Raw genomic sequence first — 57,671 nt, 5'->3', positions numbered from 1 at the left:
CTGTCGGCCCTGGGCGGCGTGCCCGCCGTGATGCGTACCCTGCTGGATGCGGGCCTGCTGCGCGGCGACCTGCTGACCGTGACCGGCCAGACCCTGGCCGAAAACCTCGCCGATATCAAGCCGCTGGGCGCGGAACAGGATTTGCTGCGCCCGCTGGACAATCCCATCAAGGCCGACGGCCACATCCAGATTCTCTACGGCAACCTCGCCTCCAAAGGCGCGGTGGCCAAAATCACGGGCAAGGAAGGCCTGCGCTTCGAAGGCCCGGCCAATGTGTTCGACTCGGAAGAAGCGCTGAACGAGGGCATCACCGCCGGCAAAATCAAGGCCGGCGAGGTGGTTGTGATTCGCTACGTGGGGCCGAAGGGCGGGCCGGGCATGCCCGAAATGCTCAAGCCCACGTCGGCCATCATCGGGGCCGGGCTGGGCGATAAGGTGGCCCTGATTACGGACGGGCGCTTTTCGGGCGGCACCCACGGCTTCGTAGTGGGCCATGTCTGCCCCGAGGCGTATGACGGCGGAGGCATCGCGCTGGTTGAAAACGGCGACTGGATTATCCTCGATGCCGCCGCCAACACCATCGATATCCAGCTGGACCCCGCACTGCTGGAGCTGCGCCGCCGCCAGTGGCAGCGCCCGCGTCCCAGCGTCAGCCAGGGCGTGCTGCTCAAATACATCCGCACCGTGAGCGACGCCAGTCACGGCTGCATCACCGATTTACTGGAGGAGGAACCGGTGGCGGTTCCGGCCGCAGCCCACGTCAACCTCTCCCCCTGACCCCCTCTCCAAAAAAGAGGGAGCACCGGAAATGCCCTTCTAAGAACCTCGCATCTGCGCTAAACTGGTGCCCCCTCTTTTTTGGAGAGGGGGGCAGGGGCTGAAGTTGACGGGTGCGCCATTCCACCGAATTATTAGCTCAAAGCCATGTTAACCAACGAGCCAACAACTGCCCTTGCCGAGCCGGAAACCACTGTTTCTGCTGCTCCAGCAGCTACGGAAGAAACTGCCCCTGCGCCCAATTCCACCGGGGCCACGGCCGTGCTGAACATCCTGCTGGCCGAGGGCGTGGACACGATTTTCGGCTATCCCGGCGGGGCCATCATCCCGATTTACGATGCGCTCTACGACTTCAAGGAGCAGCTGAACCATGTGCTGGTGCGGCATGAGCAGGGCGGCATCCACGCGGCGCAGGGCTATGCGCGGGCGTCGGGCAGAGTGGGCGTGGTGTTTGCCACCAGCGGGCCGGGCGCGACCAATCTGGTCACCGGCCTGGCCGATGCGCTGATTGACAGCACGCCGCTGGTCTGCATCACGGGGCAGGTGTTCGCGCATTTGCTGGGCACCGATGCCTTCCAGGAAACCGATATTATCAACATCACCACGCCGGTTACGAAGTGGAACTACCAGGTGACCAAGGCCGAGGAAATCCCTGAGGCGCTGGCCAAGGCGTTCTACATCGCGCGCAGCGGCCGGCCCGGTCCGGTGCTGATTGATATCACCAAAAACGCCCAGCAGCAGGCCTTCCATTTCGCATCCTACGCGCCGTGCACGCACATTAGGAGCTACCGCCCGGTGCCCATCGTGCGCCCCGAGTACCTGCGGGAAGCGGCGGCGCTCATCAACCAGGCCCGGCGGCCGTTTGTGCTCTGGGGCCAGGGCGTGGTGCTGGGCGCGGCCGAGCGGGAGTTCAAGGCTTTTATTGAGAAAAGCGGCATCCCGGCGGCCTGGACCATCCTTGGGGCGGGCGCGCTGCCCACCGACCATCCGCTGAACGTGGGCATGCTGGGCATGCACGGCAACTACGGCCCCAATGTGCTCACCAACGAGTGTGACGTGCTTATCGCCATCGGCATGCGCTTCGACGACCGGGTAACGGGCCGCCTCGATAAGTACGCCCGCCAGGCGAAGGTCATTCACCTCGACATCGACCCCACCGAAATCGACAAAAACGTGGCCGCCACCGTGCCCGTGTGGGGCGACTGCCGCGAAACCCTGCCGCTGCTCACCGCCCTCGTCGAGCCCAAAACGCACCCTGAATGGCACCAGCGCTTCCGCGACCACATGGCCGAGGAAGTGGCCGCCGTGATAAACGACGAGCTGTTCCCGACCGGCGAGGAGCTGACGATGGGCGAAGTCATCCAGCAACTTAACGAGCTGACCCAGGGCGAGGCCATCATCGTGACCGACGTGGGCCAGCACCAGATGGTGGCCTGCCGCTACGCCCGGTTCAACCACACCCGCAGCAACATCACCAGTGGCGGGCTGGGTACGATGGGCTTTGCGCTGCCGGCCGCCATCGGGGCCAAGTTTGGCGCGCCGCAGCGGCCGGTGGTGGCCATCATCGGCGACGGCGGCGTGCAGATGACCATCCAGGAGCTGGGCACCATCATGCAAACCGGGGTCGACGTGAAAATTATCATCCTCAACAACCGCTTCCTGGGCATGGTGCGGCAGTGGCAGGAGCTGTTTCACACCCGCCGCTACTCGTTTGTGGATATCCAAAGCCCTGATTACGTGACCGTAGCCAGCGGCTACCGCATCCCCGGCCAGCGCGTGGAGGCGCGGGAAGAACTACAGCCCGCGCTGCAAAAGATGCTGGCGCACCCCGGCTCCTTTCTGCTGGATATTATGGTGGCCAAGGAGAATAACATCTTCCCGATGGTGCCGCAGGGGTGCAGCGTGGCGGAAATCAGGCTGAAATAGAACGAAGGCAGAACAAAAAAAGAACGTCATGCAGAGCGAAGCGCAGCGGAGTCGAAGCATCTCGCTTGCCTTAGTAATCCACATCAATAGAACGATTGAATTAGTGACAGCACGCGAGATGCTTCGACTCCGCTGCGCTTCGCTCTGCATGACGTTCTGAGAAACGATACCCAACCACTCATGAGCCAGTTCCCAACCATCGACCGCCAGGAATACAACATCACGGCTTACACCGAAAACCAGGTGGGCTTGCTCAACCGCATTGCCATCATTTTCTCGCGCCGCAAAATCAACATTGAGAGCCTGAACACTTCGCCGTCCGAAATTGAAGGCATCCACCGCTTCAACATCGTGATTACCGAAACGGAGGAGGTGGTGAGCAAGCTGGCCCGCCAGATTGAGAAGCAGGTGGAGGTGCTGAAAGTGTACTACAACACCAACGCCGACGTAATCTGGCAGGAAATGGCGCTCTACAAAGTGCCCACCGACGTGATTGCCGAAAAGGCCTCCGTGGAGCGCCTGCTGCGCGAAAACGGGGCCCGCGCCGTGGTGATTCGCAAGGATTACACGGTGTTTGAAACCACCGGGCACCGCGAGGAAACCGACAACCTGATTAAGGTTTTGCAGCCATACGGGCTGATTGAGTTTGTGCGCAGCGCCCGCATTGCCATCATCAAGGCCAGCGACGGCTTCAACCACAAGCTGCGCGAATTCGAGCGCCGCGAGCCCAGCGAGGACGTGTCGGAAAACGAGTTTTTGAACAGCCGCGACGCGGTGTTTACGATGTAAAGTAGCGCGGACTCTGTAGTCCGCGAGTCAAACGATGTTCTTTCAACCCACGTGCGGACTACAAAGTCCGCGCTACAACCCAACCCCCAAGCCCATGGCCCAAATCAACTTCGGCGGCGTAGACGAAACCGTCATCACCCGCGACGAATTCCCCCTCGCAAAGGCACTGGAATTCCTCAAAGACGACACCATTGCCGTTATCGGCTACGGCGTGCAGGGCCCCGGCCAGGCGCTGAACATGCGCGACAACGGCTTCAACGTGATTGTGGGCCAGCGCTCGGGCACGTCTTCGTGGGACCGCGCCATCAAGGACGGCTGGGTGGAGGGCGAAACCCTGTTTTCGCTGGAAGAAGCGGCCGAGCGCGGCACCATCGTGTGCAACCTGCTGAGCGACGCCGGCCAGATTGCCCTGTGGCCCATGCTGAAAAGCAAGCTCACGGCCGGCAAAACGCTGTACTTCTCGCACGGCTTCGGCATCACGTTCAATGAGCAGACCAACATCATTCCGCCCGCCGATGTGGACGTGATTCTGGTGGCGCCCAAGGGCAGCGGCACCAGCCTGCGCCGTCTGTTTCTGGCCGGGGGCGGGTTGAATTCCTCGTTTGCCGTGTTTCAGGATGCCACCGGCAAGGCCTGGGAAAAAGCCATTGCCATGGGCATCGGCGTGGGCTCGGGCTATTTGTTCGAAACCGATTTCAAGAAGGAAGTGTACTCCGACCTCACCGGCGAGCGCGGCGTGCTGATGGGCGCCCTGGCCGGCATCATCGAAGCCCAATACCAGGTGCTGCGCCAGCGCGGCCACTCGCCCTCCGAGGCCTTCAACGAAACCGTGGAAGAGCTGACCCAAAGCCTGGTGCCGCTGGTGGGCGAAAACGGCATGGACTGGATGTTTGCCAACTGCTCGGTGACGGCCCAGCGCGGCGCCCTGGACTGGAAAGGCCGCTTCCGCGAGGCCACCCTGCCCGTGCTGAATGAGCTGTACGACAGCGTGGCCTCGGGCAAAGAAGCCGCCCGCACCATCGAGCGCGGCACCACCCCCAACTACCGCCAGGAGCTGGACGCCGAGCTGAAAGAAGTGCGCGACTCCGAGCTGTGGCAGACCGGCGCCACCGTGCGCCAGCTGCGTTCGAAAGCGGCCGAGAAGGTGGAGGCGGTGTAGAGACGCGTATTCGCGTCTCGTCGTTGAACGGTCCGCATTGAACGTCTATCCCTGAACGTCATGCTGAGCGCAGCCGAAGCATGACGTTCTTTTTTCTCCCAATCCTTATGGAAAACGCCACCACTGCCCCGTCGGCCGTGACCTTGAAAAATGTGGAGCGGGCGGCGCGCAACCTCAAGCACGTCATCTACAAAACGCCACTGCTGCAAAACCACGGCCTCTCGCGCACCTACGAGGCCACGGTGCTGCTCAAGCGGGAGGATTTGCAGGTGGTGCGCTCCTACAAGATTCGCGGGGCCTACCACAAGATGAGCACGCTGCCGCCCATCATCGGGGAGCGCGAAATAGTGTGCGCCAGCGCCGGCAACCACGCCCAGGGCGTGGCCTACGCCTGCCAATTGCTGGGCCTGAAAGGCTACATTTTCATGCCCGCCCAAACGCCCGCGCAGAAGGTGGACAAGGTGCGCCTCTTCGGCAAGGAATACGTGGAAGTGGTGCTCACCGGGGCCAGCTTCGACGACTCGTTTCGCTCAGCGAAGGCGTTCAGTGACGAGCGCGGCAGCACCTTCATTCACCCCTTCGACGACCTGGCCATTGTGGAAGGGCAGGCCACGGTGGGGCTGGAGATTCTGAAAGCGGCCACCGTGCCCATCGACTACTGCTTCATGCCGATTGGCGGGGGCGGGCTGGCCTCGGGCGTGGCCAGCGTGTTCCGGCTGCTGAGCCCGGCTACCCGGCTCGTTGGCGTGCAGCCGCTGGGCGCACCGTCCATGCACAACGCCATCCAAAACAACCAGCACGCGGCGCTGGCCAGCATCGACAGCTTCGTGGACGGCGCGGCCGTGAAGTGCCCCGGCCAGCTCACGTATGAGCTGTGCCGGGAATTGCTAGATGAAGTGGTGCTGGTGCCCGAAGGCCAGGTTTGCCTCGATTTGCTGAAGATGTACAACGAGGAAGGCATTGTGCTGGAGCCGGCCGGCACGCTCACCATCTCGGCCCTGCACCAGTTTGCTAACCGCATTCAGGGCAAAACCGTGGTGTGCGTGGTGAGCGGCTCCAACAACGACATCACCCGGATGGAGGACATCAAGGAGCGCGCCGCCAAGTATCAGGGCCTGAAACACTACTTTATGGTGAATTTCAACCAGGCCCCCGGGGCCCTGCGCCGCTTCGTAAACAACGTGCTGCGCGAGGGCGACGACATCATCCACTTTCAGTACATCAAGAAAAATAACAAGGAAAAAGGCCCCGTTTTCGTCGGCATCGAAGTCACGCAGCCGCACGACGTGGAAGCCATCAAGGCCCGGATGGGGGAGGAGGGCTTCAGCTTCGAATACCTGAACGGCCAGCCCGATTTCCTGGCGCTGCTGGTGTAATTGCCGATATACAGCGCAAAATAACGGTCATGCTGAGCGCAGCCGAAGCATCTCTACCGCAATAGTAAATCTGATTACTCACGCGGTAAAGATGCTTCGGCTGCGCTCAGCATGACGTTCGGGGGGCTTATTAAACAGCTTCGAAGGAAGTGTTTGGTGAGGCTACGCTTTTTTCATCTCGTAAAACCGTACGTAATCCACCACCATCTGCTGGGGGAATGCGGCTTCGTCTATGCCTTTCTGGCCGCCCCACTCGCCGCCCACGGCCACGTTCAGCAGCAGGTGGAAGGGCTTGTCCCAGGGCCAGGTTTCCCAGCCGGTGCCCTCGTTGCGGGCCGCGAAGTACAGCTCGCCGTCGATTTCGGCGGTGATGGTTTCGGGCGTCCACTCAATGGCGTAGGTGTGGAAAGCCGTGGTGGCATCGGCCACTTTGGTGATGCCGGTTTTTTGGGTGTTGATGCGGAAATAGTACGCCTTGCAGTGCGTGGTGGCGTGAATCACGTTGGGGTCGTAGCCAACGTGCTCCATGATGTCGATTTCGCCGTTATCCGGCCAGCCTTTGTTGCCGTAGGTGTTCGCATCGGGCAGCATCCAGATGGCGGGCCAGGTGCCGCGCCCGCCCGGAATCCGGGCCCGGATTTCGAAGCGGCCATAGAGCTGGCTGCCGCCCTTGCCGCGCGATACCAGCCGGGCGGAGGTGTAGTCGTTGCCGGCCACCAGGGCTTCCTTGCGGGCTTCCACAATGAGGTTGCCGCCTTCGACGCGGGCATTTTCGCGGCGCTTTTTGGTGTAGTATTCCAGCTCTTTGTTGCCCCAGCCGTGGCCGCCCACGTCGTAGGTCCACTTCGTGGAATCGGGCAGGCCGGTGTAGTTGAACTCGTCGCTCCAGGCCAGCTTGTGGAAAGTGTAGCGCGGCCGGTCCGGGGGCGGCGCGGGTAAGTCGGTGTGGAAGGCGCTGCTTAGGAACAGCAGGCCGGCAAGCAGGGGTGAAAGCATGCGGTTGAGAAATTAACTGCTCATTACTGCCATCGGGGGCGGCCGCACCCAGCTCCCATGAGCCGGGTACGGCCACCGCCTATCCGGCGGGTCTATTTGTTCCCACCAAGCCCCAGCCGGAGTGACAGCGGGCCTACGCGCCTGTGCGGACGGGCAGGCTTATCGATATTGGAAATACTTCACGTAGTCCACCTGCATTTGCTGCGGAAAGGTGGTGCTGGCATCGGGGTTGCCATCGAAGTCGCCGCCCACGGCCACGTTCAGCACCGCGAAAAACGGGTTATTGAACGGGAACGGGCTGGCGTCGCTGCCCGTGAAGGAGTAGTACTGCTGCCCGTCGATGAAGAAACGCAGCAAGTCCTTGCTGCGCACGACGGAGAAAAGGTGGAAGTCGGCCGAAAGGTCGGCGGGCATTACCTGCGTCGTGCCCTTGTAGCGATGGTCGGCGGTGCTGGTGCCGAAGTGCATGGTGGTGAGAAACTGGAGCGGCTGGCTGCCGCGCAGCTCCATGATGTCGATTTCGCCGCACTTGGGCCAGTTATTCTGGTCGATATCGGCCCCCAGCATCCAAATGGCCGGCCACACGCCTTTGCCTTTGGGCACCTTGGCGCGCACGTCGATGCGGCCGTATTGAAAGCTCTGCTTGCCCTTCGTAATAAGGCGGCCCGAAGTATAAGCGTTGGTGCCCGACTGCTGGCGGCGGGCCGAAATAACCAGGTTGCCGCCGGTCAGGTACACGTTGTCGCTGGAATTGGTGTAGGCTTCCAGCTCGTTGTTGCCCCAGCCGCCGCCGCCCAGCTCGTAGGCCCACTTGGTCTGGTCGAGGGCGCTGCCGTCGAACTCGTCGCTCCACACCAGGTTGTTGTAGTCGGCGTAGTTGTGGGCTTCCTCGTTCACCACCGGCACCACGGGCGTGGGCGGCACGGGGGTAAACGTAGAGCCTTTATCGGTGCAGGAGGACATCAGGCCCAGGGCCAGCAGCAGGCTGGCCCCGAGCCGATAGTTCCGCCGCGTAATCACGGATGGGATTTTCATAAAAGGATTGTTAGCTAAATAATAAGGCGAGGGTTAATGCCCACCTATCTGGGCACCATCTTGATGGTGAACACCGTGCCGCCGTTCAGACCGCTGCCGGCCCGGAGCACCAGGTGCTGGGCATCAATGGACAGAATACGGTATACGCGCTCGGTCGGCGAGGCGTCGGTGGCGGCAATAAAGGCGGCGGGGTCGCTGAAGGTGAACTGCGCGAGGCCGGTGCCGGCGGCGGGGCCAAACGTGTACGCCCACGTCGCGGTGCGCGGAGCCTGGCAGGTGTAAGGCCCGGCCACAAAGGTTTCGGCCAGGGCATTATAAGCCATGGTGTTGGCCGTGGAGAAGGTGTATTCGTCATCGGACTGGCAGGTGGGCAGCGCTCCGGCCAGCACGCCGGCAAAGTAGGAAGTGGGGGCAGCTTCCGTGCCCACCACAATGGGGGCATCGGCCGTGTTGTCCAGTTTCCAGGTTTTCGACGAGCCGCCGGTGAGCAGCTGCTTGATGGGGGCCGTGGCGTCGTACGGGGCAAAGGTGACGGTGGTGCGGGTGCCGTCGGGGTTGGCGCCGCGCAGGCGCAGGCGGGTGTCAGTAGCTTCCAGAATGTCGTAGGTTTTGTTCGCCACCGAGTCGGGCAGGCCGAGGAAAGCGCCTTTGCCTTTGAGCACAATCTGGGGGTTGCCGCCGGTGTTGGGCCGGAACACGAAGCTGCTGCTTCTGCTGAGCGAGGTGCCGCAGGCACCGTTCTGGTAGGTAGAGCCGGCGCTTTCGTAGTTCACCGAGTAGCTGTTGCTGAACGAGAACTGGTCGTCGAGCTGGCAGGCGGGCAGCGTGCCCGAGGCCGAAAGCTGCACGCCCGCTGCCGTTTCTTTCACAATGGCGCCCGCCGCGCCCGAGAAGGCCCACACGCGGGTGCCGCTGCCGGCGCAGTCCACCAGCTTGCTGAACGCGGCGTTGGCGCAGGCATCGGGAATGGTGATGGTTTGCTTGGCCGAAATGCCCGTGCCGCCCTTGCCGGCCGTAATCAGCTCTACCTGGTAGGTGCCGCCGCGCGGATAGGTGTGCTGCACCGAATTGCCGGTGGCCGGCGAGTTTTCGCCAATAAAATTCCACTCGTAGAGGAATCCATCCTGGCTGGTGCTGGTGAAGGTTACCACCGTCGGAAACTCGGCAGTATTCACCTGATAGGTGAAGCTGGACTGCGGCGCCGGGCCCTCCAGCTTGTAATCGTCGCCCGCTCTTTTGCAGGAAGTCAGCAGCAGGGGGGCCATCAACAGGCCCAGTGCCGCCGCGCGTACTATATTTTTCATGGGAATATCTCAGAGAAGGAATGAAGGGAAAACCAAGGGCCCGCCCGCGCTGGGTTGCAGCCCGGGCGGACGGGCGGCCGGCTTAGTAGCCGGGATTCTGGGCCAGGCCGGGGTTCACGTCGCGCTCCGTCTGCGGAATGGGCAGCACGATGTTGAAGGGGTGAAACTCGCGGTAGGCGAGCAGCTCACCGGTCCGCTTCATGTCGAACCAGCGGTCGTTCTCAAACGCCAGCTCGTACTTCCGCTCGCGCCACACGGCCGTTTTGAATGCCGTGGCGCTGAGGCTGGCCGCGAGGTCGTGCGAGCCCGCCGTGTTGATGGGCTGGCCAAATGAGCGGCGGCGCACCTTGTTGATGGCTTCCAGGCCTTCGGGCGTGGGGCCCACGGCCTCGGCCAGAATCAGGTACACTTCGGCCAGGCGCAACACCGGAATGTTAAGCTCCGAATCCCAGATGTTGGTGTTCACCTTGCCCACAAACCACTTTTTGCAGCCGTAGCCGTGGGGCGAGCCCGGCAGCGACGTCGGCTGAACCTGGCCGTTGGGGTACACGTCGCCCGGCTTCCAGATGGTCACGTCGCGGCGCGTGTCGCCGGCTTCGTAGCCGGCCACGAAAGCGTCTTCGGGGATGTTGAAGCCGTAGCCGCCCTGGGGCACGATGCCCTGGCCGCGCGGGCCAAAGAATTCGTTGCCCACAAAGCCCAGGCCGTCGAACGTGTACTGGTTGCGGGCCGATACGTACTGCACTTCAAACAACGACTCCTGGCCGTTCTCATTGGCCACCTTGAAATTGTCGCCGTAGTTGGCCCACATGCTTTTGCCGCTGCCGCTGATAACGGCGCGGGCCTGCGTGGCCGCCTCCGCCAGTTTGCCTTCGGTGAGGTACACCTTGGCCAGCAGGCCGGTAGCGGCCCATTTGGTGGCGCGGCCCAGGTCGTCGCCGCTGTACGAGGCAGGCAGCTTGGTGATGGCGTCCAGCAAGTCTTTCTCAATCTGCGCGTAGACCTGGGCGGCCGGGGTGCGCGGAATGTTTACCTGGTCCAGCGTGGTGGGCGGCGAGGTCAGCAGCGGCACATCGCCGTAGGCCCGCACCAGGTCGAAGTAGTACTTGGCCCGCAGGAAGTCGGCTTCGCCAAGGCTGCGCGTCTGAATGGCCGGGTCAATTTGCATGGTCGGCACCTTCTGCAGCACAATGTTGGCGCGGCCAATGCCGATGAAGCAGCCGCCCCACAGGCGGGTAATCAGCGGGTTGGTGGTCGGGATGTTGAAGTGGTCGAGCTGCTGCTGCTCGATGCCGTCGCCGCCGCCGCCGCCGCCGGTGTAGGAAATGTCGCCGCCGATGTCGCCGATGCCCCACAGGGCGTAGTTGTACTGGCCGCCCTTGCCCAGCTCGCTGTAAATGGCGTTGGTGGCCTGAATGGCGTCGGTGGTCGTTTTGTAGAAGTTCGCGTCGGTCACCTGGTCGGTCGGGGATTCTTCCAGGTATTTCTCGCCGCAGCCCGTCAGGAAGAGGCCCAGCGTGAGCAGCAAGGCGCTGCCGGTGTATTTAGGGAGGGATAACATCGTGTTGGGAAAATTAGAAGGTTAGAAACCGATGTTGAGGCCGGCGAGGAACACACGCGCTTGCGGGTAGACGCCCAGGTCCACGCCGCGGGAGCCTACTTCGGGGTCGAAACCAGTGTATTTGGTCAGGGTGAGCAGGTTCTGGGCGCTCACGTACACGCGCACTTGTTTGGACGCAATGTGTTCCAGCACGCTCTTGGGCAGGGCGTAGCCCAGCGTCAGGGTTTTGATGCGCATGTAGGAACCGTCCTCCACGTAGTAGCTGCTCACGCGCAGGTTGGTGTTGGGGTCGCCGGCAATGGCGCGGGGCACGTCGTTGCTGGTGCCGGGGCCGGTCCAGCGGCCCAGCACGCGGGTGCTGCCGTTGCTGTTGCCGTACAAGGCGCTTTCCAAGACGTAGCGGTTCTGGTCGTAAATCTTGTTGCCCTGCGAGCCCTGCAGGAACACGTTCAGGTCGAAGCCTCGGTAAGAGAACGTGTTATTCACGCCGTAGGTGAACTTGGGGTTCGGGTCGCCAATGAACGTGCGGTCGTCGGCGTTGATAACGCCATCCCCGTTCACGTCCTTAAAGCGGATATCGCCGGGGGCGGCGCCGTTCTGGGTGGCGTGGTTCCGCACATCTTCGGGCGTCTGGAACAGGCCGTCGGCCACGTAGCCATAGAAGGAGCCAAAGGCCTGGCCCTGGTCGTAGCGCACAATCACGCCGCTCAGGCCGCTCAGGCCGTCGTAGGGCTTCCCTACACCCAGCGATTCCAGGCGGGTTTTGTAGGCCGACAGGTTCAGGTTGGTGGTCCAGTTGAAGCCGCTCTCGCCGCCCTGGAAGTTGTGCGAAGTGAAGGAGAAGTCAACGCCGCGGTTGTAGGCCGAAGCCGCGTTGCGGTTCACGCTCTCGTACGTGCCCGACACCAGCGACACCGGCACCGGCGCAATCAGGTTCGGCGACTTGCGCTCGTAGATGTCAACAGTGGCTTCGAAGCGGTTTTCCAGAAAGCCGAAGTCAATGCCGACGTTCGCCTGGTTGTTGGTTTCCCAGCGCAGCTGGTCGTTGGCCAGCCGAGTGGGCGCGGCCCCGGTCTGAATGTTGCCCGCCGCGCCAAACGGATACTGAATGTTCGAGTTGATGGCGTAGAGGTAGGCGAAGCGGCCGGCGTTGTTGGGGTTGCCCACCTTGCCGTAGCCCGCCCGCACCTTCAGGTTGCTGATAACGCGGTTGCCTTTCAGGAATTCTTCCTCCGAAATCCGCCAGCCGGCCGATACGCCGGGGAAGAAGCCGAACTGCGAGCCGGGCTGGAAGTTGCTCACGCCGTCGTAGCGGGCAATGGCCGACAACAGGTACTTGCCGGCAAACTCATAGTTCAAACGAGCAAAATAGCTGGCAATGTGCGCAACGGGGTTGATAATTCCCCCATTGGCCAGCGCTGGGTTAAGAGGGCCCGTGTTGATTACCTGCAAATCGTTGCGCGAGTAGCCAGTGCGGTAAGCCTGCACGTTGCTGAAGCCAAACGACTGCGCCGACTGTCCTGCCAGTACCGTCACCTGGTGCTTGTCACCGAAGAGGTGGTCGTAGGTGGCGGTGTTCTCAATCAGAAAGCTTGGCGTGTAAGATGAGGTAGCAGTCCCGCCCGATGTTTCCTGAGTATAGCGGGTGTTGTACACTTCGGTGCCTACGCGCAGTTCCGGCACTCCCGGCCGGAAGCCGTTGTAGTTTTCAAATACAAGGTCAGCGCCTAGGTTGGTACGGAAGCGGAGTCCTTTTACTGGTTCCAGTTCAGCGAAGAAGGTGGTCAGTGCCCGGTTACGAATGAACTTCTGGTTGCTAATCGTTGCGGACGCCAAGGGGTTCTCCTCCACGAAGTTGTCTTGCTGGCCGCGGGGCTCATAGTAGTAGCCGTCCGGGCGGTATATCGGAATGATGGAAGGAATCCGAATGGCCTGTTGCACCGTGCCATACTCGTTGTTACGGGCACCATCGTTGCCACCACCGGAGTTAATCTGGCGGTCTTCCACGTGCGTAAGCGAAAGGCTGTTGCCGATTTTCAGAATTTTGTTTACCTGCACATCACCGTTGGCGCGTAGTGTAAACCGCTCAAAATGAGAACCGATAATGGTCCCATCCTGCTGGAAGTAGCTGCCTGCCACCGAAAAGCGGGCCTTGTCGCTACCGCCGGCCGCCGACAGCGAGTAATTCTGAATGGCCGCCCGGCGGAACACCTCGTCCTGCCAGTTGGTGCCTTCGCCCAGGGCCTGCGGGTTGCGCAGGCGGTCAACCACAATGGGCTGGCCCGCCGCGATGCGGTTTTCGTTGTTAATCACGGCGTACTCCGTGGCATTCAGCAGGCTGAGCTTGCGCCACACTTCCTGCACGCCCCGGTAAGCATCCACGTTGATGCTGGATGTGCCGGCCTTGCCGCGCTTGGTGGTGATGATGACCACGCCATTGGCGGCCCGCACGCCATAAATGGCCGTAGCCGAAGCATCCTTCAGGATGTCGATGGATTCAATGTCGTTGGGGCTGATGGCGTTCAGCTGGCTCTCCCCGTTGTCGGGCAGCGGGAAGCCGTCGACCACGTACAGCGGGTTGTTGTTGCCCGCCGAGGTAATGCCCCGCACCCGAATAGAAGTGCCGGCCGCACCGCCCGGCGCGCCGCCGTTCGAGGTCACCGTCACGCCCGCGGCCCGGCCCTGAATGGCCTGGGTAGCATCGGCCACCGGCTGCGACGCGATTTCGCGCGACGATACCGACGACACGGCGCCCGTCACGCTGCCGCGCTGCTGGGTGCCGTAGCCCACTACCACAATCTCATTCAGCTTCTGGGTGTCTTCCTTCAGGCTAACCGTCAGGCTACTACTGTTGGCCGACGATAGCACGACGCTTTGCGTGGCATAGCCCACAAAGCTGAACACCAAGGTACTGCCTTCGGGCGCCGTGAGACTGAACGAACCATCGGCCCCCGTGGCTGTGCCGAGACTGGTGCCGCGCACCAGCACCGTCACGCCGGGCAGCCCGACGCCGTCGGCTCCCGTTACGCGCCCGCTCACGGGCACATCTGCCGCGGGGCGAGCCAGCGGGCCGGCCGCCAGGGTAGCCGGCGCACTGTGCGCTAGCGCGGGCAGCCCGCAAGCTAGCAATACCGCGGTGCTGCGCGTCAGCGCAATCAGGTATAAATTTCGCTTCATTGTGGGATTTTTGAAAAAGTGGTGGGAAAAAACGTGCTGAAAATCAACGAGAAAATCCGGGTGGGAATAGCTTATCTGGGCCCTCCGGCCTCGGCCGTGGCCGTGCGGGTGTTGCTGCCGGCGGGCAGCACGGCCCCGGTGCCGCTTGGGGCGGTGGCGTTGCGGGCCACGGGCCCGCTCACGTAGCGGAAGCGCGCCGATTGCGCCCCCACGCGCAGGGTGTACCAGCCGTCTTCGAGCTGCGGCCGGCCTTGCGCGTCGGGGTAGCTCAGGTCGTGCAGCGGGTCGATAGTGAAGGTCATTTCCCGGGCCTGGCCAGTGGCAAAAGCCTGTTTTTCGAAGTGTTTGAGCAGGCGCACCGGCCGGGCAATGCGACCCACTTCATCGGTCAGGAACCAGAGCACGGCTTCCTGGCCGTCGCGGGGGCCGGTGTTGGCCACGCGCACCGTGGCGCGCAGGGTAGCGGCGCTGCCAGTCAGCACCGAGTCGCTCAGCGCCAGCCCGGAGTAGGCGTAGGTGGTATAGCTCAGGCCCTCGCCAAACTCGGTGCGCATCGAGCTTTTGTACTTGGGGCCGCGCTTCTCAAAGCCCGCCCCGAAGTCGCTCAGGTCGAGGCTGTTTTCGTTGTTGTCGTGGTGGTAGTTGGCAATGTGCCCGGCAAACTGCGGGTACGTGAAGGGCAGCTTGCCGCTCGGGTTCGTCTTGCCGCTGATGATTTCGGCCAGCGCCGTGCCGCCGCCGTAGCCCGGCAGCCCCGCCCAGATGATGGCCGACGTGCCCTCGGCCACGCCACGCACAATGCTCGGCCGGCCCCCAATCAGGAGCATCACCGTGGGCTTGCCGCTGGCCTGCGCCGCGCGGGCCAGCTGTTGCTGGTCATCGGGCAAGGTGAGGTCCGAGGTATTGCCCAGGCCTTCGGTATAAGGCCGCTCGCCCAGCGCCAGCACCACGGCATCGGCCTGCCTGGCAGCGGCTGAAATATTGGTGAGCAACAAGTTGCCTTTGGTGTCGCGGTACGGCAGGGTTTCCACGCGGGCATTGGGAAATTCCTTGCGCAAGGCTTCTACCAGCGTGGGCACGTCCTTGGGGTAGGCCTCTTCGGCGCGGCCCTGCCAGGCCAGGGTCCAGCCGCCGCTCAGGTTCGCCCGCGATTCGGCCGACGGCCCCACCACCAGCAGCCGCTTCACGCGGGCCGGCGCCAAAGGCAGCGCATTCTGCTCATTCTTAAGTAGTACCACCGACTCGCGGGCGGCGGCCACGGCCTGCGCCCGCAGCGCCGGGTCGCCGATGCGGTTCAGCCGGTCGCCGCGCGGCATGGGGTTTTCGAACAGGCCGATTTCATCCTTCATTTGCAGCACCCGGCCCGCCGATAAATCGATGCGCGCCTGGGTGAGGCGGCCTTCCTGCACCAACTCCTTCACGTAGCGGCAGAAGTTGGTGGTGTACGGCGTCATGGCCATGTCCACGCCCGCGTCGACGGCCATCCAGGTGGCTTCCTTCTCGTTCGCGGCCACTTTCTGAACGCGCACCAGCCGGATAATATCCTCCCAATCGGTCACGGCCACGCCTTTAAAGCCCATCTGGCGGCGCAGCAAATCGGTGAGAATGGCCTTCGACGCGTGCACCGGCTCCCCATTGATTTCGCCGGAATTAATCATGATGGATTTCAGTCCGGAATCGATTGCGGCCTGAAACGAAGGCCGAAAGAACTCCTGGAGGCGCTGGTCGGGGATTAGCGCGTTGGTGCGGTCCCAGCCGTTGCGCGGGTCGGAGTAGCCCAGGAAGTGCTTGCCACAGGCCGCTACTTTGTAAGGAGCGATTTCAGTATTGGTCTGGATTTCCCGCACGAAAGCGGCCCCCAGCGTGGCGGCTACCAGCGGGTCTTCGCCATAGGTTTCGTAAAAGCGCGGCCAGTAGGTGTTTACGCCCAAATCCAGAACCGGTGCAAATATCCAGTGGTGCCCCAGGTCTGCCGATTCGAGCACCGTGGCGCGGGCCGTCTGGCGGGCCAGCTCGGGGTTGAAGCTGGCACCCAGGTTGATGTTGTGTGGGAAAATGGCCGTGCCGCTCACGTAGCTTGCCCCGTGCATGTGGTCGATGCCATAAATCATGGGGATGTGCAGCCGCGACTCGCGCAGGGCAATGCGTTGCAGCGCCGCCGAGTAGTGCAGCCACTGCGTAGCCGGTACGGCTTCCCCATTGATAAACGAGCCAATATGAAAATTCCGGACCAGCCCGGCGGCTTTGGCCGAGTCCAGGGTGACATCGCCACCGGCTCCGGTATGGTTTATCGCCGAAAGGTTGAGCTGGGTCATCTGCCCGATTTTCTCTTCCAGCGTCATTTGGGCCAGTAGCTGCTGCACGCGCGGGCTAAAAGCAGGCGCCGGCAAGTCGGCTTGCGCAGGGGCCACCGGAGGGGCAGCTGTTGCTACGGTTGGCACTCCCCCGCGCTGGCAAGCTGCCAGTAGTGGCAGGACCAGGAGTGCCTTGCACCATCCCGAAGGACGGATTGAGGCAGCCAATATCGCGCGGAAGCTTGCCGCCGAGAAGAAGCTAAATGCAGTGCGAAACACGAGGGTAGGGTGGGAATTGTTACCCAAATGTATAGGGGCGTGTTTTGCAAATGCAAGCAACAAAAGGCTCCTGATGCGCTGATTTAAGCGTTTTATCTAAATAGCAACCTGCTCGCTATACGCTTGCCACACACGTAAAAAGTCCGCTTTGCTGCTTGGCGCCTCCGATAGTAGCGTTTGGCCCATTTGAGCGTCTGCGCTAAAAAACAACGAAAAAAAACGTCGCTTTTTCGAAAAAAAGTGACGTCAAGTATCCAGCAGGTAGTTTTCACCTTATATAGTGGCCAGAAAGCCTACTGAAGGCAGAATTAGTAGTCGGTAATTTATTGCAATCGTTACCGGGGCAATAGAGCCGCTTATTCTACCTGTTTGGCCAGTTCGGTTTCCGCCAGTTCGGCTTCGGCGGTGGCATCCAGGAGCACATGGGTCCAGGGTTCGCCGTCTTCGTAGTCCTGGGCCAAACGACGGCGCTGCAGGGCGGCCAGCACTTTCTGGGCAAAGGCCCAGCTGGTGGCCTGACGCAGCTCCAGCACCCGCGCCAGTTCCGACGAGGAGTAGCTGCCCTTGTGGGCGTGCAGCAGGAACACTGCGTAAAGGGCTTTCACAATGGAGAACTTGCACTTTTGCAGCAGCGTGCCGGCCGTGGCCGACTCCACGTAGCGGCAGCGGGTGCAGCGGCGGGCGTGGGGCTCGCGGGCTTCGCAGCTTTTCTCGTGGCCACATTTGCGGCAGCGGTAGCCGCCGTGGGCCCACTTCAGGTCGGCGAGGTAGTGCAGGCAGGCATCCTTATCGGGATAAATCTGGCTGAATTCGCCAAAATCCACTTCCCGGGCTTCAATGCGGGCGGCCTTCTCGGCGTGCAGGTCGCGGCTGAGGTCGTTGTTGAGCTTCTCGATGGCCGCCGACTGCAAGGCCAGCAGACCGTTGGCTTCGAGCAAGTCGCGGTTGCGGGCGGCCACGGTGTCGTTCTGGCGGCGCAGCTCGGCGGTGCGTTGGGCCACCAGGGCCTCCAGCTCGGTGTTGAGCTGGTCTTTGAGCTGCTGGTTTTCGCGCATCTGCTCCACCAGGCGGTCCTGGGCCTGATGCTTTTTGCGGAGCTGCTTCAGCAGGCGGTTCTGGGTAAGGAGAGTGGTGTCCATCAGGCTCTTGAGCTTTTTACCCAGCGCGTAGCTCAGAATGACTACCTCAAGCACAAACGCCACGTTCAGGCTGTACACCGTGTAGACGTTGCTATAGAAGTTGATGCCCAGCTTGCGCATGATGAGAAATACCAGGCTGGTGGCCACCAGCGCCTGAGCCAGCAGCAGGTAGCGCGCCGGCTGCAGCCCACTCCGATAGGCCTGAAAACCGGCGTAGTACAGCAGCCCATACGGTAGCAGGTACAGCCAAAAGCTAAAGCCTGAGTGAATTGCAGCCGCATCGAGCACGAGCAGGGCCGTGCTCAGCCCTACCACCCAGCGGCCGGTGCGGTGCAGGGCCGGCAGGCGCGAGGCGGTATCGAGGAAGCCGCTGGCGTAGGTGGCAAAGGTGAGCAGCAGCAGCACGGGGGCCGCCGCCCCCAGAAAGTGGTTCAGCCGGGGGCCACCCGGCCAGATGTATTGGAATCCCAGCCCGTCTTCGGTCAGAAACAGCAGGGCCCCGCTCAGCACGTACAGGACGTAGTACAGATAGGTCTGCTCCTTCAGGAAAAAGAACAGAATCAGGTTGTACAGCACCATGATGAGCAGGATGCCATAAAAAATGCCCAGCAGCCAGTACTGCAGCGAAAGCTCCGGGATGAGGCCCGGCCCGCTATGCAACATGGCCCGGAAACTGGTTTTGGTGTCGGAGCGCAGGCGTAGGTAGTACGTCGTGGTTTGACTCGGCCGGGGTGGCAGGTCGAAGAGGAAGTTTTTGTAGGGGTGCGGGCGGGTGGCAAACGGTTGGCTGGCCCCGGTGGCCACGCTGTTGTAGGGTTGGTGCGGGCCCGCCTCGGGCCAATAGAACACCGCCTGCCCGATGTGCGAATCGTAGAGCTCGAGGTACCAGGCCGCCGTTTCGTTGGGGGCATGGCGCATGGTGATGCGCAGCCAGTAGGTGCTGCGCGGATGCTGGATGTTGGGCGGGTGGCCCGACCCCCGCATCACCACAAAGCGCCGGGCCCAGGCAGGGGACTGCACCTCGGCCACGGTGAGGCGGTTCGTGGGGTCCTCCAGCATGCTGTAGTAGTTCTCGTCGAGGTAGAACTCGGGCTGGGCAGGGTTTACGGCCAGGGTGTCTTCGGGCGCGGCCAATACCCTGGTGGGGCAAAGCAGGCCCAGCAACAGCGGCAGGGCATAAAAGTGGTAGCGCAGCAGGCGAGCCCAACTGCTGGTCCATGAGGCTAAATGGGTGGGAGTAGGCATAGCGGGGACTAACGTACGAAAAAGCGCTTCGATAACGCGTTGACAGGCATGGTCCTGCTTGCGCACAATGGCCAAGTTGGGCCACTGGCTAAACGCATAAGCTTGCTTGTGAGGCCCCCGCCGAGCCCGCGTTTCACCCGCCAAAGGGATGTGCTTCGAATTCTTTTCTTCCCTGGTATGAAAACTTCTTTAATTCGCTGCGCTGCTACTGGTGGGGGCATTGACTACGCCGGCGCACCGGTGGTAGCCGGTCATCGGTCCCGAGTTGTCTACACCGTGCCGGTGGTCGGTCAGCCGTTCAACTAAAATACGTCAGGCCTGCCGCAATGAAGCTACGGCAGGCCTGACGTATCAAATTAAGCAAGGAATGAAGGATTAGAGGCGGAACTGAGCCCCTACTCTGATGCCGAAATTTTGGTGCTCTGGGTGTCTTGCATCTATAAGCAGCGGTTGCTCACGGTAGGTAAGGCGATGGATAAAATCAATCCGAATAAACTTGAGGATGTTCTCTATTCCGTAGCCTACCTCCACATAAGGCATCGAAATGGGGCCGGGTAAGTCAGGTGAGTCGCTGTTGATGCGCCGGCTACGGTCCGACAGCTTGCCATAGAGCACATTGCCAGTGGCCACCAAGCGCCAGTTAAGGGCGCGTAAACCGGGAATGGAGTTGATGAGCAGGCCTTCAAAATGGTGGTCGAGGCGTAACGAAGCCGAACGGTCGGTAATGAACTCAAAGTAGTTCATCAGGTTGAAGGCGTTGGCGTTGTAAAACGGCGTTTGGTTGCCCAGCGGCGTTTTCAGAATAATATAGGGCAGGGGCGAAGGAATGTAGTTGACCTCGGCGCGGTAAGTCAGGCGGCCCAACTGGCCTGCCGATACGCTGTGTATAATCGACAAGTTGAACTTGTGGTACATGAAGGTGCCTTGGGTCCAGTCGATGGCACCCAACGTGTAGCGGAAGCCAAACACTGGCAGGCGCTTCAGGCCCACCGCGCGCCGGCGGTTTTCGCTCTGCACCAGGTTTTCATCGGGCGCATAGCGCGATTCCGCTACCAATTCGTTCAGATGCAGAATATTGGTTTCTGACTCGTCGGTTGGTGGTACTCCACCGCCCGTGTTGGCCTTGAAGCGCGTTTCAAATAGCGGGTTGATATATTGGTACCGCAGCGTCAGGGTCTGGGTGAAGCCATGGAACAGGTCGCGCTGCACGCTAAGGGAGGTAAGGTCGCGCAATACAGGCCTGCCACCTCGGAAGCGGCCCCAGCGTGAGGCGGCGATGAACAGGTTGTTGTTGTCGAGAAAGTCATTGTCGAGCAAGGCAGCCTGCTCCACATCGTGCTTAAACTCGCCGGTGAAAACGGTCCAGTGCCGCCGCTCGGCAATATAGTTGGTCCGAACACCGTATTTAAAGCGCCCATCCTGCGTGCCGTAGGCCACGAACACCTGCGTTACCCAATTGCGGCTGATATCAGGCGTGGTGCGGAAGCCAAAGCGGATGCGGTTGCCTTCGAAGTCGTTGTGGGCATAGAGTGTGGAGATTGGTCCCAGGTCCAGCTTGCCCACGCGCTTGTACCCGTTCACGAACAAATCGACCCAGTCGAGGACGTTGCGCACCGACGGTAGCTGCCTGGCCGAGTCGAGGACGGCAAACGTCTGGCGCTCGCTCAGGCTCAGCGTATCGGGTCGGTGCTGGTCGAAGTAGCCACCCGCCCCGCCCTGTGGCAGGCCCGGAATCAGGCTGCTCGTGGCATTGCCGTCCGTGGGTTCCATCAGCGTCGAGACGATGGGCTGGTCGTAGAAGCCCGGCTCATTGTGCACTTGGTTGCGCACAAAATTGCTGCTCACCGTGGTGAAGCGCACCAGCATGGCGGCCTGCTTCTCGTAGGGCCGCACGCTGAGCACTAGCTTGGTGCGGGTGGGCAGGCCGGGGCCATCGGTGGGAGGGGTGAGGTCCTGATAAATGCGCAGGTCGCTCACGAAGTTGATGTTGGCTTCGGGGCTGGCTATCAGGTCGGCGCGGCGCAGGGCGTAGCCTTCCTGCGTAATCCAGATGGTGCCTTTGAAGGCCAGGTCGTGCGCCCGCTTGGGCGTCACGGCAATCTTGTAGCACCAGTCCTTGCCCACAAACACCGAATCCTGCAGCTCGTAGTCATACGTTACGCGGCCGCCTTCGGCAATGGGCGAGATGAAGTCCTTGCCCAGCACACTCTGCCAGTTGGGGTAGAAGTCGAAGTTTTGAAAGTTCGAGCCCAGCATCTGGGAAAGCACCGAGCCTTCGCGCGGGCCTACGCCACGCATCTGCTTGTGCAGCAAATCTTCGCGCCGCCGCAACGGCGAGTTTTTCTGGTACACCCGCGACCCTACTTCGGACGCAAATACGGGTAGTGGCGCGTCGTCGGCGGCGGCGGCGGCGGCTCCCTGCCGCACGGCCAGCGCCCGAATGTCTTTGATGACCTTGCGCTTAGACAAGCTGGCGGGCAGGTCAATCAGGCTGGTTTCGATGCGATTATAAGAATCGTACTCGGCGGCTTGCAGTCCGCTGCGTGCATTTTCAGGCTTGTGCTTCTGCACTTCGCGCAGGATGCGAAAGGCGGGGTTTTCGGGCTGGCGCGACAGCACCACCACTTCGGATAGGGCCACGCCGCCGGTTTTCATCCGGAAGAGCACCGTTTGCACGGCGGCATCGCTCAGCTTGCGCCGCTGGGTGGCAAAGCCCATGGCCGAGGCCGCAATGGAGTCGGGCGAGCCCGTGACGGCCAGCTTAAACTTGCCGTCGGCATCGGCGGTGGCGCCGGTACTGGTTTTGGGGATGAAGATGGAGGCGAACGGCACCGGCTCACCGTTTGTAGCCTCAACTACTTGGCCGCTGATTACGATACGCTGGGCTGCGGCTGGCAATGCCCAAAGGCATACCAGGAGCAGCGGAGCAAGAAATTTCATACGCAGTACAAAGAAGCCAAATGCGAGGACCAGTAGCAGTCCCGCAATTTACGCAAAGCGTGCGTGGCTTCTAACTAGTTCCACGTGGGAGAGCCAGTTTTTTTGGTGAAAGATTAAACTAACCCCACCAGTGGCTGTCGGGGCCCGCTGAACGCTGCCAAAACAACTGGTGAAATTTGATAGCCAGCATTTTCAGCGGAGGGATAATTCTCCTTCGCCCCCGCTCTGCCGCTGCCTGGGCCGGGAGCCGGGCCTTGCCAATCGTCCTACTTTATGGGAAAAGAAGGGGGCATTTCGGGGCGCAGCCGTGTATGCGTCAGCTGGCCACAAGCTGCCCTTATGGGAAGATGCTGCGAGTACATAGAAAGCGGGCACAGCTCAGAAACTACCTTTTTCAACTAGTGGAATAAATTCCGCGTTAATAATCAATATATTAATTATTAACATTTTATCAAATTTGATTGAAGGGTATTACATCGCCCAATTATTACAGTCGAAGCTGTTTAGAAAGTCGCCAGAACGGCGTAGAGACGCCTATTTACGTCTCATCGTTGAATGGGAACCCCTGGTATCACTCAACGACGAGACGCAAATAGGCGTCTCTACATCAGCGAACTGACTTTCTAAATAGCTTCGTCATGAATTCTCTTTCGAAGTCTCTCTCTCTCTTTCTGATTGTGCTGTTAGGCGCCTTGTTCCTCGCGCGGGCTTGGCGCAGATGCAATGGGCGTCCACCGTCGTCGATAAAGACTGTGGTTGTGTCATCATCGGTTGTGGCATTATCAGTACCCCGCTCGATGCGATTGACACCAATGCGGCTACGGCGGCCACTATCTCGCCAGTGGTAGCGCTCAGCAGCGCGGCGTTGCGGGTGGGCTTGGCCACCACGGTGCCCGTCGGGGCCTGCGTCAGCATGCTGACAGGCTTCAGCGGCGGTGGGCAATCGCACGCAGCCGGTCGCCTACCGGTTTGCCCCGGTCGCGCCCACTGACCTGGCCTGCCACCGTCTCCGGCAAGTCGATAAGGATGGCACGAGCACCAACAGCCCCGTGGTGGCAGTTACCGTGGCGGCGGTGCTGACCCTGCAAGCGTATGCCAACCCGGCCACGGCCGTAATAACCGTCACGGGGCCGGCAGGCACGGGTTTGAAGGTCTTCAACCGACTGGGCCAAGCGGTGAAAACGGGTGAAATCCCGCTTACACAGCAAAGCGAGGTGGATTTGAGTGGGCTGCCCGACGGGGTATATGTACTGCGCGAGCAGACCACCGGCACTACCGTGCGAGTGGCGAAAGTGGCGGGCCGCCTGGCGTACCAGCAAGAGGAAAAATGCTGGAAGCTCTGGTTTAAACACACCCTGGATTTGGCCGCGCTGCAAATGCGGTGCAAAATAAAAAAGGCCCTTAGCAAAGCATATAGGGTCTTTTTGTGTTATTGAAGCGCGGCCAGAACTATAAGTCTCAGTTGCTGAAGCAGGGCCAGCCGCGTGCATGGCCGGGCAATAAAACGCGGTAAAAGGGTGCTGTTCCGGTAGAACAACCGCGTGATTGTGCAGTTGGCACGGCAGCGCTTATTTACAATAAACGGTAGTTTTGGGTACATCTAAAGCCTGCGTACCGTCGTAAGTGCCTGCAGTTTCTCGCAAGCTCATCCACTCGTCACCCTTGACCAAGCCTACTTCCGCTGTTGCCATCCTGCTTTTTACCCGCTCGGCGGGCCAGGATGCCGCGCACAAAAAGCTGGTGAGCAATGGGGCAAGGGCGGATAACGTAGCCGTAGTTGCCCAGCTTATTAGCCACGCTACGGCCACGGCCCGGCAGGTCGGGGCCGATTTTCTCTGCATCGATTCATGCCGGCAGACTGGCGCCACCTTTGGCGCCCGGTTGAGCAGGGCCATGCACGAGGCGTTTGCCAGCGGCTACGAGCAGTTGCTGGTTATCGGCAACGACTGCCCGCAACTGGATGTAGGCTTGCTGCGCCGGGCCCTGGCAATGCTGGCCATGACTGGCGCGGTCCTGGGCCCCGCCACCGACGGCGGAGTGTACTTGTTGGGTGTGGCGCGCACTTATTTCGACTCTGCGGTCTGGGCTGCCCTGCCCTGGCAGACGGCTCTGCTAGGCCGGGCGCTCGCCCACCGGCTGCGGGCCGCCGGGGCTGCCGTGCAGCAGCTGCCAGCCCTGGCCGATGTGGACAACGAACAAGACCTGGCCCAGGTGCTACGGCAGCCGATGGCCCGGCACCAGCTGCGCGCCCTGCGGCGGCTGCGGCGGCATTTAGTCCCCCGGCCTTGGCCGGGCGTGCAGAGCGCGGCCCCGCTGGCCCTCACGGCGGCGTATCCGCACCGAGGCCCTCCAAATTGCTAAAATCCTGGCATTTGCCAGCCTACTGCCAGTTTTCTTATGGGGAATTGATGGTGGGCTGTGCTTTTATATCTTGATTTTTAGCAGTTTCACATGAAAAAAGTTTCTTCGCTTATTGCGTTTTTGTTTCTGTTTTTCATTCCTCTGCACCGGGCTGCCGCGCAGGTAGATTTGGTGGTATCAGTGCTGGATAATAGCACCCGTAAACCGGTTGCGGGCCTGCCCGTGCACCTCGATAATGCCGCCGTGGGCCTGAGCGCGGAGCTGACCACCGATGCCCAGGGCAAAGTGCGCTTCCGGGGCCTGAGTACCGCCGGCTCTTACGCCGTGAGCACCACCGTGAGCGACAAGTACCAGGCCGTGCGCGAAGCCGGCCTCACGCTCCGGGCCAACTCCAGCCCCAGCGTGACGCTGAACCTGCCCCTGCTGAGCAACCAAACGCTGGAAGGCGTGACGGTGCGGGCGCCCAACAACGCCACCACCATCAACACCCAGAACGCGGAGGTGTCGTCGGAACTGTCGGCCCGCGAGCTGCGCGAGATTCCGATTGAGGCCCGCGACATCACCCGCGCCCTCTACCGCCTGCCCAACGTGACGCTGGCCACCGGCTTCTTCACCGAAGCTCCCAACGTGAGCATCAACGGGGCCAATGGCCTTTATACCAACTACCTGATTGACGGCCTCGACAACAACGAGAACTTCCTCGGCGGCTCGCGCTTCGCCATTCCGGTGGGTTTTGCCCAGAACGTGAGCGTGCTCACCAATAACTTCTCCACGGAGTTCGGCAACTCAGCCAACGGCATCGTGAACGTGACCACCAAGTCGGGCTCCAACGACCTGACGGCCGAAGTTTTTTACCTCACCCGGCCCGGTCCCGGCATCGACGGCAAGACGGATTTTGCCCAGCGCGATTTGTCGGGTAACCAGGTGAAAAGCGGCTTCCAGCGCCAGCAGTTTGGCTTCGGCGTGGGCGGGGCACTGGTGAAGGACAAGACGTTTTTTTACCTGAACGCCGAGCAGACCTTCGACTTAAAGGACAACGTGCTGACGTCGCCCACGCTGGGCGTGAACGCCACCGTGCGCGGCCGCAACCAGTTCACCTACCTCTCGGGCAAGCTCGACCAGCGCTGGACGGAACGGTTCCGCTCGTCGCTGCGGGCCAACGTGGGCATCGTGAACATTGAGCGCCAGGGCGGCGGGCTCGATGGCGGCATCGCCTTCCCGTCCAGCGGCAACAAGCAAGACCGGAATTCCATCGAAATTGCCACCCAGAACGTGTACGTGGGCCGCAACTTCACTTCCGAAACCGATGTGCAGTACGCCCGCTTCCGCTGGAACTACGCCCGCGCCCAGAACCCCAACAGCCCCGATGTGACGGTGAACGACCCCACCGGCACCACCTTGGCCTACCTCGGCCACCCCGGCTACCTCTTCGATTCGCACCAGAGCACCTGGCAGGCCCAGCAGAAATTCACGCTGCTCAAAGGCCGCAACACCTTCAAGGGCGGTTTCGGCATCATCAGCACCGAGCATCTGCTGTTTGGCGGCGGCAACCCCAACGGCAGCTACACCGTGCACCTGACGCAGCCGCAGCTGGATGCGCTGCGTGCCCGCAACCTCGGGGCGGATTTGAGCATCAACGACATTCCCAGCACCGCGGCCGTTGACTACTACAGCGTGGAGCTGCGGCCGGCCTCCTTCGGCACCACTCAGAACCTGTACAATGTTTACGTGGAAGACCTGGTGGCCGTGACCGACCGCCTGAACGTGACCCTGGGCCTGCGCTACGACTACGACAACCTCTCCAAAGGCGGCGCGGCCACTGGCGACCGCAACAACATCGCGCCCCGCGCCAATTTCAACCTCCAGCTGACCGACCGCAGCAGCCTGCGCGGCGGCTACGGCCTGTTCTACGACAAGATTCTGTACACCGTGTACAGCGATGCCCTCGGGGCCAATACCAACTCGGCCGACTACAAAACCCAGCTCCGCCAGCTGATAAAAGTAGGCGCCCTGCCGGCCGGTACCGACGTGGACCGCATCACCTTCGATGGCAACCAGGGCGCCAGCGCCAGCGGGGTTGCCTACCTCAACGGGCCGTCGGCGGCCAGCCTGCAGGGCCAGCGGGCCACCGTGTTCGGCGGCGAGCGCCGCATCCTGAACCCGGAGGGCTACCAGAACCCCTACTCGCACCAGGCCACGCTGGGCTACCAGTACCAGGTGAACCCCAAAACGCGCTTCTACGTGGATTTGATGTACAACCGCTCCTTCGATTTGTTCCGCCTGCGCAACGTAAACGGCGTGTCGGAATACCCGGTAACGAACCCGAACAACGTGGTAATTCGCACCCCAACCCAGGCCGATGCCACCCGCCCGGTGCCCATCGTGACCGATGCCACGGGCTCCTACGCCCTCATCGACGGGCAGCGGGTGAATGGCGTGGCCCGCAGCGTGGTCGAAACCGAGTCGAAGGGCCGCTCGCGCTACATGGCCGCCAGCTTTAACCTCCAGAAAGACGCGGCGGAGGACCAGTTCGGCTACCGCGTTTCCTACACCCTCTCGAACCTGAAAAACGACACCGAGGACGTGAACTTCCGCGCCGCCGACGGCAACAACTACGGAGCCGAGTTTGCCAATTCCATCAACGACCGTACGCACGTTATCAACGCCATTGGCAGCTATTACCCAGTTAACAGCCTGCGCTTTACGCTGGCGGCGCTGCTGCAAAGCGGCCAGCCCATCAACCGCGTGGCGGGCGGCTACCTGGTGCCCGGCACCACCAACGTGTTCACCAACGACCTGAACGGCGACGGCAGCTCCTTCAGCACCGCCTACCTCGGCAACGCCGACCGCTACCCCGGCGAAGGCCGCAACTCCGACCGCCTGCCCTGGTCGAAAACGGTCGATGTGGGCGCGCAGTACACGCTGCACTTCGGCGAGAAAACCAGCCGCCTGGAGCTGACCGCCGACGTTTTCAACGTGCTCAACACCCAGAACCTGAGCGGCTACGCCAACAACGCAACGCAAAGCAACCAGATTCAGGCAGGGCCCGCAGGCTCGGGCATCATCCGGCGCAATGCGAGTGCGCCGCGCCAGTTCCAGTTCGGCCTGCGCTACGCACTGTAGGTGGTTGAATGAAATATCAAACAGAACGTCATGCTGAGCGTAGCCGAAGCATGACGTGCTTTCTCAACAATGAAAAAAATCCTCCTCTTATTCCTCGCCGCCCTCAGCCTCCTCAGCGGCTGCGGTTCCGATATGTTCCGCACGCCCCAGCAAACCCTCGCCCAAACCTGGCCGCAAATCGAAGCCAAAGGCCGGAACCAGCCCGTGAGCATGCAGATGTGGATGGGCGACCCGCTCATCAACAAGTACATGAGCACCTACGTGAAGCCCGAGGTGAAGCGGCTGTATGGCATCGACCTGCAAATTTCAGCTGCCCAGGGCGCGGGCCTGGCCCAAACCCTGGCCGCCGAAAAAGAGGCCGGCCAGCCCAGCCAGGCCGACATCGTGTGGATAAACGGCGAGACGTTTTACCAGCTGCGGCAAGTGGACGCGCTGCTCGGGCCCTTCGTGGACAAGCTGCCCAACGCCCACTTCCTCGACCTGCAAAACCCGTTCATCAACACCGATTTCCAACAGCCGGTGGCGGGCATGGAGTGCCCCTGGGGCAACGTGCAGTTCACGTTTATCTACGATTCGAGCAAGGTGGCGCGGCCACCAAAGTCGTTTGCTGAGCTGCCGGCTTTTGTGAAGGCGCACCCCGGCCAGTTCACCATCCCGAACGAGTTTACGGGCATGACGCTGCTGAAATCGTGGATGATGGCCCTGGCGGGCGACCCGAAGCTGTTCCAGGGCAAGTTCAACGAGGCCGTGTATACCAAATGGTCGGGCGAGCTGTGGCGGCAGGTGAATGCCAGCCGGCCCTACTTCTGGAAGCAGGGCCAGACCTTTCCCGAGCAGCTGGCCCAGCTGCACCAGCTCTTTGCCAACGGCGAGGTAGCCTTCACTTTCTCCAACAACGACGCCGAAGTGGACAACAAGGTGAACCAGGGCGTATTTCCGGCCACGGCCCGCGCCTACGTGCCCACGCCCGGCACCATTCAAAACTCGCACTACCTGGGCGTGGTGCAGGGCAGCCAGCACCCCGAAGCCGCCCTGCTGGTCGTCAATTTCCTGATTTCGCCCGAAGCCCAGCTCAAAAAAATGGACCCCAACGTGTGGGGCGACCACACCGTGCTGAACCTGGCTGCGCTAACTGCGGCCCAGCGCCAGCAGTTCGAGCAGCTGCCCTCGCGCCGCTATGCTCCCCGGCGAGCCAGCATTCAGGGCCTGGCCCTGGCCGAGCCGGACCCGGAATACATGACCCGGCTGTTCAAAGATTTCCGCGCCCATGTCATCGAAGCTCCGGTCCGGTAAACTGCTTTTGGGCCTGTACGCCCTGCTGGTGGTGGGCCTGCCGCTGGCCGGGCTGGGCTATGCCCTGCTGGGGAGCGTGGGCGTGGTGGGGCCGCTGGCGGCGGGCTTCACCGGGCGCTACTGGCTGGCGCTGGGGGCCGATACGGGCCTGCTGAAGTCGGCGCTGTTCAGCCTCTGGGTGGCCGGCGCATCGTTGGGATTGTCGGTAGCGGCGGCCCTTGGGCTGGTGCTGGGGGCGCAGGCCACGCTGCGGCGCCGGCCGTTTCCGACGCTGTTGTACGTGCCCTTGCTCATGCCTTCGCTGGTGATGGGTTTCTACCTGTTTCAGCTGCTGAGCCGGGCCGGGTGGCTGTCCCGCCTCAGCTTCCAGCTGGGCCTTACCCACAGCCTCGACGCCTTTCCGGAGTTGGTGCAGGACGCGGCCGGCGGGGGCATCATCCTGGCGCAGGTACTGCTGGCTTTCCCGTTTCTGACCTTGTTGTTCCAGGCCATTTACCAGGAAAGCCGGCTCGATGACTACCGCCAGCTGACCCAGACGCTGGGGGCCAGCGCGGCGCAGTTCCGGTGGCGGGTGGCGGTGCCAGTGCTACTGCGCCGGGCGGCTCCCGCCCTGCTGCTCAGCGGCATTGCCACGCTCGGGGCCTACGACCTGCCGCTGCTGCTGGGCCGGCCCTATCCGCAGATGCTGAGCGTGTATATCGCCACGCGCTTGCAGCGCTTCGATTTGCGGGAGCTGCCGGCCGCATACCTAGCTGGCTTCCTGGTGGCCGTGGGGCTGCTGGGGCTGATTTTGGTGCTCATTCGCTTAACCCGCCGCCATGCGTTCTAAGCTGCTCACGACGCTGCTGGGAGGGCTGTTTGCGCTGCCGTTTGGGCTGCTGGCTTTGCTGGCGGTGGCGCCGGGGTGGCGGTTTCCGGCCGTGCTGCCCGCCGAATATTCGCTGGGGGCGCTGCGCAGCCTGTTGGCCGCCGACAACGAGCTGCTGGCCGGCCTGGGCCGCAGCCTGCTGCTGGCCAGCGTGGTGGCGGCGGTGGCCACGGCGGGCGGCTTTGGGCTGGCGTGGGCCATCGCGCGCACGGCGCGGCCGGGGCGCTGGGAGGCCCTTAGCTACCTGCCCTATGCGCTGCCGCCGGTGCTGCTGGCCGTGCTCATTCAGCCGTTTATTATCCGGCTGCATTTGTCGGGCTCGGTGGGTGGAGTGCTGGTGGGGCTGCTGCTGATTGCGCTGCCCTTCGCCACGCTGCTACTGCGCAGCTTTTGGTCGCAGCAGGCCACGGAGTATGAGCAGCTGGCCCGCACGCTGGGCTGCACGCCGCGGCAGGCGTTCCAGCAAGTGCTGCTGCCGCTGGCGTGGCCGCTGCTGCGCACGGCGCTGTTCCAGACATTTCTGCTCAGCTGGTTCGATTTCGGGTTCACCAACCTACTGAGCGTGGGCAAGGTGCGCACGCTCACGGTGCAGGTATTTACATACGTGGGCGAAGCCAATGCGCAGCTGGCTGCCGTGGCCTCGCTGTTGCTGCTGCTGCCTCCGGCGCTGCTGCTGTGGGTGAATAAAAAGGCGCTGCTGCGCCGCCCGGATTTGGGGTAGAACATTCGATATTGTCATGCTGAGCGAAGTCGAAGCATCTCTACCGCGCAAGTAATTCAATCGATTCAACGAAGCGGTAGAGATGCTTCGGCAAGCTCAGCATGACGTTCTGGTTTTACTTATTCTTCACCCTTATGCTTCAAGCCCTGCTCATTTCCAACGGCCTCGTCGGCCTTGACAACTACTACGTTTCCAATGAGCTGGTGCATTACACTACCTGCCTCATCACCAAAGATTTCAACCCCGACCTGATGCCCTACGACCTGCTAGTGGTGCCCAACGGCTCCGACCACGTCGCGATGCTGAAAATCAAGGATAAGGTGCGCGCCTTTCTCGGTGCGGGCCGGGCGCTGGTGTGCTGCGACGGCTGGTTTACGGCCTGGGTGCCCGGCAACCAGTGGGTGATGGACAATGCCCACCGCACCCAGGCCGTGCGCTACTTCCCCGGCCCGGACCGCCACGGCCTGCTCCAGGGCTTCGATTTGGAGGACTTGATTTTCTCGCACGGCATGAGCGGCTGGTGGGCCTGCGGCTACATTCGGGCCGCGCCGGGGGCCGAGGTGCTGCTGGCCGATACCTGGCAGCGCCCCATCGTGGTGCTCGACGAAACGACCACGGCCGGCCGCGTGTTGCTCACGGCCAGCGGCCCGCTGGCCGATGTTACTTACGCCGGCCAGTCCGACAGCGCGCTGGTGACGCTATACCGAAACTTTATCCGGGTGCTTTCCACTTCCAAAATTCCTGCTCATGTCTAACATCGGATTGATTTTCAACGGCGTGTGGTCGCACTACGCGCTGGCAACGGCCCCCAAGTACCGCGACAGCTACCGCCTGCTCTACGTGCACGACCTGAACGCGGCCGCCGTGCAGGACTTGGCCGCGCTGGTCATTCCCTTCCAGTCCAACCAGGCAGTATTGACCGAGAAAAAGGAAATTATCTACGACTTTCTGCGGGCCGGCAAAAAGGTGTTTGTGGAGGGTGACAGCCGCACTTCCTGGCTGCCCGCGCAGTGGGAAGACCGGCCCGTGAACAACTATTGGTGGGTGACGGACCCCAACAACCCGCCCGTGGCCGACACCGATTTCAGCCACCCCGTCTACCAGGGCCTCACGCCCCGCCAGGCCTGCTGGCACACCCACGGCGTGTACACCAGCGTGCCCGCCGCGGCCGCAATCATTCAGACCAATGCCGCAGGCGACGTGATAACCTGGCAAACCCACGAGTTTGGCGGCACGCTGCTGGCCACCACCCTCGACCCCATCGTGGAGCACGGCGTGCAGCAAATCACCCACCTGGATAACTACGTGGACCGCCTCACCGAGTGGCTCGGCGGCGTGCGGCCCGCGCCCGGGCGCATGACCATTGACGCCGCCGCGTATGGCGCGGGCGCCCAGGTATGAGCCAACTGCTGACCGTTGCGCACCTCACCAAAAGCTTCGGCCCACAGCCGGTGCTGCGGGATATTTCTTTCAGCCTCGCCGCCGGGCAAGTGCTGGGCGTGCTGGGCCGCTCCGGCTGCGGCAAAACCACGCTGCTCAAAATCCTCGCCGGCCTGGAAACGCCCGATGCCGGTAACGTGCTGCTGCACGAGCAGGACCTGCTGCCCGTGCCGCCCAACGAGCGCCAGATGGTGTACCTCTACCAGGAGCCGCTGCTGTTTCCGCACCTCAACGTGTTCGAAAACGTGGCCTTTGGGCTGCGCATCCGGAAGGTGCCGAAGGCGGAAGCCGACCGCCAGGTAACCGAGCTGCTCGATGAGCTGGACCTGCGCGAACACGCCCAAAAAGCCCCGCACCAGCTCTCCGGCGGGCAGCGGCAGCGGGTGTCGTTTGGCCGCGCCCTCATCATCCGGCCGCGCCTGCTGCTGCTCGATGAGCCTTTTGGCAACCTCGACGCCCAGACCCGCGCCGACATGCAGCAGCTGTTTTTGCACGTCAGCCAGCAGCACCACATCACCTCCATCTTCGTCACCCACGACAGCCGCGAAGCCCTCACCGTCGGCACCCAGTTCGCCTACCTCGACCGTGGCGAGCTCACCAGCTTTGCCACCGTGCACGAGTTCATCGCGGACCCGCGCACGAACATCCAGGCCGAGCTGGCTTTCTGGGAGAATGTGCAGCAGAACGCGTTATTAAAAAAAGAGAGATAAAAAATAAGCGTCATGCTGCGCGTAGCGCAGCATGACGTTTTATCAACCAACATATGAAAACCGATTTCACGCACTGCGAGTCCATTTACTGGGTGTTCACCCAGCTCTGCAACGACAAGTGCGACCATTGCTACAACAGCTCCGGGCCGCAGGGCGAGCGCATCAGCGCGCAGGACTGTTTTCGCATCATCCGCAACCTGCCCGAGCAAGTCGACCGCCTTATCCTTTCCGGCGGCGAGCCGCTGGCCGACCGCGCCAAGCTCTACCTCATCCTGGATGAGATTCAGGCCAAATACCAGGGCCGCACCCAGATAATGCTGCAAACCAACGGCGACCTGCTCAACGGCGACATCCTCGATAAGCTCATTGCCAAGGGCGTGACGCGCTTCGACATCGCCAGCATCGACCGCTACCACAAGCTCTCCGGCGCGCGGCTGATGACGCTGGCCGACCTCTTCGAAAGCCGCGGCGTGAACGGCGACGACCACGACCCGCTCATCGAAAAGGCGCATTACCTGGCCGAAAACCCGCTGAGCTGGGGCTACTGGGGCGCCACCGAGGACATGTGGCTGGGCGGCAACTGGGCCCGCGGCCGCGCCCTGGAAAAGAACATCTGGCTGCGCGACCCCAGCCATAATTTCTGCGCCATCCTCTCCGGGGCCAAGGGCTTCCTGGGCGGCACCGACCTGCCCCAGGAAATCAGCATCCAGCTCTGGAAAATCAACCCCTGCTGCCCTGGTACGAAGTTTCCGCTCGGCGATGCCCGCCGGGAAAAGGTGGCCGATGTGCTGCTGCGCGCTTCCAAATCCGAAATCATGCAGCGCCTCAACCAGGGCGAGCCCTGGAAGATGGGCGAGTCCGTGGGCGTGACCGAAGCCCACGCCCACGCCCGCACCGAAGAGCTGCAGAACGTCTGCCTCTGGTGCGACGAGTTTTTCGGGCAGCATCAGGAAAGCGCGATTCTGCTCCCCTAATGCCTGCCCTCACCATCCGCTAGGCATTGAAACCCATGCCTAGCGGATGGTGAGGGCCCCGCTGCCGCTGGTGGGCAGGCGCCGCTCGCCGGCCGAAAGCAGGCTGCGGCTGGAGCCGAAAGAGAACCCCGGCGTAGAGGTCGTCTTTGAGGTAGGTGTTGAGGGTGCGCAGGGTGGCCGAGGCGGCAGCGCCCTTGAGCTTGTTGGCGTCGATGGCCAGCTGGGGGGCGGGGAGGAAGTGGTCGAAGGACTGGGCATCGGCGGCCAGGGCCTCGACGTCGGCGGCGGTGACGTTGTAGTCGGTCAGGTCCTGGGCGCGGGCGCTGAGGCGGGTGCTGAGGTCGATGGCTTCGGTGGCGAGGACCAGCTCGGGCAGGTCGCGGTAGTCGCTGGGGCTGCGATGCATCTTGGCGGCGTCTTCGAGGTTGCCTTCGGCCTTGTAGAGCAGGTAGAGGGCGTTGGCGGCGTGCACGAGGCGGGCGATGAGGGCCGTGCCGGCGTTGTTTTTGGTGAGTGTGATGCCTTGCGACGTGATGGGGTTTTTGCGGGCCGTGCTATCGAGTAGGGCCAGCTGGGCGAGGTATGTGGCGGCGAGGCGGTCGAGGGCGGGCACGGCGGCTACATCGGCAGCAAAATCGGCGAGGGTTTGCTTCACCTTGCGATGGCGGGCGGTTTGGGCGAGCTGGTCTTTGTTCATGGAAATGTTGATTGAAAAAGGGGGATGTGAAAAAGGGTGAAGAATGGTGTTTTTTGCAGATTGCGGTTGAAAAACGGCCCTGGCGATGCCCTGGGGCAGCTGGGGTGGCTGAAACGACCGCCGGAGCAGGCAAACCGGGCACCGGAGCGGTCTCCCGGAGCACCGGACCAGCCAAACCGGCCACCGGAGCAGCCAAACCTGCCACAGGAATAGAATTTATTTTTACCAGACTAGGATTCCGGCGTTGCGGAGCAGCCGAACGGCGAACCGGAGCACCCAGAAATAGCGCCGGAACAGGATTAATCCGGGCCGGAGCCGGGTCCCGAAGGGCCGGAGATGGGCCGGGGAGCGGGCGCTGCGTGGGGCACTGCGTGGGGCGCGGGGTGGGCGGGGTGGGCGGGGTGGGCGGGGTGGGCGGCAGGCAGCGGGAACGCCGGGACGGCGGTTCCGAAAGGGCATGGGTAAATACCGGTAAGAGGGTGGACAACAAGCGGAAGCGGGAGGGACGGCCGCGCCGCAAAGTAGCGCTTGTTTTGGTGGGAAGCGGGGCCGCTGCGGGGCTACTGCGCCGGCACTGCCACCAGCCAGATTTCGGTGCCGGCCGGCAGCTCCACGGCCGCGCCAAAATCGAGCAGCAGGCCGCGCGCCGGGGCATCAGGGGCCTCGGGCCGGGTCACTTCCTCCACCGTGGCAATGGCGGCGTGGCGGGTGCCGCCGGGCAGCCGGGCTTCCACGGCCAGGGCGGTGTGCAGGGCGAAGGGCGCGAGGGGAGGCGTGGGGCCATCGGGGAGGGCGAGCAGGCCCAGGCCGGGCAGTTGCCAGGTGGCGGCCACGCGCAGGAGCGGGAGGGAGGCGGGCGGGGGGAGGGGCATTGCCAGCATACGTTGCCCGGCGGTGGGCCGGGGCATTCGCGCCCCTACACCCGCACCCGGCTCGCCACCGCCGACACGCACAGGCCCATACAAGCAATCAGCGCGAACGACACGCGCAGGCTGGTGGCCCCGGCTACCATGCCAATGACGGGCGGCCCCAGCAGGAACCCGAAAAAGCCAATCGTGGACACCGAGGCCAGCGCCATGCCGGCCGACATCTGCGTGGACCGGCCCGCCGCGCTGTACACCAGCGGCACCACCGCCGACGTGCCGAAGCCCACCAGCAGGAAGCCCAGCAGCGCCGTAATCAGGGTGGGAAACAGCACGGCAATCATGAGGCCGGTGGCCGTGAGCAGGCCGCTTAGCTGAATTACGCGCCGCGAACCCAGGCGCCCGGCCAGCCAGTCGGCTCCGAAGCGGCCCAGCGCCATCGTGCTCATGAAGGCCGTGTAGCCCGCGCCCACCCAGTCCTTATCGGCCTGAATAACCTTCTTGAAATACACCCCGCTCCAGTCGAACATGGCGCCCTCGCAGATGAGCGCGCAGAAGGCAATGGCACCCAGGCCCAGCAGCTCCTTGTCGGGCTTCACAAAGATGGGCTGGTCGGGGTCGACGCCGCTGTCCTCGCGCACGGTATAGCCGGCGCTCACCGCCAGGCCCGCCAGAATAAACAGCGCGATGAAGATAAAATGCACGCCCGGCGTCACGGCGTGGCCAATCATGAACGTACCCACGGCCGCCGCCACAAAGCCCGCCAGGCTCCACAGCCCGTGAAACGAGGCCATGATGGGCTTGTGCTTGTAGAGCCGCTCCACGCCCACGGCCTGGGTGTTCACCGAAATATTGGTCAGGTTGCCGCCGATGCCGAACAGCACCAGGCACGGAATGAGCTGATAAAGGCTGGCGGCCCAGCCCAGGCCCACCAGGGCCGTGGCGTAGAGCACCACGCCCCACAGCACCACTTTGCGGCTGCCTTCCTTGGCCACCAGCCACCCGGCCAGCGGCAGCGACACCAGCTGCCCCAGCGGAATGGCCAGCAGCACGCCGCCCAGCCCGGCCTCCGAAATGCCCATGCGCTGCTGCACGCTCGGAATGCGCGAGGCCCAGGTGGCAAAGCACAGTCCTAAGAGAAAAAACAACGCGCCCACCGCCACCCGGTGGGTTTTGCGGGAAATGTATCCGGTCGAAGAAGCCAATGAAATCATAGTTTGCCCACGCTTAGCTGCCCCGCCAAGCCCAAAACGGGGCCTGAGCTGAGGCAAAAATAAGCCTTCGCAACGCCCGGCCGCTGCCAGAAGTTGCCTCCAACGCTAAATACCCGCGGCTCATGCACCAAACGTTCCCGGGGTGTTTCGGGGCCGTGTGGCTAGAGGAGCTTCGCCAACTCCTGCCGGTACTGCGGGTTATCGGTCATGCCGTTGTGGCGTGCGCCGGGTAGCACAATCAGCTTGTCCGTGGGCTTGAGCAGGGCTTTGAGCCGGAGCGTGGAGTTGTAGTCAATCACCTCGTCGTGGTCGCCGTGAAACAGCACGATGGGCGCACTCACCCGGCCAATCAGCTCATTGGTGGGCATGGGGTAGCGCAGGATGAAGCCCGGCACATACGGGTAGAGCCGCGCCGCCATGTCGCGCATGCTGAAGTAGGGGGCCTGCAAAATCAGCAGCTTGGGTTGGTGATGGGCGGCCAGCCAGGTAGCCGGCCCGGTGCCCAGCGAGTAACCCAGAATGACGGTGCGGCTCTCGGGGTATTCGGGCAGGAGCTGCCGGTACACGGTATCCACGTCGGCCAGCATCTGGGCCTGGTTGCTGATGGTGCCGCCGCTTTTGCCGTAGCCCCGGTAGTCGAGCAGGAACACGTCGTAGTGCAGCGCGGTGTAGGTAGCCGCGGCATCGCCCCAGCTATCCAGGGCCCCGCCGTTGCCGTGCAGGTAGAATATCAGGCCTTTGGAATCCGGCGTTCGGAAGAGCAGCCCGTGCAGCCGGACCCCGTCGGCGGCTGTGGTCCAGCGCTCCTCAAACCGGCCGGGGAAATGAAACCGGTAGCCGGCCGGCAGCCGCGTGGGGGCAAACAGCAGCTTTTCCTGCTTGAAATACAGCACACCGCACAGCAGCACGTACAGCGCCGCCACCACGCCCACCACAATCAGCACAACTTTCATAAGCAGCGGGCCGGGCCCAGGCAGGGCACTCGCCCTACGGCCGGCAAGGTAAAGCCCAAAGGCTTTTTACCCCCCAATCGTGGCCATGCTCTCGAAGCTGAGCTGGTGCAATGGCCGCTGCCGCTCGGCCTCGAAGCCATTGGCCGCCCGGTAGCGGAAGGCGTTGGCGAGGGCAGCCGCAATGTCGGCATCCGAAGCGCCGCCGCGCAGCAGGGCGCGGGTATCGAGCACGCCCTGGTCGTAGAGGCAGGTTTTGATGCCGCCCTCGGCCGTGAGGCGCAGGCGGTTGCAGGTGCCGCAGAAGGTGCGCGAGTAGGCCGCGATGATGCCCACCGTGCCCCGGTGCCCGGCAATGGTGTATTCCGAAGCCGTGGCCCCAGCCGCCGTTGCCACGGGCGCAAACTCGCCGAAATGCGCCTCCAGGTGCTGGCGGATGCGAACGTGATTCCAGGGCAGCGAGGCAGGGCCGGCCGCGTGGCTGCCGCCATTAAAGGGCATTTCCTCGATGAAGCGCACGTCCACGGGCAGGTCGCGGCTGAGGTCGGCCAGCGGAATCAGGTCGTCGATGTTCTGGCCGTCCATCACCACGGCGTTGATTTTCACCTGAATGCCGGCTTCCAGCAGGGCGTGAAACGTTTCCATCACGCGCGGCAGCTCGTCGCGCCGCGTGATTTGGAAGAACCGCTCCCGGTTCAGCGTATCGAGGCTGAGGTTCACGGCTTTCACGCCCATCCGGGCCAGGGCGGGCACATGCGGCGCGGTGAGCACGCCGTTGGTGGTCAGGCTGATGTCGTCGATGCCGGGCAGCTGGGCCAGGCGCTCCATGAAGGGCACCAGGTCGCGCCGCACGAAGGGCTCGCCGCCGGTGAGGCGCACTTTGCGCACGCCCAGGCCCGCCAGCAGGCCGGTGAGGCGCAGCATTTCCTCATAAGTCAGCAGCTCCTGCTTGGGCATGTACTTGATGCCTTCCTCGGGCATGCAGTAGAAGCAGCGCAGGTTGCAGCGGTCCGTCACGGCCAGGCGCAGGTACTCCAGCGGCCGGCCGTGCTGGTCGTAGAGGGGCGTGACGGCCGGAGAGCGTAGGGATGGAAGCACGTTTATCACCAATTTTGTCGGGCTATACGTAAGACAGCCGGCCTGCAGTAAACCCCCAACGCCCGAAAGGTGTTCAGGCTTCGAGCAAAGCCCGGGCCTCAACGGCCGCGCCGCGCCGGTTTTCACCCAAAATGTACGCCGAAGATATGTCTTTAAAAATCGCCTTGTACGGCATCACCCGCGAGATTGTGGGCACGTCCGTGATTGAGCTGCCCGCGCCGGCCCCCGCCACCGTCGGGGCACTGCTGGAAGAGCTGCGCAAGCAATACCCCGCCTTGGGTGAGCTCCGCAGCTGCGCCGTGGCCGTGAACAACGAGTACGCCGACAACGACCACCCGCTGCACACGGTCGACGAAATTGCGTTGATTCCACCCGTAGCCGGCGGCTGATGTAGCGCGGACTTTGCGAGTCCGCGCGTGAACGATACACAAACAATTTCCTAGCCCCGGACTCGCGGACTCGCAAAGTCCGCGCTACTGCATGACTCCTCACCTCGCCATCACCGACCAGCCCATTGACGTAGCCGCCGCGCTGGCCGCCGTGCAAACCGATACCGCCGGGGCCGTCAACTGCTTTATCGGCACGGTGCGCAACCAGTCGGGTGGCCGCCCGGTGCGCCGCCTGCACTACGAGTCCTACGACAGCATGGCCCTCACCCAACTTGGCCACGTAGTTTCCCAGGCTTACGAAAAGTGGCCCATGCTGCAGGAAGTGGCCGTGGTGCATCGCAAAGGCACGTTGGAGCTTGGCGATGTGGCCGTGGTGGTGGCCGTGGCCACGCCGCACCGCGCCGAAAGCTTCGCCGCCTGCCAGTTCATCATCGACACGCTGAAGCAGGTGGTCACCATCTGGAAGCGCGAGGAATACGAGGACGGCACCGAATGGGTGGCCGCGCATCCGTAAGGTATTTTATCACACGGCAAAAAGCCCGGCTTCCCCATCAGAAGCCGGGCTTTTTTGCAGGACGACGAGACGCAGAATATGGCGTTTCTACTTGCTCGGAATCAGATAGCCCAGCGAGAGCTGGAACGCGGAGTGGCGGGCATTTTTCAGGTCGCCGTTGAAGTAGGTGCTGTTGTCGCTTTTTACGAAGTCACTGAAGGCGCCGGTGTAGCGCAGGTTCAGGCTCAGGCCGTTGGTGGCTTCGTAGCCCACGCCGGCCAGGTAGCCCAGCTCGTTGCGGTTCAGGCCGCTGATGTCGGTTTTGTTCTGCGAATCAGCCACCGAAGGCTGCCCGCCGAGGGCAGGCGTAGTTGTTACCTTGGTTTGGTTGTTGGCGCTCAGCAAGTAGGAATACTGCGGGCCGGCCTCAAATACCAGCCCCGAGGCGCGCACTTTCAGCAGCACCGGCACGTCGAGGTAGTTGTAGTTGACGCTGCCTTCCCGCTTCTGCGTGCCAAATACTGACGAGTATTCGGTGGGCTTATTTTCGAAGCCTTTCTGCGAATACAGCACCTCCGGCTGCAACGACAGGAAGCCGTCGCCGATGAGCGGCACGTTGAGCATGACACCGCCCAGAAAGCCCACTTTGTTGTTGTAAGTATCCTGGTTCTGAATGTTGCCGGACAGGTTGGAGTAGTTGGCCCCGGCCCGCAGGCCGAAGCGAATGCTCTGGGCCTGGGCCGAAGAAATAGCGGCCGTGGCCAAGAGCGCGGCTCCTAAAATTGCAGTCTTTTTCATGATGCGATAAGGTTAGGTGATAATCTGTTCGACTGGTTCGTGATTCAAAAACGTGCCAGTTTGGGCCCTAAACGATGTGCCGGACTGAAAACGTCTGTGGCCAAGGCACAAAAAAACCGCCGGGGTCGGCGGTTTTTGATTTCTACTGCGGGCTGATTGCCGCTAATTGGTGAGTTCCTGCTCCGCCGCTTTCCGCTCCTCGGGCGTGTTCACGTTGCGCAATTCCCCGGGTGCGGGCGGGGCCAGCAGCTCGATGTCGGAGTTAATCAGGGCCTTGCGGGGGCAGGAGTAGCCCAGGCTCAGAAACCGCAGCAGCTGCCCGTAGCTGCGCGGCTCCCAGATGGTAACCAGCGGCTCCGGAAACTCGTCCCACGGGCTGCGGAAGGACGTGGCCATGCGGGCCGGCTGCCGGTTCGTCACCAGATGTTCCAGCGTGGCGCGGGTGAGGAAGGGCAAGTCGCAGGCCAGCACCAGCCACGCCGCGTTGGGGTCGGCCTGCAAGGCGGAAAGCACGCCCCCCAGCGGGCCGAGGTTCAGGAACGTATCGGGCAGCGCGGTGAGGCCGGCGGGCAGGTCGGCGGCCTGGTCGGGGCGCACGGACACACGCACGTCGGGGCAGAATTCGCCGAGCAGCGCGGCCGTGTGCTGGCGCTGGTCGAGGGAGTGATAATGCAAAGCGCCCTTGTCGGTTTGCATCCGCTCGCTGCGCCCACCGGCCAGCACGAGGCCACGCAGCACCGGCACCGCCAGCTGGTACCACTGCCGAATGAATTTGGCGATGCCCGCCGTGTCACTCAGCCGCAGCACGGGCGGCAATGGGGCGGCACCAAGGGGCCCGGCCAGCCCGGCGGGCAGGTCGGTCTGGCCCTCGGCCAGCAGAATCAGCCGCACGTCGGTGAGGCGGTCGAGTTTCTTATCCAGCGGCTTGCGCGGGTCGACAATAACTACTTGCTGGCGGGCCCGGAAGTGGTTGCCGTTCACCAGCACCACGCTTTCGTGGGCCAGCAGCTCGGGCTGCGAGAACTTGTCCAGGGCCCGCGTCAGGTTGAGCTGGCGGTAGGTTATTTTATCCACCAGCTCCGCCGAAAGGCCGTTTTCGGCCACGTAGGGCACGGGCCTGACCGGCGATGCGGCCGCATCTTCGGCCGCACTGGCCGCATCGCCGGCGGCATGGTCGGCATCCACGTAGGCCACGCGCAGCGCCGGGGCCAGGTAGGGCAGCAGCCGCGCCACCAGGGCCTGGATATCGCCGCAGGGCGCGCCCAGAATGGCCAGTTCGTGCCGGCCAAATTCGCCCGTATCGGGCCGGGCCAGGGCGGTGTGTTTCGTTCGTTTTGCGGTTGAGCTTGGTAGGCTATCCATAAGGGAATTTACGAATTTTCGGAACGATGAAAGTCGCGCTTGCCGCCGGTTTTGGCAATGAGCTGCACGCCTTCGATGGTGATGTCGTGCGAAAATGCCTTGCACATATCGTAAATCGTGAGGGCGGCCACGGTGGCGCCGGTCAGGGCCTCCATCTCCACGCCGGTGCGCCCCGTGACCACGGCGGTGCACTCCACGCGCAGGGCGTCGGGGCCGTCGGGCTCAATGGTCACTTTGCAATCATCCAGCCCCAGCGGATGGCACAGCGGAATCAATTCCGAGGTACGCTTGGCCCCCATAATGCCCGCCAGAATGGCCGTATGAATGACCGGGCCCTTGTGCGAGGGCATTTCGCCGGCCTGCACGCGGCCCCGTAATTCCTCGCCCAGCACCACGCGGCAGTGGGCCACGGCTACGCGGCGGGTGGGCGTTTTGGCCCCTACGTCCACCATGGTGGGCTGGTTGGCGGCGTTGACGTGGGTGAAATTCTTCATTTAACAGGTATCATTTAACATTTAACAGTCCGCCGGGGCTTCAAGGTAGTGGGGCCGGACATTTACTCCCTGCCGATGACCTTCGTTCAACAAAATTGCGCAAGCAGCGTTTGGCAAGAAGCTTTCGCACGGGTAGCAAGTGGTGCGGACACTTGCCTGCGGCTCCCGCCAGCGGCATTTCACCTGTTAAATGTTAATTGATACATGTTAATTGAAGTAGCCGAAGCCTTTGCCCGCGTGCTGGCCGCCGCCCGCCCCCTGCCGCCCGAAACCGTGCCCCTGCCCCGCGCCGCCGGCCGCATCTTGGCCGAAACCCTCACGGCCGACCGCGACTTCCCGCCCTTCAACCGGGTGGCCATGGACGGCATTGCGGTGGTGCACGCCGCGTGGGCCGGCGGCCAGACGGAATTCGCCATCGAGCGCACCCAGTACGCCGGCGCGCCCGCCCAGCCGCTCCAAAATCCCCAAAATGCCATCGAGGTGATGACTGGCGCGGTGCTGCCGCCCGGCACCGATGTCGTCATTCGCTACGAGGATATTCTGCTGACGGATAACCGCGCCGCCATCCAGATTACGCCGCCCGAGGTGCCCGGCGTCAACATCCATCGCCAGGCCGCCGACCGCCGCGCCGGCGATGCCTTGCTCCGGCCCGGCACCCGCCTGGGCCCCGCCGAGCTGGCCGTGGCCGCCACCGTGGGTGCCGCCGAATTGCGCGTGACCCGCGCCGCCCGCGTGGCCGTGGTGAGCACCGGCGATGAGCTGGTGGGCATCAACGAAACGCCCCTGCCACACCAGATTCGGCGTTCCAACGCCTATGCATTACAAGCGCTGTTCGCCCAGGCCGGGGCCGATGTGTCGCTGTTTCACCTCACCGATGAGCTGGTGGCATTGCGTGAGGGCCTCACCAATATCCTCGGCGCGGGCTTCGATGCCGTGGTGCTGAGCGGGGCCGTGAGCAAGGGCCGCGCCGACCACCTGCCCGGCCTGCTGCGCGAGCTGCACGTCGTCGAAATCTTCCACGAAGTGAACCAGCGCCCCGGCAAGCCCCTGTGGTTTGGGGCACGGGCCGCTGGGCCGGTGGTGTTCGGCCTGCCCGGCAACCCGGTGTCCACGTTCATCACGGCCTGCCGCTACGTGCGGCCCTGGCTGCGCGCCGTGCAACAGCCCGCCGATGCGGCCGAAACACCCGCCGCTGTTGAAGCGCCCGCCCCCGCCATGCTCACCGTCGACATCCATTTCAAGCCGCTGCTGGCCCATTTCGTGCCCGTGCGCCTGACCGTTGACGCCGAAGGCCGCCGCCTGGCCACGCCGCTGCGGGTGGGCGGCTCCGGCGATTTGGCCGGGCTGGTGGGGGCCACCGCGTTTCTGGAGTTTCCGCCCGAACTGGCCGTGTTTCCAGCGGGCAGCGTGTGGCCGGCCTGGGCGCTATAGCCAGCCGCCTTGGGTGGGCAGTAGGTAACCCGAGTTGCGGAGTAGCCGCAGCGCGGCGGCAGGTTTGCAGCGACCCCACGCTTTGGGACGGAAAAGCCGCGTAGCGGTGCCAGAAACTACCCTGGAACCGCGCAGCTGCTTCTGTCGCCGCTACGCGGCTTTTGGACAACCAGTCGGCATTTTTCTCCAAACCTGTCGCCGCGCTGCGGCTACTCCGCAAACTTGGGTTAATTAATAAATCGTTTAAAAATGCTCTGCAGCACGTCTTTAATGCCCGGAAAATAGAAAAGCGCATCGCGCAAGCGGGCGCGGTACGCGGCGGCTGCCGAAGGGTATCCGGTGCGCACCAGTTTCGCAAAAATGTGCAAGTCGCAGCCAGTATTCATTTCTATTCGCGGCAGCCTGCGCAAGTCGTGGGCGGTGTTGGCCAAGCCACTGTGCACCGAAAAACCTGCCTGATAGCCTGCATTAACCAGTGCCTGTAAGACGTGCCGGTTGTAATTGCCATAAGGGAAGGCATAGAACTGGACGCTGCTATCCAACTGCTCCGCAATAAGTTGCTTGCTTTCCGTTAGCTCCGAGCGCAGTTCCGCGGCGGGAAGAGCGGCATGAAGCCGGTGGGTGCGGCTGTGGGCCTGAATGTCCCAGCCCGCAGCCTGCAACTCCCGCACTTCGGCCCAGGTCAGCGGCCGGTCGTCGGGAGGAACCGCGTTGGCAAATGCCCCGATGAATTTTGGCAATCCGACAAAGCCGGTGGCCAGAAAAAGCGTGGCGGTGAAGCCGTATTTTTTCAGGGCAGGAGCAGCCCGCGCTACCAAAGAACGATATCCGTCGTCGAAGGTAATGGCGATGTTCTTCTGATTTAATTGACTGGTAGTCAATTGCCGGTGCATATCCGTTACGGTAATGGCCTCGTAGCCTTGGGCATGGAGCCAGGCCATCTGTTGCTCGAACAGCTGGGCCGCGATGTGCACTGGACTGGTGCCGGGCGCGGGCTGGGCCAGCAGGGCGTGGTACATCAGCACGGGGATTCCGGGGCCGTCCATCAGGTTTTCCGGCTTTCGGGCCGGGTGGCGTCCCAGGCCTCCACGCCCCGGCCCAGCATGATGGCGATGGTGGACTTTACCACGGCGCCCATGAGCTTGAAACAGGAAAACAGCAGCAGGTAATAGCGCGGCTGCGCCCTAATCAGCCGCAGGCCCAGGGCGCCGTACAGCCCGAAAGCCCCGATAATGCCCACCCAAACCCACCCGCTGACCAGCGCAAACTGGTCGAACCCAAAGGCCAGCAACCCCAATACGACTGCCGCCAGCAGCAAAATGGACCGGGGCGGCTGCAGCAGGTCACCGGCCAAATCCAGCTGGGCCGGGCTGCCGGCCTTCACTCCCCGGAGCAACATGCTGATGCCATGAGTTTTGAGCGACCGATAATAGCCCGCTAGCCAGCGGTTGCGCTGCTTTCGAAACGCTTTGGCGTCGGTCACTACTTCGTAGCTCAGCCGGGCCGTGGGGCAATAGCCCACGCGCACGTTTTTGGCGGTCAGGTACACCTTCCACTCCTTGTCCTCGGCCAGGGAGGCCAGGGGCAGCGCCGCCAGCTCGGCAAAAACAGTGGCGCGCATAGAGCAGCCTAGTCCGAACAAGAATGCGTTCTGCCCCAGCCACTTGCGCGTGCCCAGCTGCACCCACTGCCGGAGCGCCTCGGCGGCGGCATCGAGCACGGTCACGTCCGAATCAAAGGTGTTGCCCACGCTGCGGTACGACTGCACGACCGGCGGCGCCCCCGGCTGTGAGTACATTTTATCCAACTCAAGCAGGTAATCCGCGTCCAGCACGCAATCCGCATCAATAATGCAGACCACGGCCGCCGGAAAAGGGGCCTGAACCGGCAGCTGCTCGATGGCGAACCGCAACGCCTGCGCCTTATCGGAAGGCCGCTGCGTGTGGCGCTCCAGGCAAAAAACGCCGGCTGTTTTCGCCATCAGCACCGTTTTGTCCGTGCAATTATCGGCAATGACCACCGTCCGGAACCGGTGTGCCGGGTACTTCAACTGCTGCACGCTGGCCAGCAACTTCGGCAGCAGCCGCTCTTCGTTGTGGGCCGGAATCAACAACACAAAAGCGGTGCTTCCCGGCGTGTATCCGGCTTGTTCCCGGCTGATGAACAGGCGTTTGATTTTGTTGTGAAACAACAAAAAGATGCCCGCCGAGGAAATGAGATAGAGGCAAGACCCCAAGAAATAGGCCTGGACTACATACCAAAAAATAAGCAGCGTGGTGATTAATGCCTGATACACAGTCCCGAAGTGGTTGGTAGGAGCAACAGCGGAGGCCGTACGTTGCTCCGAGCCGTGAAATAGTACAACTGCAAGATACAATTTTATATTAAATAGACAATAACCGGAATTAATTGTATTGTCTCGCGGCCAATGCGGGGCAGTGCAACGCGTCAATTTTCCGGGACAAAGGATTGAATATAGTTTAAATAATATATTATTGCCAGGAACAGACTATTGCTCTGAATTGCTGGATTTGTAGCTCCGGGAATCGAAGCCCTGGAGGCCACGAAATTTAAAGGCAGACATTTGTCCGGCGCTAATCGAATACACAATTGCGGCGGCGTTGTATCTTCGTGGCACGCTGCTATCCAGAAAGACCGAGGGACCGGGCCCGATGACGTCTTGGCAACCTACCCTGAGTAGGTGCCAACTCCCGTTTCACCGTCGTTTTGGGTGAAAGAAGATGTCAGCCGGAACCGTGCCCCGGCACGGGTTTCTTTCTGGATACGCGCCGCATTGCCCGCTACCTCAATCCGAAAGAAATGCCCACCGCCACCCTCACCACCCTCCCGGAACGCGACCTGCAAAGCGCGTGCTTCAGCCTTCCCGAACTCCTTCGCCAGCGCCTGCTGATTCTCGACGGCGCGATGGGCACCATGATTCAGCGCCACCCGCTGACGGAGGAGGATTTCCGCGGCACCCGCTTTGCCGACCACCCCAAGCCCCTGCGCGGCAACAACGACCTGCTCTCGCTTACCCGGCCGGACATCATCAAAGGCATTCACGCCGAATACTTTGCCGCCGGGGCCGACATGGTGGAAACCAACACCTTCTCGGGCACCACCATTGCCCAGGCCGACTACGGCCTCGAGCACGTCGTGTACGAGCTAAACTACGAGTCGGCCCGCCTGGCCCGCGAGGCGGCCGACGAATACTCCACGCCCGAGCAGCCGCGCTTCGTGGCCGGCGCCGTGGGCCCCACCAACCGCACCGCCTCGCTCTCGCCCGACGTCAACCGCCCCGGCTTCCGCGCCGTGACGTTTGATGAGCTGGCCACGGCCTACCTGGAGCAGGTCCGCGGCCTCGTGGACGGCGGCGTGGACACGCTGCTCATCGAAACCATCTTCGACACGCTGAACGCCAAAGCGGCGCTCTACGCCGTGCAGCGCTTCTTCGACGAAGGCGGCCGGGTGGTGCCCATCATGATTTCGGGTACCATCACCGATGCCTCGGGCCGCACGCTGTCGGGGCAGACGGTGGAGGCTTTCTGGAACTCGATTCGGCACCTGCCGCTGCTGAGCGTGGGCCTGAACTGCGCCCTCGGGGCCGACCAGCTCCGCCAGTACGTGGAGGAACTGAGCCGCATTTCCGACGTGCACATTTCGGCTTACCCCAACGCCGGCTTGCCCAACGCCTTTGGCGGCTACGATGAGTCGGCGCAGGAATTCGCTGCCCTGGTCGAAGAATATTTGAAGGACGGCATCGTGACGGTGGTGGGCGGCTGTTGCGGCACCACGCCCCAGCACATCGCGGAGCTGAGCCGGCTGGCCAAGCAGTACAAGCCGCGCCAGCTGCCCACGGAGCTGGTGGCTTCCACTCGCCTCAGCGGACTGGAGCCGTTCGGCATCAACAAGGAAAGCTTGTTTGTGAACGTAGGCGAGCGCTGCAACGTGACCGGCTCGCGCGCTTTTGCCCGCCTCATCCGCACCGGGGCTTATGAGGAAGCCCTGGCCGTGGCCCGCCTGCAAGTGGAGGGCGGCGCGCAGGTGCTCGACATCAACATGGACGAGGGCATGCTCGATTCGGAGCAGGTGATGACGACTTTCCTGCACCTCATCGCCTCGGAGCCCGACATTGCGCGGGTGCCGGTGATGATTGACTCCTCGAAATGGAGCGTGCTCGAAGCCGGCCTGAAGTGCGTGCAGGGCAAGAGCATCGTCAACTCGATTTCCCTGAAAGAAGGGGAGGACGTGTTCCGGGCGCACGCCCACACGGTGCGCCAGTACGGCGCGGCCGTGGTGGTGATGGCCTTCGACGAAAACGGCCAGGCCGACACCTTGGAACGGCGCATCGAAATCTGCCAGCGCAGCTACGACATTCTGACGAAGGAAGTCGGCATGGACCCCACCGACATCATCTTCGACCCCAATATCCTCATCGTGGGCACGGGCATGGAGGAGCACCGCAACTACGCCATCGACTTCATCGAGGCCGTGCGCTGGATTAAGGCCAACCTGCCCGGCGCCCTCACCAGCGGCGGCGTGTCGAATATTTCGTTCTCGTTCCGGGGCAATGAGGCGGTGCGCGAGGCCATGCACACGGCCTTTCTGTACCACGCCATCGGTGCGGGCCTGGACATGGGCATCGTGAACCCCAGCCAGCTCGGCGTGTACGACGAAGTGCCCAAAGACCTGCTGGAGCTGGTGGAAGACGTGCTGCTCAACCGCCGCGCCGACGCCACCGAGCGCCTGCTGGAATTTGCCGATACGGTGCAGCAAAAAGGCAAGGTGGAAGTGGTGGCCGATGCCTGGCGCAGCCTGCCGGTGCAGGAGCGGCTGTCGCACGCCCTGGTGAAGGGCATCACCGAATTCATCGACGAAGACACCGAGGCCGCCCGCCAGGAGCTGGCCCGCCCGCTCGACGTGATTGAGGGCCCGCTGATGGCCGGCATGAACGTGGTGGGCGACCTGTTCGGGGCCGGCAAAATGTTCCTGCCGCAGGTGGTGAAATCGGCCCGCGTGATGAAGAAAGCCGTGGCTTACCTGGAGCCCTACCTGCTGGCCGACAAGCGCGGCGCCGACCGCCAGACCGCCGGCAAAATCCTGATGGCCACCGTGAAAGGCGACGTGCACGACATCGGCAAGAACATCGTGGGCGTGGTGCTGGCCTGCAACAATTTCGACATCATCGACCTCGGCGTGATGGTGCCGCTGGAGCGCATTCTGGACGAAGCTCAGAAGCAGCAGGTGGACGTTATCGGCCTTTCCGGCCTCATCACGCCCTCGCTCGATGAGATGGTGTACGTAGCCCAGGCCATGCAGAAGCGCGGCATGAAAGTGCCGCTGCTCATTGGCGGAGCAACCACATCGCGGCTGCACACGGCGGTGAAAATCGCGCCGGCCTACAGCGGCGCCGTGGTGCACGTCAACGACGCCTCGCGCTCGGTGGGCGTGGCGGCGGGCCTGCTGGGCTCGGGCGAAGCGGCGTATGCCCAGACCGTGGCCGACGACTACGCCGCCCTGCGCGCCGACTACGCCAGCCGCCAGCGCGACAAAAACTACCTCCCCATTGAGGCTGCCCGCGCCAACGGCTTCCACGCCGATTGGGCAACGACGCCCATTACCAAACCGACTTTCCTCGGCACCAAAGTGCTGGCGAATTACGACCTCGCCGAGCTGGCCCAGTACATCGACTGGACGCCGTTCTTCCACACCTGGGAGCTGAAAGGCCGCTACCCACGCATCCTGACGGATGAAACGCTGGGCGAAGCGGCCACCAAGCTGTTCGAGGACGCGCAGGCCATGCTGAAGAAAATCATCGACGAAAAGCTGCTCGAAGCCCGCGCCGTGCTGGGCTTCTGGCCCGCAAATACCGTCGATTGCGACACCATTGAGCTTTACGCCGACGACAGCCGCGAGGCAGTGGCCGCCGAGTTTTTCACGCTGCGGCAGCAGGGCGAAAAAGGGCCCAACATCCCCAACATCGCCTTCTCCGACTTCCTGGCCCCGAAAGAATCGGGCCGCCAGGACTACATGGGCGGATTTGCGGTGACGGCCGGCATCGGCATCGAAAAGCTGATTGAGCAGTTTGATGCCGACCACGACGACTACTCCAGCATCATGGTGAAGGCCCTGGCCGACCGCCTGGCCGAAGCCTTCGCCGAGCGCCTGCACGAGCGGGTGCGCCGCGAGTTCTGGGGCTACGCGCCCGACGAGCACCTGACCAACGAAGACCTGGTGCAGGAGAAATACCGCGGCGTGCGCCCGGCGCCCGGCTACCCCGGCTGCCCCGACCACACCGAGAAAATCACCCTCTTCCAGCTGCTCGACGCGGAAGGCCAGACCGGCATCATCCTCACCGAAAACCTGGCCATGTACCCGGCCTCGTCGGTGAGCGGCATGTACTACGCGCACCCGGACTCGCGGTATTTTGGCCTCGGTAAAATTGGGGTCGACCAGGTGGCCGACATTGCCCGGCGCAAACACATGCCGCTGCCGGAGCTGGAGCGCTGGCTGATGCCCAACCTGAACTACGAACCCAAATCGTAGGAACGCGCCATGGCGCGTTCGGGCGACAGGTTCATTGAACGGCGCCCCACAAGAATTACTTTGCTGCCAAACGCGCTATGGCGCGTTCCTACATCCCCCCAATGAAAGTTACCGACCACCTCAGTCGCGCCAACGGCAAAACCCTGTTTTCCTTCGAAGTGCTGCCGCCCAAAAAGGGCGAAAACATCCACACGCTGTTCTCCAATATTGAGCCGCTGATGGAGTTTAAGCCGCCGTTTATCGACGTGACGTACCACCGCGAAGAGTACGTGTACCGCCACCACCCCAACGGCTTGCTGGAGAAGAAAACCGTGCGCCGCCGGCCCGGCACCGTGGGCATTTGCGCGGCCATCAAAAACCGCTTCGACGTGGACACCGTGCCCCACCTCATCTGCGGGGGGTTCACGAAGGAGGAAACCGAAAACGCGCTGATTGACCTGCACTTTCTGGGCATCGATTCCATCCTGGCCCTGCGCGGCGACCCCATCAAGTCGGAAGGCATCTTCAAGCCCGAGCCGGACGGCCACGCCTACGCCTGCGACCTCATCGGCCAGGTTTCGAACCTGAACAAGGGCGAATACCTGGACGAGGAGCAGGACGAAGCCTGGGCCACCAACTTCTGCATCGGCACGGCCGGCTACCCCGAAAAGCACTTCGAAGCCCCCAACTACAACGCCGACATCCGCTACCTGAAACACAAAGTGGACCGCGGCGCCGAGTACGTCGTGACCCAGATGTTCTTCGACAACGAAGAGTTTTTTCGTTTCGAAAGGCTGTGCCGCGAGGCGGGCATCACCGTGCCCATCATTCCGGGCCTCAAGCCGCTCACCACCAAGGCCCAGCTCACCATGCTGCCCCGGTCCTTCTACCTCAACCTGCCCGAGCTGCTGGTGGAAGCCGTGGGCCAGTGCCGCGACAACGAAGCCGCCCGCGCCGTGGGCATCGAGTGGTGCCTCAACCAGAGCCGCGAGCTGATGGCCCACGGCGTGCCCTGCCTGCACTACTACTCCATGGGCAAGTCGGAAAGCATCCGGCGCGTGGCCAAGGAGCTATTTTAAGTTGCTCGTTATCAGTTATTAGTTGTTGGTGCGATGACAACTGCCTGCCTGACAACTAACAACTGACACCAAGCACCTAATCCTTGTCAATCATTTTAGCCCCTGAAAAATGCTTGATGACCTGTTTGCCCAACTGCGCACCGCAACCGCACCGGCCGAGATTGAAGCCCTGCAAAACGGCATCTGGCAGCTGTGGCTTGCTACCGGCGACGTAGCCCTCGACAAAGCGCTGGAGGCCGGAATACGCGCCATGCAGATGGATGACTATGGTGTAGCCATTAAATATTTTACGGATATAATTCAATTAAAGCCGGAGCTCGCCGAGGGGTGGAATAAGCGCGCTACGGCCCTTTACCTGCGGGGCGAGTACCGGGCTTCGTTGGCTGATATTGCGGAAACTTTACGCCGGGAACCGCGCCATTTTGGGGCGTTATGGGGCCAGGTCGATATCCTGAGGCAGCTGGGCGAGCACCGCCGTGCCCTTCAGGTATTAGAAAGGATATCAGCAATTTGTCCCGGATTGCCCGGCCTGCGCGAGCAGCAGCGCAGTTTGCGCGAACAGCTGGAGGACCGCGACCCGCTGGAATAGAAAAGCTGAATTTTAGCGAACAATTTATTACCTTTCGTATCCCCAAACGTTTGGGGGTGCGAAACTTGTAAATATTCTATTCTACCAAACCCACCTGCGTATGAGAAACACTATCTACTTTATTGGGCAATTTTGGCTGCTGCTCGCATTATCCCTGGCCGCCAATGCCCAGAAAATGCATACCACCAAATGGGAAAGCGGCCTGCTGGACCATCGCACCAAAGTGGGCCCGTGGGAGTATTACGGCATCACGCGCTCGAAAGAGCAAATTGTGGTGCAGCGCTACGACCACACCACCAAGGAGCTGCTCTACTACCGGCCCGTGGGCGAAATGACCTACAGCATCGAAGCAATGCCCGGGCAGTGGACGCGCCGCATAGTGGACCGCCCGCCGCTGTTTATTGGCGGCGAAGCCGCGCTGGCCGCCTACACCACACAGCTGCAATACCCGCAGCAGGCGCAGGACCGCAACGTGCAGGGCCAGGTCACGGTGGGGTTTGCCATCGACACGCTGGGCCGGGCCAGCGCCCACCGGGTGTTGCGCGGCATCGGGGCCGGCTGCGACCAGGAAGCCCTGCGCATTGCCCATACCATTCCCGACGAGTGGATTCCGGCCAAACTGGGCACCCGCGCCGTCCCCGCGGAGTATGAGCTGACGCTTACCTTTCGGCTGGCCCAGCCGTAAAAGGCGGAAAGGGCTTTTGGTGGAAGGGGCCGCTCCCGGTTTCAACCACCTGATTGCCCAATCCCAACGAATCGGCATTTCTTATGACACTACAATTTGGCCGCCTGGGGGCGGAAGCACGGCTTTGGGGCGGCATCGCGGCCGCGGCCCTGTTGCTCACCGGCTGCGACTCGACGCCCCGCGACCGGCAGGAAGTGGCCCGCAATGCCGGGCACGAGCTGGATACGATGGCCCGCACGGCCGCCCACAAGCTGAGCCGGGTGGGCAAGGCCACCGCCAGCTACGACGCCGCCAACCGCGCCCGCCGCGCCCGCCCGCTTGACCCGCACCAGCAAATTGCCATGGAAGGCAAGCTGATGGGGCCGTATTCGGGCCAAATAAACGCCCTCACGCCCCAGGACCTGCCCGCCGCCTACGCCCAGCTGGTGCGCGAAACCCGCGCCCGCCGCGCCGCCTGGACCGACCGCGACTGGGACTACGCCCGCGCCGTGTACCAGCGCCTGAACGACCAGCTCAAGCAGGTGCGAATGGACATGCCCGCCCGCGACGAATTGCCCATCCGCGCCCGGCAGGCCGAATTTGTGACCTTGCAGGCTGGCCACACGGCCAAGGGCATTGACGCGGCCACCCGGCAGCAGCCAAAATAGAAGTATGAATTAAAAATTATGAGTTATGAATTGGCTATCATGCTTTGCCTTTTGCGACGCCAGATTGTTTCCCTGCCAATTCATGACTTTTAATTCACAATTCCCATCCCCATGTCCAGCCCCGATTCCGTCGTTTTTCTTGAATCGTTCTACGAACCGATGGCGGCCAATCTGGCGCGCACCCGGCTGGAGGCGGCGGGCATCCCGTGCTTTTTGAGCAACGAAAACCTGGTGTCCATCATGCCGCTCTATAGCCCCATCACCGGCGGGGTGCGGCTGCACGTGCGCCAGCGCGATGTGGAGGAGGCGCTGGAAGTGCTGCACTACGAGCCCGTGCCGCTGGCCACCGGCCCCGACGTGGCTTCTTTCGCTGCCGATGCCCCCGACCCCGTCGCCCCGCGCTGCCCCCGGTGCGGCTCGTCGAATGTGGCGTACGGGGCCGCCACGCGCAACACCTACGGGTTTTGGGCGTCGGTGCTGTCGGTGCTGCTGCGGTACCCGGTGCGCGGCCGGCGCTACCATTGCTTCCATTGCGGCAACGAGTTTGAGTAGCACCCCGGCGGCGACAACTGAAAGCGAATACTACATTTTCTGAATTGTCGTTGCTACGTCATGGCATGGTTGACTGACCGCAGACTCCGGGAGCTTTTGCTGGCAATGCTGGCGCTGGGGCTGCCAGCGGCTCCGGCGCGGGCCCAGGCACCGCTGCCAACGGGCGACGGAATAACCGGTGACTACTACGATGGGGTCGAGTTCGACCGGCTGGTGCTGAGCCGTCGCGATGCCACCCTGGCATTCGACTGGACGCACCAGCCGCCCGCGCCGGGAGTACCGGCCGAGTATTTCTCGGTGCGCTGGACCGGCTGGCTGGTGCCACCGGCCAGCGGCCGCTACGTTTTCCACGCCACCGTGGACGACGGCATGCGCATCTGGCTGAACGATAAGCTGATTCTGAACGAGTGGCGACCTCAGCCGGTGCGCACCTTCACCACCAGCATCAAGCTGAACGCCGGCGAGCCGTACCGGCTGCGGGTTGAGTATTTTCAGGAAATTCTGGACACCCGCGCCCGCATTACCTGGGAGCGGCCCGACGAGCCACTGAAATCGCCGCCCTCGTCGTGGCGCAACTTCTGGGGCCGGACTGCCGAAACCCCCAGGCCCGGGCCGATTCCGACACAATTCCTGTTCAGCCGCAACCCCCGGCCGGTGGTGGCCCGGCCGGCCCCGGCCAAGCTGCCGTCGCCTGTTCCGCGCCAAAGTCCGGTGGTGGCCCGGCCGGCCCCGGTGCCAACCCGCCCCAGCCGCCCGGCTGCGCCGCCGCGCCGCCCGGCTCCTGCGCCACTGGCGCCGGTGGCGGCCGCCCGGGTGGAGATTCAGGCGCTGCCCCCGCCCAGCGTGCTACTGGCCGATTCGGGCAGCACCGCCCGGCTATCAGGTCTGGGCGTGGGCGAAACCATTACGCTTCCAGAGCTATACTTCAACCAGGGCCAGGCCGTGCTGCTGCCCGCTGCCCGCCGCGCCCTCGATGGCCTGGCTGCCGCGCTCAGCGCCCGGCCCACGCTGCGCTTCGAAGTGCAGGGCCACACCGACAACGTGGGCAATGCCGAGCTGAACCGCCAGCTCTCGCAGCAGCGCGCCGACGCCGTGTGCCGCTACCTCGCGGCGCACGGCGTGGCTCCGGAGCGGCTGCGCTCGGTGGGCTACGGCGGCACCCAGCCCGTGGCCGACAACGCCGACCCCACCCAGCGCCCCCGCAACCGGCGCGTAGTGCTGCGGCGATTGTAAGACCATCGGGAAAGGTTTCGATGCCAACCTGCCGGGTGTTTTTGCGTTGCAGCAGCTTACCACTGCCCATTCCTGTTTATGGCGTTTGCCACCCACTTAGTTCAGGCGTTGCGCCACAACTGGCGCCACTACCTGGTAGAAGCCGGCGGGCCAATGGCTTTTCTCACGGTGTCGAGCGTGGCGTCGGTGGTGTTTCACCACCCCAGCTCGGTGGTGGCGCGGGCGCTGGGGCCCCACGAGTGGGTGCAGCGCTGCGGGGTGGCTGCGGTGCTGGGCCTGCTGGTGGCGGCCATGGCCTACTCGCCCTGGGGCAAGCGCTCGGGTGCCCACTTCAACCCGGCCGTGACGCTGGGGTTCTGGCAATTAGGCCACATCCGCACGGCCGATGCGCTGTGGTACGTGCTGGCCCAGTTTGCCGGGGCACTGGCAGCGGGCTTTGCGCTGTTCCGGCTGCTGGCTCCGTGGTTTGGCTACGAAGCCATTCACTACAACACCACGCGCCCGCCCGCCGAAACCTACGGCTGGGCTTGGGCGCTGGGGGCCGAAGTGGTGATTTCGGCCGCGCTCATGCTGGTGTTGCTCTGTTCGCTTCATTCGGCGCGTTTCAGCAAGTGGACGGGCGGGTTGGTGGGCACGGCGCTGGCGCTGTTCGTGGTGGTTGAATCGCCCCTTTCGGGCATGAGCCTGAACCCGGCCCGCACCTTGGGCGCGGCGGCGGCGGCCGGCTATGGCCCGCACCTGTGGCTGTACTTTCTGGGGCCGTTGGGGGCCATGTGGGCCACGGCCGAGATGTACCGCCGCCACCGCCGCCGCCGGCCGCCCACCACACGGCCGCCGCTTTATCCTGCCCCAGCGGCCTAGCTGCACAACGCCGCGCTTTAATGCCCTGACCCAGCAACCGCTGCCCGAAACCGGGGTAATTCTTCCGCTGCTCGGTCAATCCGGCATCGGCCGTTTTATGCTTTTTCGCGTAAGCAATAGTCCATTTCCCGCTCACTTGCCATGACTACAAAAAAGCCCGTCCCGGCCAAGCCCGCCGCCAAAAAGCCCGCCGCTCCTGCCAAACCCGCCCCCGCCAAAGCCGAGCGCCGCCCCACCGCCAAAGACATGAAGGCCGCCGCGCAAAAGCTGCCCTACCCGGCCCGGCAGGCCGATATGAAGCTGCAGCCCGACTCAGACCTGGCCAACTACAAGGCCGCCGGCAAGCTCAAAGACAAAATTGCCCTCATCACCGGGGCCGATTCGGGCATTGGGCGGGCCGTGGCCATTGCCTTCGCCAAGGAGGGCGCCCACGTCGCCATCGTGTTCAACGAAAACCTGGAAGACGCCCAAAAAACCCAGCAGCTGGTCGAGAAAGAGCAGCGCAAATGCCTGCTGCTCCAGCTCGACGTGCGCGACCCGGAGCACTGCAAGCAGGCCGTGCGCCGCACCCTGGCCGAACTGGGCGGGCTGAATATTCTGGTGAACAACGCCGCTTTCCAGATGAGCCAGGAGAAGTTCGAAGACATTCCGGAAGAGCAAATCCGGCGCACGTTCGACACCAACATTCTGGGCTACATCTGGATGGCGCAGGCCGCGATTCCGCACCTCCGGAAGGATGATTGCATCATCAATACCGGCAGCATCGTGGGCATCACGGGCATCCCGATTCTGGTGGACTATGCCAGTTCGAAGGCCGGCATTCATGCCCTTACCAAGTCGCTGGCGCTGTATTTGGGCGAAAAGGGCATTCGCGTAAACTGCGTGGTGCCCGGCCCGGTCTGGACGCCGAACATCCCCGGCACCATGCCGCGGGAGGAAATCACCAAATTTGGCCACGAAGTTGCCCTCAAGCGCCCCGGCCAGCCCGAAGAGCTGGCGCCGGCCTACGTGCTGCTCGCCAGCCAGGACGGCTCGTTCATGACCGGCAGCCTGGTGCACGTCACGGGTGGTAAGCTCAGCAGTGACGAATAGGGTTGCGCTTACCGGGGAATGGGGAATTGTCAGCTGCTAATTTCTCCTTCCCCGCTTCTTGAAGCGAGCTATAGTTGTTTAGCAAAGTTTCTGAATTGCAAACAATCAATCTGTTTATAGGCTGGTTACCTTTCCGTTCGCAGTAGTCGGCACGGCCCTGGCAGTTCCCCGGCCCTGTGTTTTTCATTTTTTCTTTCACATCAATTCCCACTTCCTACATGGCCGATAATTCCTCATCCGTGCTCGACCGTAGCCGCACCGTGGCGGGCCCCGGCTACAACCGCTGGCTGGTGCCGCCGGCTGCGCTGGCCATTCACCTGGCCATTGGGCAGGCCTACGCGTTCAGCGTGTTCAACAAGCCGCTGGGGGCGCTCATCAGCGGCGACACGGCCAAGCCCGCGCCCGACGACTGGACGCCGCTGCAAATCGGCATCACGTTTTCCATTGCCATTGTGCTGCTGGGGCTCTCAGCGGCCATTTTTGGGAAGTGGCTGGAGCGCGTGGGGCCGCGCAAGGCCATGCTGGCCTCGTCGCTGTGTTTCGGCGGCGGCTTCCTGATTGGCTCGCTTGGCGTGCACCTGCACAGTCTGGCGCTGCTGTATTTCGGCTACGGTTTTGTGGGCGGCATTGGGCTGGGCATCGGCTACATTTCGCCGGTGAGCACCCTGATTAAGTGGTTTCCCGACCGCAAGGGCGTGGCCACGGGCATGGCCATCATGGGCTTCGGCGGCGGGGCCATGATTGGCTCGCCGCTGGCCAACAACCTGATGACGCACTTCAAGGCTTCGGCGCCGCTGGGTGTGGCGCCCACGTTCATCGTGATGGGCATCATTTACCTGATTTTCATGCAGTTTGGCGTCTGGACCATCCGCGTGCCCGCCGATGACTGGAAGCCGGCGGGCTACGTGCCCAGCACCGAGCACAACGACCTCATCACCACAGCCAACGTGTCGGCCGACAACGCCATCAAAACGCCGCAATTCTGGATGCTGTGGGTGGTGCTGCTCTGCAACGTAACGGCCGGCATCGGTGTGCTCGAAACGGCCTCGCCGCTCATTCAGGAGACTTTCTCGGATGCGGCCATGGGCGCGGGCAAGGGCGTGACGGCGGCCGCGGCGGCCGGCTTCGTGGG

General features: G+C 62.8%; 47 protein-coding genes and 1 riboswitch (2 of these 48 running past the window's edge). Of the genes, 29 read left to right on the top strand and 18 right to left on the bottom strand.

Going from position 1 to position 57,671, the window contains the following annotated elements; translation table 11 throughout:
* From ilvD to ilvA, 5 genes are all read left to right on the top strand, one after another.
* On the top strand, positions 1-777 hold the final stretch of the coding sequence (ilvD, locus tag J4G38_RS07430) for a dihydroxy-acid dehydratase (RefSeq protein ID WP_210513802.1). Its footprint begins 951 nt before the window's first position; only the last 777 of its 1,728 coding nucleotides appear in the window; its start codon lies beyond the left edge, outside the window; its stop codon occupies positions 775-777.
* Between the two features lie 147 nt (positions 778-924).
* Positions 925-2,703 carry a biosynthetic-type acetolactate synthase large subunit gene (gene ilvB, locus J4G38_RS07425; RefSeq protein ID WP_210513803.1) on the top strand — a complete coding sequence of 593 codons (1,779 nt, stop codon included), beginning with the start codon at positions 925-927 and terminating at the stop codon, positions 2,701-2,703.
* Positions 2,704-2,883: 180 nt separating this feature from the next.
* A complete protein-coding gene (ilvN, locus tag J4G38_RS07420; protein WP_210513804.1) occupies positions 2,884-3,492 on the top strand; it encodes an acetolactate synthase small subunit in 609 nt (202 codons plus the stop codon).
* Positions 3,493-3,586: 94 nt separating this feature from the next.
* Positions 3,587-4,651 (top strand): ketol-acid reductoisomerase, encoded by a 1,065-nt coding sequence (gene ilvC, locus J4G38_RS07415; RefSeq protein ID WP_210513805.1) that lies wholly within the window; start codon positions 3,587-3,589, stop codon positions 4,649-4,651.
* Positions 4,652-4,758: 107 nt separating this feature from the next.
* Positions 4,759-6,027 (top strand): threonine ammonia-lyase IlvA, encoded by a 1,269-nt coding sequence (gene ilvA, locus J4G38_RS07410; RefSeq protein WP_210513806.1) that lies wholly within the window; start codon positions 4,759-4,761, stop codon positions 6,025-6,027.
* Positions 6,028-6,189: 162 nt separating this feature from the next.
* On the opposite strand, the gene J4G38_RS07405 is transcribed toward ilvA, so the two are convergent.
* The 7 genes from J4G38_RS07405 to J4G38_RS07375 form a co-directional block, all read right to left on the bottom strand.
* Positions 6,190-7,023 carry a glycoside hydrolase family 16 protein gene (locus tag J4G38_RS07405; protein WP_210513807.1) on the bottom strand — a complete coding sequence of 278 codons (834 nt, stop codon included), beginning with the start codon at positions 7,021-7,023 and terminating at the stop codon, positions 6,190-6,192.
* Between the two features lie 159 nt (positions 7,024-7,182).
* The gene (locus tag J4G38_RS07400) at positions 7,183-8,058 is read right to left on the bottom strand and encodes a glycoside hydrolase family 16 protein (protein ID WP_210513808.1); all 876 of its coding nucleotides are present in this window, start codon (positions 8,056-8,058) and stop codon (positions 7,183-7,185) included.
* Positions 8,059-8,102: 44 nt separating this feature from the next.
* Positions 8,103-9,362, bottom strand: a complete 1,260-nt coding sequence (locus tag J4G38_RS07395; protein WP_210513809.1) for a PKD domain-containing protein — start codon at positions 9,360-9,362, stop codon at positions 8,103-8,105.
* A gap of 82 nt (positions 9,363-9,444) precedes the next feature.
* Positions 9,445-10,923 carry a RagB/SusD family nutrient uptake outer membrane protein gene (locus J4G38_RS07390; RefSeq protein ID WP_210513810.1) on the bottom strand — a complete coding sequence of 493 codons (1,479 nt, stop codon included), beginning with the start codon at positions 10,921-10,923 and terminating at the stop codon, positions 9,445-9,447.
* A 21-nt stretch (positions 10,924-10,944) separates the two neighbouring features.
* The gene (locus tag J4G38_RS07385; protein ID WP_210513811.1) at positions 10,945-14,100 is read right to left on the bottom strand and encodes a SusC/RagA family TonB-linked outer membrane protein; all 3,156 of its coding nucleotides are present in this window, start codon (positions 14,098-14,100) and stop codon (positions 10,945-10,947) included.
* A gap of 71 nt (positions 14,101-14,171) precedes the next feature.
* Positions 14,172-16,511, bottom strand: coding sequence for a beta-glucosidase family protein (locus J4G38_RS07380; protein ID WP_210513812.1), 2,340 nt, complete (start codon positions 16,509-16,511; stop codon positions 14,172-14,174).
* Between the two features lie 518 nt (positions 16,512-17,029).
* The gene (locus tag J4G38_RS07375; RefSeq protein WP_210513813.1) at positions 17,030-19,057 is read right to left on the bottom strand and encodes a 7TM diverse intracellular signaling domain-containing protein; all 2,028 of its coding nucleotides are present in this window, start codon (positions 19,055-19,057) and stop codon (positions 17,030-17,032) included.
* A 177-nt stretch (positions 19,058-19,234) separates the two neighbouring features.
* Between J4G38_RS07375 and J4G38_RS28605 the strand changes: the two genes are divergently transcribed.
* Entirely contained in the window at positions 19,235-19,363 is a 129-nt protein-coding gene (locus tag J4G38_RS28605; protein ID WP_262905946.1) for a hypothetical protein, read from the top strand.
* Between the two features lie 69 nt (positions 19,364-19,432).
* On the opposite strand, the gene J4G38_RS07370 is transcribed toward J4G38_RS28605, so the two are convergent.
* Positions 19,433-21,997 (bottom strand): DUF5686 and carboxypeptidase-like regulatory domain-containing protein, encoded by a 2,565-nt coding sequence (locus tag J4G38_RS07370; RefSeq protein WP_226163242.1) that lies wholly within the window; start codon positions 21,995-21,997, stop codon positions 19,433-19,435.
* A 935-nt stretch (positions 21,998-22,932) separates the two neighbouring features.
* Between J4G38_RS07370 and J4G38_RS07365 the strand changes: the two genes are divergently transcribed.
* The 10 genes from J4G38_RS07365 (at position 22,933) to J4G38_RS07320 (ending at position 33,487) form a co-directional block, all read left to right on the top strand.
* Positions 22,933-23,433, top strand: a complete 501-nt coding sequence (locus tag J4G38_RS07365; RefSeq protein WP_210513816.1) for a T9SS type A sorting domain-containing protein — start codon at positions 22,933-22,935, stop codon at positions 23,431-23,433.
* Between the two features lie 226 nt (positions 23,434-23,659).
* A complete protein-coding gene (locus J4G38_RS07360; protein ID WP_210513817.1) occupies positions 23,660-24,358 on the top strand; it encodes a TIGR04282 family arsenosugar biosynthesis glycosyltransferase in 699 nt (232 codons plus the stop codon).
* Positions 24,359-24,448: 90 nt separating this feature from the next.
* Positions 24,449-27,481, top strand: coding sequence for a TonB-dependent receptor (locus J4G38_RS07355; protein WP_210513818.1), 3,033 nt, complete (start codon positions 24,449-24,451; stop codon positions 27,479-27,481).
* Between the two features lie 69 nt (positions 27,482-27,550).
* Positions 27,551-28,774, top strand: coding sequence for an ABC transporter substrate-binding protein (locus J4G38_RS07350; RefSeq protein WP_210513819.1), 1,224 nt, complete (start codon positions 27,551-27,553; stop codon positions 28,772-28,774).
* The gene (locus J4G38_RS07345; RefSeq protein WP_210513820.1) at positions 28,749-29,603 is read left to right on the top strand and encodes an ABC transporter permease subunit; all 855 of its coding nucleotides are present in this window, start codon (positions 28,749-28,751) and stop codon (positions 29,601-29,603) included. The genes J4G38_RS07350 and J4G38_RS07345 overlap by 26 nt, the downstream gene beginning before the upstream one ends.
* Positions 29,593-30,363, top strand: coding sequence for an ABC transporter permease (locus J4G38_RS07340; RefSeq protein ID WP_210513821.1), 771 nt, complete (start codon positions 29,593-29,595; stop codon positions 30,361-30,363). The genes J4G38_RS07345 and J4G38_RS07340 overlap by 11 nt, the downstream gene beginning before the upstream one ends.
* 134 nt (positions 30,364-30,497) lie before the next feature.
* The gene (locus J4G38_RS07335) at positions 30,498-31,118 is read left to right on the top strand and encodes a hypothetical protein (protein WP_210513822.1); all 621 of its coding nucleotides are present in this window, start codon (positions 30,498-30,500) and stop codon (positions 31,116-31,118) included.
* Positions 31,111-31,764, top strand: a complete 654-nt coding sequence (locus J4G38_RS07330) for a hypothetical protein (RefSeq protein ID WP_210513823.1) — start codon at positions 31,111-31,113, stop codon at positions 31,762-31,764. The genes J4G38_RS07335 and J4G38_RS07330 overlap by 8 nt, the downstream gene beginning before the upstream one ends.
* Positions 31,761-32,513 carry an ABC transporter ATP-binding protein gene (locus J4G38_RS07325; protein ID WP_210513824.1) on the top strand — a complete coding sequence of 251 codons (753 nt, stop codon included), beginning with the start codon at positions 31,761-31,763 and terminating at the stop codon, positions 32,511-32,513. The genes J4G38_RS07330 and J4G38_RS07325 overlap by 4 nt, the downstream gene beginning before the upstream one ends.
* Positions 32,514-32,566: 53 nt before the next feature.
* Positions 32,567-33,487 (top strand): radical SAM protein, encoded by a 921-nt coding sequence (locus J4G38_RS07320; protein WP_210513825.1) that lies wholly within the window; start codon positions 32,567-32,569, stop codon positions 33,485-33,487.
* Between the two features lie 19 nt (positions 33,488-33,506).
* Here the strand turns inward: J4G38_RS07320 and J4G38_RS07315 are convergent, their stop codons facing one another.
* The 5 genes from J4G38_RS07315 to moaA all read right to left on the bottom strand — a co-directional run bounded on the left by J4G38_RS07315 (position 33,507) and on the right by moaA (position 38,309).
* Entirely contained in the window at positions 33,507-34,184 is a 678-nt protein-coding gene (locus tag J4G38_RS07315) for a hypothetical protein (protein WP_210513826.1), read from the bottom strand.
* 560 nt (positions 34,185-34,744) lie between these two features.
* A complete protein-coding gene (locus J4G38_RS07310) occupies positions 34,745-35,056 on the bottom strand; it encodes a hypothetical protein (RefSeq protein ID WP_210513827.1) in 312 nt (103 codons plus the stop codon).
* Positions 35,057-35,100: 44 nt separating this feature from the next.
* A complete protein-coding gene (locus J4G38_RS07305; protein ID WP_226163241.1) occupies positions 35,101-36,252 on the bottom strand; it encodes an MFS transporter in 1,152 nt (383 codons plus the stop codon).
* Between the two features lie 170 nt (positions 36,253-36,422).
* Entirely contained in the window at positions 36,423-37,214 is a 792-nt protein-coding gene (locus J4G38_RS07300; RefSeq protein ID WP_210513829.1) for an alpha/beta hydrolase, read from the bottom strand.
* A 66-nt stretch (positions 37,215-37,280) separates the two neighbouring features.
* Positions 37,281-38,309, bottom strand: coding sequence for a GTP 3',8-cyclase MoaA (gene moaA / locus J4G38_RS07295; RefSeq protein ID WP_210513830.1), 1,029 nt, complete (start codon positions 38,307-38,309; stop codon positions 37,281-37,283).
* 146 nt (positions 38,310-38,455) lie between these two features.
* Here moaA and J4G38_RS07290 point away from each other — a divergent pair, with 146 nt between their 5' ends.
* Together J4G38_RS07290 and J4G38_RS07285 are read left to right on the top strand one after the other, a co-directional pair.
* On the top strand, positions 38,456-38,698 hold the full coding sequence (locus tag J4G38_RS07290; protein ID WP_210513831.1) for a MoaD/ThiS family protein: 243 nt from the start codon (positions 38,456-38,458) through the stop codon (positions 38,696-38,698).
* Positions 38,699-38,789: 91 nt separating this feature from the next.
* On the top strand, positions 38,790-39,212 hold the full coding sequence (locus J4G38_RS07285; protein WP_210513832.1) for a molybdenum cofactor biosynthesis protein MoaE: 423 nt from the start codon (positions 38,790-38,792) through the stop codon (positions 39,210-39,212).
* 87 nt (positions 39,213-39,299) lie between these two features.
* On the opposite strand, the gene J4G38_RS07280 is transcribed toward J4G38_RS07285, so the two are convergent.
* The 3 genes from J4G38_RS07280 to moaC all read right to left on the bottom strand — a co-directional run bounded on the left by J4G38_RS07280 (position 39,300) and on the right by moaC (position 41,845).
* Complete coding sequence (locus J4G38_RS07280) at positions 39,300-39,989, bottom strand: porin family protein (protein ID WP_210513833.1); 690 nt, start codon at positions 39,987-39,989, stop codon at positions 39,300-39,302.
* A 162-nt stretch (positions 39,990-40,151) separates the two neighbouring features.
* Complete coding sequence (locus J4G38_RS07275) at positions 40,152-41,351, bottom strand: NTP transferase domain-containing protein (RefSeq protein WP_210513834.1); 1,200 nt, start codon at positions 41,349-41,351, stop codon at positions 40,152-40,154.
* An 8-nt stretch (positions 41,352-41,359) separates the two neighbouring features.
* Entirely contained in the window at positions 41,360-41,845 is a 486-nt protein-coding gene (gene moaC / locus J4G38_RS07270; RefSeq protein WP_210513835.1) for a cyclic pyranopterin monophosphate synthase MoaC, read from the bottom strand.
* Positions 41,846-42,049: 204 nt separating this feature from the next.
* On the opposite strand from moaC, the gene J4G38_RS07265 reads away from it, so the two are divergent.
* Positions 42,050-43,276 carry a molybdopterin molybdotransferase MoeA gene (locus tag J4G38_RS07265; RefSeq protein ID WP_210513836.1) on the top strand — a complete coding sequence of 409 codons (1,227 nt, stop codon included), beginning with the start codon at positions 42,050-42,052 and terminating at the stop codon, positions 43,274-43,276.
* 227 nt (positions 43,277-43,503) lie between these two features.
* Here J4G38_RS07265 and J4G38_RS07260 read toward each other — a convergent pair whose 3' ends face one another.
* Together J4G38_RS07260 and J4G38_RS07255 are read right to left on the bottom strand one after the other, a co-directional pair.
* Positions 43,504-44,295 (bottom strand): polysaccharide deacetylase family protein, encoded by a 792-nt coding sequence (locus J4G38_RS07260; protein WP_210513837.1) that lies wholly within the window; start codon positions 44,293-44,295, stop codon positions 43,504-43,506.
* Between the two features lie 26 nt (positions 44,296-44,321).
* Complete coding sequence (locus tag J4G38_RS07255) at positions 44,322-45,572, bottom strand: glycosyltransferase family 2 protein (protein ID WP_210513838.1); 1,251 nt, start codon at positions 45,570-45,572, stop codon at positions 44,322-44,324.
* Between the two features lie 343 nt (positions 45,573-45,915).
* A riboswitch (SAM riboswitch) is annotated at positions 45,916-46,024 on the top strand.
* 177 nt (positions 46,025-46,201) lie between these two features.
* Here J4G38_RS07255 and metH point away from each other — a divergent pair.
* The 10 genes from metH to J4G38_RS07205 all read left to right on the top strand — a co-directional run.
* On the top strand, positions 46,202-49,822 hold the full coding sequence (gene metH, locus J4G38_RS07250; RefSeq protein ID WP_394371019.1) for a methionine synthase: 3,621 nt from the start codon (positions 46,202-46,204) through the stop codon (positions 49,820-49,822).
* A 101-nt stretch (positions 49,823-49,923) separates the two neighbouring features.
* The gene (gene metF / locus J4G38_RS07245) at positions 49,924-50,880 is read left to right on the top strand and encodes a methylenetetrahydrofolate reductase [NAD(P)H] (RefSeq protein ID WP_210513840.1); all 957 of its coding nucleotides are present in this window, start codon (positions 49,924-49,926) and stop codon (positions 50,878-50,880) included.
* Positions 50,881-50,989: 109 nt separating this feature from the next.
* Positions 50,990-51,469 (top strand): tetratricopeptide repeat protein, encoded by a 480-nt coding sequence (locus tag J4G38_RS07240; RefSeq protein ID WP_210513841.1) that lies wholly within the window; start codon positions 50,990-50,992, stop codon positions 51,467-51,469.
* A gap of 100 nt (positions 51,470-51,569) precedes the next feature.
* Positions 51,570-52,154, top strand: coding sequence for an energy transducer TonB (locus J4G38_RS07235; RefSeq protein WP_210513842.1), 585 nt, complete (start codon positions 51,570-51,572; stop codon positions 52,152-52,154).
* Positions 52,155-52,237: 83 nt separating this feature from the next.
* On the top strand, positions 52,238-52,801 hold the full coding sequence (locus J4G38_RS07230) for a hypothetical protein (RefSeq protein WP_210513843.1): 564 nt from the start codon (positions 52,238-52,240) through the stop codon (positions 52,799-52,801).
* Between the two features lie 111 nt (positions 52,802-52,912).
* On the top strand, positions 52,913-53,353 hold the full coding sequence (locus tag J4G38_RS07225) for a putative signal transducing protein (RefSeq protein WP_210513844.1): 441 nt from the start codon (positions 52,913-52,915) through the stop codon (positions 53,351-53,353).
* 60 nt (positions 53,354-53,413) lie between these two features.
* Positions 53,414-54,586 (top strand): PA14 domain-containing protein, encoded by a 1,173-nt coding sequence (locus J4G38_RS07220; protein WP_210513845.1) that lies wholly within the window; start codon positions 53,414-53,416, stop codon positions 54,584-54,586.
* A gap of 78 nt (positions 54,587-54,664) precedes the next feature.
* Positions 54,665-55,447 carry an aquaporin gene (locus tag J4G38_RS07215; protein ID WP_210513846.1) on the top strand — a complete coding sequence of 261 codons (783 nt, stop codon included), beginning with the start codon at positions 54,665-54,667 and terminating at the stop codon, positions 55,445-55,447.
* 246 nt (positions 55,448-55,693) lie between these two features.
* Complete coding sequence (locus tag J4G38_RS07210) at positions 55,694-56,539, top strand: SDR family oxidoreductase (protein WP_226163289.1); 846 nt, start codon at positions 55,694-55,696, stop codon at positions 56,537-56,539.
* A 218-nt stretch (positions 56,540-56,757) separates the two neighbouring features.
* Positions 56,758-57,671: the 5' portion of an L-lactate MFS transporter gene (locus tag J4G38_RS07205; protein ID WP_210513848.1), read on the top strand. It continues 496 nt past the right edge of the window; the window shows 914 of its 1,410 coding nt (coding positions 1-914); it begins with the start codon at positions 56,758-56,760; the stop codon falls past the right edge of the window.

Origin of the sequence: Hymenobacter terricola, assembly GCF_017921975.2 — a bacterium.
Classification (GTDB): domain Bacteria; phylum Bacteroidota; class Bacteroidia; order Cytophagales; family Hymenobacteraceae; genus Hymenobacter; species Hymenobacter terricola.
Note: the sequence above shows the minus strand (reverse complement) of the source record. Positions and strands in the feature narration are given on the sequence as shown.

Bases quoted from the DNA above. Each gene is read 5' to 3' on its own strand.
- J4G38_RS07225 (WP_210513844.1), top strand. From the start codon at position 52,913: ATGTCCAGCCCCGATTCCGTCGTTTTTCTTGAATCGTTCTACGAACCG.
- J4G38_RS07320 (WP_210513825.1), top strand. From the start codon at position 32,567: ATGAAAACCGATTTCACGCACTGCGAGTCCATTTACTGGGTGTTCACC.
- J4G38_RS07400 (WP_210513808.1), bottom strand. From the start codon at position 8,058: ATGAAAATCCCATCCGTGATTACGCGGCGGAACTATCGGCTCGGGGCC.
- J4G38_RS07280 (WP_210513833.1), bottom strand. From the start codon at position 39,989: ATGAAAAAGACTGCAATTTTAGGAGCCGCGCTCTTGGCCACGGCCGCT.
- ilvC (WP_210513805.1), top strand. From the start codon at position 3,587: ATGGCCCAAATCAACTTCGGCGGCGTAGACGAAACCGTCATCACCCGC.
- metF (WP_210513840.1), top strand. From the start codon at position 49,924: ATGAAAGTTACCGACCACCTCAGTCGCGCCAACGGCAAAACCCTGTTT.
- J4G38_RS07300 (WP_210513829.1), bottom strand. From the start codon at position 37,214: ATGAAAGTTGTGCTGATTGTGGTGGGCGTGGTGGCGGCGCTGTACGTG.
- J4G38_RS07285 (WP_210513832.1), top strand. From the start codon at position 38,790: ATGACTCCTCACCTCGCCATCACCGACCAGCCCATTGACGTAGCCGCC.
- J4G38_RS07220 (WP_210513845.1), top strand. From the start codon at position 53,414: ATGGCATGGTTGACTGACCGCAGACTCCGGGAGCTTTTGCTGGCAATG.
- J4G38_RS07375 (WP_210513813.1), bottom strand. From the start codon at position 19,057: ATGCCTACTCCCACCCATTTAGCCTCATGGACCAGCAGTTGGGCTCGC.
- J4G38_RS07335 (WP_210513822.1), top strand. From the start codon at position 30,498: ATGCTTCAAGCCCTGCTCATTTCCAACGGCCTCGTCGGCCTTGACAAC.
- J4G38_RS07275 (WP_210513834.1), bottom strand. From the start codon at position 41,351: ATGGATAGCCTACCAAGCTCAACCGCAAAACGAACGAAACACACCGCC.
- J4G38_RS07240 (WP_210513841.1), top strand. From the start codon at position 50,990: ATGCTTGATGACCTGTTTGCCCAACTGCGCACCGCAACCGCACCGGCC.
- J4G38_RS07310 (WP_210513827.1), bottom strand. From the start codon at position 35,056: ATGCCCCTCCCCCCGCCCGCCTCCCTCCCGCTCCTGCGCGTGGCCGCC.
- metH (WP_394371019.1), top strand. From the start codon at position 46,202: ATGGGCACCATGATTCAGCGCCACCCGCTGACGGAGGAGGATTTCCGC.
- ilvN (WP_210513804.1), top strand. From the start codon at position 2,884: ATGAGCCAGTTCCCAACCATCGACCGCCAGGAATACAACATCACGGCT.
- J4G38_RS07325 (WP_210513824.1), top strand. From the start codon at position 31,761: ATGAGCCAACTGCTGACCGTTGCGCACCTCACCAAAAGCTTCGGCCCA.
- J4G38_RS07350 (WP_210513819.1), top strand. From the start codon at position 27,551: ATGAAAAAAATCCTCCTCTTATTCCTCGCCGCCCTCAGCCTCCTCAGC.
- J4G38_RS07330 (WP_210513823.1), top strand. From the start codon at position 31,111: ATGTCTAACATCGGATTGATTTTCAACGGCGTGTGGTCGCACTACGCG.
- J4G38_RS07260 (WP_210513837.1), bottom strand. From the start codon at position 44,295: ATGTACCACGCCCTGCTGGCCCAGCCCGCGCCCGGCACCAGTCCAGTG.
- ilvA (WP_210513806.1), top strand. From the start codon at position 4,759: ATGGAAAACGCCACCACTGCCCCGTCGGCCGTGACCTTGAAAAATGTG.
- J4G38_RS07345 (WP_210513820.1), top strand. From the start codon at position 28,749: ATGTCATCGAAGCTCCGGTCCGGTAAACTGCTTTTGGGCCTGTACGCC.
- J4G38_RS07405 (WP_210513807.1), bottom strand. From the start codon at position 7,023: ATGCTTTCACCCCTGCTTGCCGGCCTGCTGTTCCTAAGCAGCGCCTTC.
- J4G38_RS07355 (WP_210513818.1), top strand. From the start codon at position 24,449: ATGAAAAAAGTTTCTTCGCTTATTGCGTTTTTGTTTCTGTTTTTCATT.
- J4G38_RS07395 (WP_210513809.1), bottom strand. From the start codon at position 9,362: ATGAAAAATATAGTACGCGCGGCGGCACTGGGCCTGTTGATGGCCCCC.
- J4G38_RS07290 (WP_210513831.1), top strand. From the start codon at position 38,456: ATGTCTTTAAAAATCGCCTTGTACGGCATCACCCGCGAGATTGTGGGC.
- J4G38_RS28605 (WP_262905946.1), top strand. From the start codon at position 19,235: ATGAAAACTTCTTTAATTCGCTGCGCTGCTACTGGTGGGGGCATTGAC.
- J4G38_RS07390 (WP_210513810.1), bottom strand. From the start codon at position 10,923: ATGTTATCCCTCCCTAAATACACCGGCAGCGCCTTGCTGCTCACGCTG.
- J4G38_RS07265 (WP_210513836.1), top strand. From the start codon at position 42,050: ATGTTAATTGAAGTAGCCGAAGCCTTTGCCCGCGTGCTGGCCGCCGCC.
- J4G38_RS07230 (WP_210513843.1), top strand. From the start codon at position 52,238: ATGACACTACAATTTGGCCGCCTGGGGGCGGAAGCACGGCTTTGGGGC.
- ilvB (WP_210513803.1), top strand. From the start codon at position 925: ATGTTAACCAACGAGCCAACAACTGCCCTTGCCGAGCCGGAAACCACT.
- J4G38_RS07235 (WP_210513842.1), top strand. From the start codon at position 51,570: ATGAGAAACACTATCTACTTTATTGGGCAATTTTGGCTGCTGCTCGCA.
- J4G38_RS07210 (WP_226163289.1), top strand. From the start codon at position 55,694: ATGAAGGCCGCCGCGCAAAAGCTGCCCTACCCGGCCCGGCAGGCCGAT.
- J4G38_RS07370 (WP_226163242.1), bottom strand. From the start codon at position 21,997: ATGAAATTTCTTGCTCCGCTGCTCCTGGTATGCCTTTGGGCATTGCCA.
- J4G38_RS07215 (WP_210513846.1), top strand. From the start codon at position 54,665: ATGGCGTTTGCCACCCACTTAGTTCAGGCGTTGCGCCACAACTGGCGC.
- J4G38_RS07315 (WP_210513826.1), bottom strand. From the start codon at position 34,184: ATGAACAAAGACCAGCTCGCCCAAACCGCCCGCCATCGCAAGGTGAAG.
- J4G38_RS07385 (WP_210513811.1), bottom strand. From the start codon at position 14,100: ATGAAGCGAAATTTATACCTGATTGCGCTGACGCGCAGCACCGCGGTA.
- J4G38_RS07340 (WP_210513821.1), top strand. From the start codon at position 29,593: ATGCGTTCTAAGCTGCTCACGACGCTGCTGGGAGGGCTGTTTGCGCTG.
- moaC (WP_210513835.1), bottom strand. From the start codon at position 41,845: ATGAAGAATTTCACCCACGTCAACGCCGCCAACCAGCCCACCATGGTG.